Here is a 57,671-nt window from a genome sequence, read left to right on the forward strand (position 1 = left end):
GTGATCCGCTCGCTCAACGGGCAGACGACGCCGCGGGACGGGCTCACCGAGCGTGAACTCGAGGTCTTGCAACTCCTGGCCAAGGGTCTGTCGAACGCGAAAATCGGTGAGCGGCTGTTCATTTCGGCTACGACGGTGAAATTTCACGTCAGCAACATCATGCGCAAACTCGACGTCGGCCGCCGCGCGGAGGCCGTGTACGAGGCGGGCAAACTCGGTCTGATCTGATCCGGCCCCGTCGCGGCCGGGGCCGCGGAACCCGTCGTGGCCACCCGCGAACCAGCGTAGCGTCCCCATCATGGCTGCGATCTCGGTGGAGAATCTCGTCAAGACGTTCGGGCCGACCCGCGCACTCGACGGCCTCGACCTCGAGGTGGGGACGGGGGAGGTGCACGGATTCCTCGGCCCCAACGGGTCCGGCAAGTCGACAACCATCAGGGTACTGCTCGGCCTGCTGCGCGCGGATTCGGGTAAAGCCCGCCTCCTGGGTGGTGACCCGTGGCGCGACTCGGTGTCGCTGCACCGGCGGCTCGCCTACGTTCCCGGTGAGGTGAACCTGTGGCCCAATCTCACCGGCGGTGAGGCGATCGACCTCCTCGCGGGGTTGCGCGGCGGGCTGGACGAGCCGCGGCGCGCGGAACTCCTCGAGCGGTTCGAACTCGATCCGACGAAGAAGGCGCGCACGTACTCGAAGGGCAACCGGCAGAAGGTCGCACTGGTTGCCGCGTTCGCGTCGGACGTCGAACTGTACGTGCTCGACGAACCCACATCCGGGCTGGATCCGTTGATGGAGTCGGTGTTCCAGGACTGCGTCGAGGAGATGTCCGACGCGGGGAAGACGGTCCTGCTGTCGAGTCACATCCTCGCGGAGGTCGAGGCGCTGTGCGATCGGGTGAGCATCATTCGTGAGGGCCGGACGGTGGAGACTGGCACCCTCGCGGAACTGCGTCACCTCACGCGCACGTCGATCACCGCCGACACACAGCGGCCGGTGACCGGACTCGACGCCGTCGAGGGGGTCTACGACGTGCGAGTCGACGGCCTGCACACCCGGTGCGAGGTGGACACCAGCGCGATCGACGGGGTGCTGCGCCATCTGCTGACGTTCGGGATCACGTCGTTGACGTCGACGCCCCCGACACTGGAAGAGCTGTTCCTCCGGCACTACGGGGACGAACTGGCCCGGGAGGGCGAGAACCACCGGCGGGCCGAGTCCGGGACGCGGACGCCATGAGCACGGTGACGGCGCCGGCGACGGCGGGCCGCGGCCAGTATGCGGGGACCGCCCGGCTCGTGCGGCTCGCCCTGCGCCGCGACCGAATCCAATTGCCGGTGTGGCTGCTCGCTCTCGCCGCGCTGCAGGCATTCTCGGCGTCGAGCGTGCTCGGCCTGTATCCCACGGAGCCCGACCTGCGCAGTTTCGCGATGGCCACCGCGGCGTCGCCGGTCGCGCTGGCCACCAACGGTCTCGTGTCGGGGTACAGCGCCGGCGCCGTGCTCGCCTGTCAGATCGTCATGCCCCTGTCGCTGGCCGCCGGCCTGATGACCACCTTGCTGGTCGTGCGGCACACCCGCCAGAACGAGGAGACCGGCCGCGCCGAACTCGTCGAGGCCGCCGTGGTGGGCAGGAAGGCACTGCTCACCGCGGCCCTGGTGGTCGCGGTCGGAGCGAACCTCGCTCTCGGACTGCTCAACGTCGTGGTGCTGGTGGCGGCGGGTCTGCCACTGGATGGGTCGGTGGCGCTCGGCGCGGCCGTCGCCGGTGCCGGTATCGCGTTCGCGGCGATCGCCGCGGTGACTGCGCAGGTGACGGACAGTGCCCGCACCGCGAACGGACTCGCCGGGGCCGCCCTGGGCGTGGCATTCCTGTTGCGTGCGGTGGGGGACATGACGGGGACCGTGACGGACAACGGCACGCGGGTGGTGAGTGGCTGGCCGACGTGGGTGTCGCCGATCGGCTGGGCCGAGCAGGTCCGTCCGTACGACGACAACGCCTGGTGGGTGCTGGCGTTGCCCGCCGTGTTCGCACTCGCGGTCGGCTCGGTCGGCTTCGCCCTCACGGAGCACCGGGACATCGGCTCCGGGCTCGTGCCGACCCGCCCGGGCCCCGCCCGCGCATCCCGTTCGCTGCCGACGGCGGTCGGATCGGCGTGGCGGATGCAACGGACGATCCTGTTCTGGTGGGCATTCGGAATCGTCGTCCTCGCCGTGGTGTACGGCGCGATCGCAGACCAGATCGACGACTTCCTCGGCGAGGGCGAGCAGGTGGCCGACATGATGGAACAGCTCGGTGGCGGCACGACGAACATGGTCGACGCCTACTTCGCCGCCATCTTCGGCATGATGGCGATCGCGGTTGCGGGCTACGCCGTACAGGCTTTACTGCGGATGCGCGGTGAGGAATCGGCGGGGCGACTCGAACCCGTTCTCGCGACAGCGGTCTCGCGTCCTCGGTGGATGCTGGCGCACATCGGCCTGGTCACCGCCGGCATCGTCGTCCTGCAGGCGCTGACCGGGGCGGCGACCGGTCTCGCGTACGGTCTGGTGACCGACGGCGTGCCGGGAAAGGTCGTGAACCTCACGGGGGCCGCCCTCGTCTTCGTACCGGCGATCGGGGTGGTCGCGGCATTGGCGGTGTTGGCGTTCGGCGGCGTTCCCGCCTGGGCGGCCGGGCTCTCCTGGGGTGCGCTCGCGGGTTGCCTGATCTTCGGATTCCTCGGATCACTGCTCGGGCTGCCTCGCGCGGTCCGCGATCTGTCGCCGTTCACACACGTCCCTCCTGTTCCCGCCACGGAGGTGACGGCCACTCCGCTGGTCTGGCTGGCGGTGATCGCCGTCGTCGTGGGTGCGCTCGGAGTCGTGCTGTTCCGTCGGCGCGACCTCACGAATTCGTAGCGGCACAGGGAGGCTGGGTCGACGGTCGGCGCCGCAGGTCGGTGTCCAGCATGCGGATCAACTCGCCGACCCGTCCACCGCCACCCGGTGCCGCCGGAAAGCGTTCGAGCACGTCGACAACGACCGGTGTCGCACGATGCACAGCTTGTTCGACGTGTCCGGCACCGACGGTCCGGTCGTCACCGGCGACGAGCTCGGCCGCTCTGGCCGCGTGAGCGCCCGCCCCGAGAATGTGTTTGACCTGGGTGGACTTGGGCAACGGATGCAAATAGGCGGCGCCTGCCGCAGACATCGCAGCCCACGCTGCGTCGCGCGCAGCCGCAGTGTCCGTGCCCTTGGCTGCCTCGAGCGCCGCCCACGCTGTGTCGCGCAGAGATTTCCCACGCTCACCACCCCGCGCGAACTCCCACGCAGCAGTGATCGCGGCGCGGGGCCGCGAGTCGTGCGGCTGATCGGCCTCGAATACCGCGAGCACCACCTCCGCACATGCCGCGGCGAACGCGACGACCTCACGAAGTTCATGCTTGCTCAGAACGATCTCGCTTGCTTCCCCTGCCATGGTTCCATTTTCGACCAACGGGGTAATATTTCCGCGCCTTGCTCGTCGCTCGGGCCGCTGCCGCGGAAGGTTTCAGCAGATCCGACACGCCGGCCGCTCGGAGGTGATTATCATGCCCAGCATGGGGTGGACTGTCGATCTCCGCGGCCGGTTGGACGAATTACTCGACGGTTACCGGGCCGCTCTGCGCGGCAGTCTGGACGACCTGGACGACGAGCAGGCGCGTCGGCGTCTGGTGCGTTCGAAGACGACGCTGCTCGGATTGGTCAAACACGTCACCTACGTCGAGGGCGTGTGGTTCGACCAGGCTGTGACCGGTCGCTCGTACCGGGAGATCGGCATCGTGAGCACCCCGGACCAGTCGTTCACCCTCGCCCGGGCCGACACCATCGCATCCGTGCTCGACGCCCACGCCGAACGCTGTGACGCCTCCCGGCGGACCATGGCCGCCCTGGCGCTCGACGACACAGTCGACGGCCGGGGCGAGCGCACCGTGTGGGCGCTGTACCTGCAGGTCCTGCGTGAACTCGCCCAGCACGCCGGTCACGCCGACATCCTGCGCGAGCAGATCCTCGCCGGCCACACTCCTTGATCGCTGATGGTCGTGCGCCCTACTGGGGGCGGATCGGAGTGCAGGCGACACTGACGTAGGTGACGATCCCCTCCTGCAGCCCGCAGGTAGTGAAGGCGCCCGTCGAGACGCCGACCTCCCACCACGGGGCACCGATCCCCCCGACACACGATCCGGTCGACGGTGTCCCGGTCGGTACCCACAGGCCATCGCGGCGATAGCCCTGAATCCACGGAATGTGCGTGACCCCGCCGGGTCCGGGTATCGCCCGTGGCGGCAGGCCGAAGCACTCGACGGTCCCGATGTGGACTGCGGTCCTGCCGGCGGGCACGTCGTACGCCGTGCAGTGCGAGGTGCCCGATGTGGGTGTGGTGCCGGTGTGACAGTCGGCCGAGGGTTCGGCCTGGGCGGGTACGGCGGCCAAGGCGACGACCGCGGCGGCAAGGGCGGACGATGCGGCCGCTCCGGCGAGGAACCTGCGGATCCTGTGGGTCATCGGATACTCCTTCGGGTCCGGCGGCCCCGCCTGACGATCGGGTCCGTATGTTGCTTCTGTCGCTGCGGCATCGGTTTTCGTTAGCTGAACCTTCGTGGTGCCGACTGTGAGCGCCGACCGAGGCGAAGGGATCGAGGTTGTGGCGGACCCACCGGAGGAGGCGTCGGGGGATTGTCGAACGCGCCTGTGCGGCGGACCTGTGGGAGCCGTCCGTCTATTGCTCGGGTCGGGTTCCGTTGCTAGAATCGAACAAAGTTTCGAACGACCTTGGGGGAGGTTGGTCGTGGGGGCTCTGGTTGCAGCGGATGTGGACGAGTTGCGGGCGTTCACGGCGCGGCTGCGGGTGGTTTCCGCGGGTGGGGACGCGGGGTTGGGGATCGAGTGGCTCGATGCGATCGAGGCGTTGAAGTCGGTCGGGTGTGCGGTGCAGGCGGTGATCGCCGACGGCGTCGCGACGAGTGTCCGTGTGGACCGCAGGGCTCGGGGTTGCCGCGGGCGGAGTGGGACCGGGGTATCGCGTCGCAGATTGCGTTGGCGCGCCGGGAGTCTCCGAACCGTGGCGGTCGGCATCTGGGTTTCGCGCGGGCTCTGGTGCACGAGATGCCGCACACCCTGGCCCTGCTGCGGACCGGGCGGTTGAACGAATGGCGGGCGACGTTGTTGGTGCGGGAAACGGCGTGCCTGTCGGCGGCCGATCGGGGAATCGTGGACCGCCGGTTGTGCTCGGATCCGGCCATTCTCGACGGGGTCGGCGATCGTGGTCTGATCGCGCGGGCGAAGGCGTTGGCGGTGGAACTCGACGCCGCAGCGGTCGTGGCCCGGCACCGCAAGGCTGTGTCCGAGCGTCGGGTCACGACACGCCCCGCGCCGGATTCGATGGCGTATCTGAGTGTGTTGAGGCCGGTGGAGCAGGCGGTGTGTTTGCAGGCCACGCTGGGTCGGGATGCGGATAGTCTGATCGCCACCGGCGACAGTGGTGGCCGGACTCGCAATCAGCTGATGGCGGATCTGTTGTTCGACCGCGGCACCGGGCAGACCGCTGCTGGTGGTGTTCCGGCGGCGGTGAATCTGGTGCTCTCGGACGAGACGTTGCTGGCCGGCGGGCACGGGGCCGCGCGGTTCCACGGGTTCGGGCCGGTGCCGGCCGGAATCGCCCGGCTGCTGGTGGCCGACGCCGTCGATCGTGACACCGAGACATCGCTACAGCGGGTGTATTCGTGCCCGCAGTCGGGGGCGTTGACGGCGATGGAATCACAGTCCCGCACGTTCCCGAAAAGCCTGCGAAAGCTGATCGACCTGCGGGATCGCACATGTCGTACGCCGTGGTGTGATGCACCGATCCGGCATCACGACCACATCCGCTCCCGCCGACAGCACGGGGCGACCAGCGTGCACAACGGGTCCGGACTGTGCGAGGCCTGCAATTACGCGAAGGAAGCAGCAGGGTGGACGGCCCGACCGGTGCACAACCCCGGCCGGACCCACCTCATCGACCTCGGCACCCCGACCGGGCACCACTACCGATCAACCGCGCCGCCGCTCCCGACCTCGGCGCATCTGTGGGCGTCGTGAGGTGGTCAGCAGTCGATGACGAGCCATCCGCCGTGGTGTTCGAACACCTCGAAGGGGCGTCCCGTCGATTCGCCGAGCTTCGTGAGCGACGGGGTGTCGAAGGTGCGGATGTGTCCGTGGCAGGCCGTTGCCTCGTCCTCGTAGGGGACGGCGACGACAACTCGGTCGCGGGCAACGCGGAGGGCCTCGGATATCACTGCGGCCCCGATGTTTTCGTCGACATGTTCGAGGAGGTGGATTGCGGTGACGGTGTCGGCGCTGTCGTCGGGAACCGGCACGCGCGCGGCGTCGCACACGAGGGTGCGCAGATCGAGGCCGAGTTCCGGTGCCACGGCGTCGAGGAGGGTCATGGTGCCGGGCAGGATGTCGGTCGCCGTGACGGACCGGCCGGCGCGGGCGAGTCGGAGGGGAAGGAATCCGAAGCACGACCCGAGGTCGAGGACGGAGCCATGGACCAGTTGTTCTGCCTTCTCGTGGATCGGTGCGAAGTCGGCGGTGCCGTCGAGCAGTTCGTTCAGGGAGTTGCGGTAGTAGACGGTCCACGCTTCGATCGCGCCGTCGACGGTGGAGCGGACCAGTCCGACCATGGTCGATTCGAATTCGTCCTGACCGAAGTCGGCGTCCTTGATGGACGTGGTAACCGAGGCGACGAGTCGTTCGCTCAGATCTTCGGGTGTCAGGGCGTGCGTCACCCGCAGCTGCTCGCCGTCACGGGTGAGTGTGATCTGCCCGGCTGCGACCCGCTCCACCGTGACGTGACCATGTGACCACAGTCCGGATTCGCACGGTGCGAGAGAGTCGAACGCGGGTGTGTCGAGAGTGGAAGTCATTCGAGGCAACCTTGCCGAGAGGTGATGGCGGGAGTGGGTCAGGTTCGGGAGTCGGGCTCGCCGAGGGAACTCAGCCCATCGTAGAGCGATTGCATTCCGCTGGCGAGTAGTTCGTTCAGTTCGAGCGAATCGTCGTCGAGCCACTGCTCGTACGCCGACATCGCAACGCCGAGTAGAAGATAACCGACTGTCCGCGGAACATGGTCGGTAGGTGAGGTTCCGAGCCGGCTCGCGACGTACTCGGCGATGACGTTGCGCCACCCTTCGTACATGACCACCGAATACGCCTGCAGGGCCGGGACTCGCAGGATCAGCCCCATGCGCTTGCGGTGGTTGATTTCCTCGCTCGCGGGGAACGCGTTGAACTGCAGGAGTGCTGCGGTGAGTCCGTCGACGATAGGAATGTCGTCGGGTTGCGCTGCGAGTTGGGCGCGCATTTCGGCGAGGTGAGCGTCGAAGTCACCCCACGGGATCGCGTTCTTGGACGGGAAGTAGCGGAAGAGGGTGCGCCGGGCGATGCCGGACGCTTCGGCGACTTCGTCGACGCTGGTGGCGTCGAACCCCTGTTCCGTGAACAGTTCGATCCCGACGGTACTGATCCGATCCTGCGTCGTGGACGGGCGTCGCCCTATCCGACTGGATGGTTTTCGACGACTTCTCAATTTTTCGTCCCCTCCCGATCTGTCATTCTGCACTCGATGCCATTACAGTGGTGAGGCGAGTCACAGGGACGGTCTCCTATGACGGGGAACATCCCTCCGGCTCGCGCCGTATCACCGAACAGTAGGAGGAAATCATGTCTGATCGCGACAACAACGTGCTGGAAAACGACTTGGTCGAGGAATCCCTGGTGGAAGAGGTCTCGATCGACGGCATGTGCGGCGTGTACTGATCATGTCCGCTCCAGCTTCTGCTTCAGTGGCCGGCAACGCCGGTATCGATCTCGATGTGGGCTGGAAGCTTCATCCGCAGGTGGCGCTGCGTCCCGAACCTTTCGGGGCGCTGCTCTACCACTTCGGGACGCGCAAGTTGTCGTTCCTGAAGAACCGCACGATCGTCGCGGTGGTCGAAGCGCTTCCCTCACACGCCGACGCCCGGTCCGCACTGCGGGCGCAGGGTATCGGGGACGACACTGCCGCGCAGTATGCGCGCGCGCTCGGCACGTTGGCCGAGTCGCACATGATCGTCCCCGCCTGACCAGCTCTTTCCACCCGTACCAGAGGACACAGCCCATGACCTCCATGCTCGAAAGGCCTTCCGCCCCGGTCGGCCGCCTCGTCGACCAGTTCGAACTCGGTCTCGACGCCCCGATCTGCCTCACCTGGGAGTTGACCTACGCGTGCAACCTGTCGTGTGTGCACTGTCTGTCCTCCTCCGGCCGGCGTGACCCGCGGGAGTTGAGCACCGAGCAGTGCAAGTCGATCATCGACGAACTGCAGCGTATGCAGGTCTTCTACGTGAACATCGGCGGCGGTGAGCCGACGGTTCGCTCGGACTTCTGGGAGCTGGTTGATTACGCGACCGCCCACCAGGTGGGGGTGAAGTTCTCCACGAACGGGGTGAAGATCGACAAGAAGGTCGCCGCCCGGCTCGCGGCCAGCGACTACGTCGACGTGCAGATCTCCCTCGACGGTGCGACGGCCGAGGTCAACGACGCCGTCCGTGGTCCGGGTTCGTTCGCGATGGCGGTGCGGGCACTCGAGAATCTGTCCGAGGCTGGTTTCAAGGACGCCAAGATCTCCGTGGTGGTCACCCGGCACAACGTGTCCCAGCTCGACGACTTCAAGGCCCTGGCCGACAAGTACGGCGCCACCCTGCGTATCACCCGGCTGCGACCGTCGGGGCGTGGCGCGGACGTGTGGGACGAACTGCATCCCACGCAGGCACAGCAGCGTGAGCTGTACAACTGGCTGGTCGCCAACGGCGAGGGCGTGCTCACCGGAGACTCCTTCTTCCATCTGTCCGCCTACGGCGATGCGTTGCCCGGTCTGAACCTGTGCGGCGCCGGACGGGTGGTGTGCCTGATCGACCCGATCGGCGACGTCTACGCCTGCCCGTTCGCGATCCACGAGCAGTTCCTCGCCGGAAACATCGTGGCGGACGGCGGTTTCCAGCAGGTGTGGCAGACGTCGGAGCTGTTCCAGGAGCTGCGGTCCCCGCAGACCGGCGGCGCGTGCAGCAAGTGCAACCACTACGACTCCTGCCGCGGCGGATGCATGGCCGCGAAGTTCTTTACCGGGCTGCCGATGGACGGCCCGGACCCCGAATGTGTGATCGGCAACGGCGAACTGGCGTTGGCTGCCGCGGGGGAGATCCCGAAATCCAGTGTCGATCACTCCCGCACCGGCCAGCGCCGGACTCCGCGGGCGCCGGTTCCGCTGACGCTGATGGTGCGTCCGCCGGCCAAGATTTGTGACGAGAACCCGCTTGCGGGCATGGACCAGACGTAAGTCGTCTGCCAGGTACGAGAGGTATTGCCATGGGTAAGAATCCGTTCTTCGAGACGGTGGCGGAGGCTCAGCGTCGCGCGAAGAAGCGCCTGCCGAAGTCGGTGTATGCGGCGCTGATCGCCGGTTCCGAGCGGGGCGTGACGGTCGACGACAACATCGCGGCGTTCGCCGAGCTGGGGTTCGCCCCCCACGTGATCGGTCTGTCCGACAAGCGTGAGCTGTCCACGACCGTGATGGGACAGCCGATTTCGCTGCCCGTCGTGATCTCCCCGACCGGTGTGCAGGCGGTGCATCCCGACGGTGAGGTCGCGGTCGCCCGCGCGGCGGCGGCACGCGGAACGGCGATCGGTCTGAGTTCGTTCGCGAGCAAGTCGATCGAGGAGGTCACGGCGGCCAATCCTCAGACGTTCTTCCAGATGTACTGGGTCGGTACCCGGGACGTGTTGATCCAGCGGATGGAACGCGCCCGTGCCGCCGGGGCGACCGGACTGATCATCACCACCGACTGGTCGTTCTCGTACGGACGCGACTGGGGCAGCCCGGCCATCCCCGAGAAGATGGACCTCAAGGCGATGCTCCAGTTCGCCCCCGAGGGCATCAGTCGTCCGAAGTGGTTGTACGAGTTCGCGAAGACCCGCAAGATCCCGGATCTGACCACCCCGAACCTGGCGCAGCCCGGTCAGGAACCGCCCACGTTCTTCGGTGCCTACGGCGAGTGGATGCAGACGCCGTTGCCGACGTGGGACGACATCGCGTGGCTGCGCGAGCAGTGGGGCGGGCCGTTCATGCTCAAGGGTGTCATGCGGGTCGACGACGCGAAGCGCGCCGTCGACGCCGGGGTCACCGCCATCTCCGTGTCGAATCACGGCGGCAACAACCTCGACGGCACTCCGGCGCCGATTCGAGCGCTGCCCGCCATCGCAGAGGCCGTCGGCGACCAGGTCGAGGTGCTTCTCGACGGTGGTATCCGCCGTGGCAGCGACGTCGTGAAGGCCGTCGCGCTCGGTGCGCGGGCGGTGATGATCGGCCGCGCGTACCTGTGGGGCCTCTCGGCGAACGGTCAGGCCGGCGTCGAGAACGTCCTCGACGTCCTCCGTGGAGGTATCGACTCGGCACTGCTCGGGCTGGGTCACTCGAACATTCACGACCTCACGCCGTCCGACGTCGTGATCCCGCCCGGATTTGCCCGTGTGCTCGGCGCCGAATCCTGACCGACGAACGGCGTAGATGTCTGCGCAACTGACAGACCCGATCACCCTGGCCGGACGCCACGCCCGGTCCAGGGTGCTTCTGGGTCCGCACACCACCAATCTCGGTGCGGGAAGAACGCTTTCACCGCGGCACGTCGCGTACTACGAACGTCGGGCGCGTGGTGGCGCGGGGATCGTCGTCACCGAGGTGGCGTCGGTTCATGCCTCCGACTGGCCGTACGAGCGCGCGCCGCTGGCGTCCGACTGCGTCGGCGGCTGGCGGGAGGTCGTCGCGGCGTGCCGTCCGCACGGCACGCTGGTGCTGGCCGGGTTGGGTCACACCGGACTTCAGGGGTCGAGTGCGTATTCGCAGGCGGTGCTGTGGGGACCGTCGGGGATTGCCGACGTGATCTCCCGTGAGATGCCGATGGAGATGGGGCAGGCGGAGATCGACGGGCTCGTCGAGGGCTTCCGTGCCGCGGCATCCGCGGCCGTGTCCGCGGACGTGGACGGTGTCGAGCTCGACGCCGGACCGAGAGGGCTGCTGCGACAGTTTCATTCGAACCTCACCAACATGCGCGAAGACGGATACGGCGCCGACCCGCTGCGCCTCACCCGCGAGGTCCTCGCAGCCGTCCGCGACGAGTTGGGTCCCGGCCGGGTCCTGTCCCTGCGCCTGAGCTGCGACGAGGCGACGTCCTGGGCGGGGATCACGCCGTCGATCGCCGTCGGGCACGCACGGGAACTCGCCGGGGCTCTCGACCTGCTCGTGGTGGTCCGGGGCGGGCCGATGACGCCGAACGCCTACCGCCCCGACTTCCATCGGCAACCCGCGTTCAACACCGAACTCTGCCGGGACATCCGCGTTGCGGTCGCAGGCATGGTCCCGGTCGTTCTGCAGGGCAGCGTCGTCGATCCGGCCGATGCCCGGCGGGCGCTCGACGAGGGTGTCGCCGACGTCGTCGAGATGACGCGCGCCCAGATCGCCGACCCCGACCTCGTCGTCAAGATCCGTCGCGGTGCGGTGCCGCGGCCGTGCGTCCTGTGCAATCAGACGTGCCAGGTGCTCGACCCCCGCAATCCGGTCGTCACCTGTGTCGGTAATCCGACGGCCGGACACGAGACCGTCGATCCTGCCGAGGACAGCACTGGTGGGGCCACGGGCGCGGTGCTGGTGGTCGGCGGCGGTCCGGCCGGTCTCGAAGCGGCGCGAGTGCTGGCCCTCAACGGTCACAGCGTGACCGTGGCGGACGCGTCGGCCCGGCTCGGCGGGATGGTGCGGGCCGCCGCGGGTGCGCCGCACCTCACGGCGTTGGTCGACTGGCTCGAGGGCGAATGCCGGAGGCTCGGAGTCGAATTCCGTCTCGGTACCGCTGTCTCGGACGCCGAACTCGACGCCGCGGAAGGTGAGGGCACGAGGGTGATCCTCGCGACCGGCAGCAGGCCTCGCCCGTTGCCGTTCCCGGTCGAGGGGAGCGTCCGGTGTATCGGTGCCGCGGGCCTGCTGGATGCCGACGCGTCGACGGAAGGGCCGCACGTCGTCTTCGACCCGGTCGGCGGACCGGTCGGCGTGGCAGTCGCCGAATGGCTCGCGGCGCGGGGCCGGGACGTGAGCATCGTGACCCAGGATTCCGTTGCCGGTTCGCGACTCGGCATGACCGGGGACCTGGCCGACGCCAACACCCGTCTGCAACGAGCCGGGGTGACGCGCCACCTCGACAGCCGCATCGCGTCGATCGGCGACGAAGGTGTGCGCCTACGAAACCGGTACACCGCCGAAGAGTCGGTGGTGCCGTGCGCCGTGCTCATCGACTGCTCGCATCGCCTTCCCGAGGACACACTCGGCTCGTCGCGTCCGGATGCGGTGCGGGGCGGCGACTGCGTGGCACCCCGCACACTGCTCGAGGCGGTCCGTGAGGGTCGCGCCGAGGCGCTGACCTGGACCACACACGGACAGAACGAGTTCGACCACCATCCGTTCACCCTCGTCAACGAGAGATAGGACATTTCATGGGACAGTTCGACGACAAGATCGCGTTCATCACCGGGGCTGCCCGTGGGCAGGGGCGGACGCACGCGGTGCGGTTGGCGCGGGAAGGTGCGGCGATCATCGCCGTGGACATCTGCGGGCCGGTGTCGGAGTACAACAGCTACGAGCCTGCGACGCCGGACGACCTGGCCGAGACGGTGCGGCTCGTGGAATCCGAGGGCGGCAAGATTCTCGCCGAGCAGGCGGACGTGCGGGACAGTGCGCAACTGAAGGCTGTCGTCGACCGGGGAGTCGAACAGTTCGGCCGGCTGGACATCGTGATCGCGAACGCCGGGATCTGCAATTGGAGCCGCTTCTGGGAGATGCCCGACGAGCAGTGGGAGACGCTGATCGACGTGAACCTCACCGGCGCGTGGAAGACGCTGAAGGCTGCGGTCCCGGCGCTGATCGAGGGAGGTCGCGGGGGTTCGATCATCGTGATCAGCTCCGTCGCGGGTATCAAGCCGCTTCCGGGGCAGGCGAATTACGCCGCCTCCAAGTTCGGGCTCGTCGGACTCACCCAGACCGCGGCGAAGGAACTGGGCGAATACGGCATCCGGGTCAACTCCATTCATCCGTACGGGGTGAAGACTCCGATGGGCACCGATCCGGGCAGCCTCGTGATACTCGAGAAGCACCCGCACTATCTGTCGAGCTTCGGCACCATCCTCACCGACCACCCGCTGGCCGACACCGACGACATCACCGACGCGGTGCTGTGGCTTGCCGGCGACGGTTCGCGGAGGGTCACGGGCAGTCAGGTCGCCGTCGACATGGGCAACACCAAGGTGTGAGCACCTCCGCGTACCGCCACCTGTTCACCCGATTGCGCCTGGGGCCGCTGACCCTGCGCAATCGGGTGGTCTTCTCCGCGCACCTCACGGGGTACGCCGTCGACGGCCTGCCCACCGCGCAGCACGCCGCCTACTATGCGGCGCGCGCGAAGGGCGGTGCGGGCCTGATCATCTCCGAGGAGCACGCCACCCATCCGGGGGACTGGCCGTACGAGAAGGTGATCGCCGGCTACCGGCCGGAGGTCGTCCCGGGGTACCGGCGGATCACCGACGCGGTCCACGAGCACGGTGTCCCGATCCTGGCTCAGGTCAACCACAACGGCGGCCAGGGATCGAGTATGTACTCGCGGCGGCCGCTGTGGGCGCCGAGCGCCGTCCCCGACCCACTGTTCCGTGAAGTTCCCAAGGCGGTCGATCGGCGGGAGATCCGGACCCTCGTCGACGGGTACGCGCGCGTGGCCGAGCACTGTCTCCGAGGCGGATTCGACGGGATCGAACTGCAGTGCTCCCACTCGTCGCTGGTGCGCAGTTTCCTGGCCCCCGCCACGAACCAGCGCACGGACCGGTACGGAGGGTCGCTGGAGAACCGTGCCCGGTTCCTCCTCGAGGTCGTCGAGGCCGTGCGTGCCGCGATCGGTCCGGACCGCGCACTCGGGGTGAGGCTCGCGGGGGAGGATCTGTTCGACGGTGGAGTCCGCCTCGACGAGGCGGTGGAGGTGGCCGCTCTGGTGGAGGCGGACGGCCGGGTCGACTACATCAACACGTCCATCGGCATGGCCACCGAGACGCTCCACATGATCGAGGCGTCCATGGCGGTCCCTCGCGGGTACGCGCTGTTCGTCCCGAACGCCATCCGGCGACGGGTCGGTCTTCCCGTGGTCGGTGTCGGCCGGTTCTCGGATCCGCACCAGGCCGACCAGGCTCTGCACGAGGGACACTGCGACCTGATCGGGGTGGTGCGCGGCCAGATCGCGGACCCGGACTTCGCGGTGAAGGCCCTGGCCGGCGAAGAGGGAAACATCCGAACGTGCCTGGCGTGCAATCAGGAATGCATCGGACGCATGGGGCTGGGCCGGTGGCTCGGATGCGTTGTCAACCCGCGCGCGGGCAGGGAAGCGGTCCCGCTGCCCGAACCTACCGTTCGCGGCAGGCGGGTCTTCGTGGTCGGCGGTGGACCGGCCGGGTTGAGGGCCGCGGCGACCGCGGCGCAGCGGGGTCACGACGTGACGCTGTTCGAACGCGCGACTGTTCTCGGCGGCCAGGTCCGGACGGCCGCCGTCGTCCCGGGTCGCCGCGAGTTCCTCGACCTCGTCGTCGATCTGGAATCGGAATGCGTTCGGCGCGGTGTGGACGTGCGGACCGGCACCGACGCGACCGCCGAGACCCTGGTGCGGGGACGTCCCGACGTGGTGGTGCTCGCGACCGGGGCACGTCCGCGCCGTCCGCACTGGGCGGGTGCGTCGGGGCGGGTGGTGGACGTGCGGGACGTGCTGGAGGGTCGCGCGTGTCCGTCCGGGACGGTGCTGGTGGTCGACGAACTGGGATTTCATCAGGGCACGTCCGTCGCGGAGTTCGTCGCCGACGACGGGTGTGCCGTCACGATCTGCACTCCGGGGATGATCGTCGGCCAGGACCTGGGCATCACGCTGGACCTCGAGGGATGGAACCGGCGGGCGCACGGCAAGAGCATCACGCAGGTGACGGACGTGGTGCCGACCGGGTGCGACGTCGTCGACGGCGGGCGGCTCGAGGTCACGCTCCTGCACCACCCGACCGGTGAGCCGCGGCAACTCACCGTCGACTGGGTGGTCTCCTCGGCGCATCAGCAGCCGGAGGACGGGCTCTGGAAAGAGCTGGCCGACAGCGGTATCGAGGTTCATCGCATCGGCGACGCCCTGGCTCCGCGCCGCGCGCATTCCGCCGTCATCGAGGGGGAGCGGGTGGCGCTCGCGCTCTAGTGCGAGCAGCAGCCGGTTCCGCGTCGCCTAGCATCGGGGGATGCCCCATTCCGGACACCTCGACGACGCGGTGTGGCCCGAACTCGCATCCCGTGTGTCGACGGTCGTCGTCCCGGTCGGCTCGCTCGAGCAGCACGGACCGCATCTGCCGCTCGACACCGACACCGCCATCGCCGACGCCGTGTCCCGCGCGCTGCCGCACGTGCTGGTGGCACCCCCGATCGCCTACGGCGCCAGTGGCGAGCACGAGGGATTTCCCGGGACCGTGTCGCTCGGGGCCGAGGCGCTGGAGGCCGTGTTGGTCGAGTACGGCAGGTCCGCGTGCCGGTGGGCCGACCGTGTGCTGTTCGTCAACGGGCACGGCGGAAACGGGCCCGCATTGGTCAAGGCTGTCGCCTTGCTTCGGTACGAGGCTCGCGATGTGGCCTGGGTGCCGTGTGCGGTTCCCGGGGCGGACGCCCATGCCGGGCGTACGGAAACGTCCTTGTTGCTACACCTTTCACCTGGTCGGGTGAGGTTGTCCAGGGCTGAAGTCGGTAATACGGAACCTGTTGCGAGGTTGATGCCAAGACTGCGCGAAGGCGGTATGGTCGCCGTGTCGGCCAACGGCGTGCTCGGTGACCCGACGGGCGCAACGGCCGCGGAGGGGGCGCAGATCTTCGGCGTACTCGTCCACACAGTCACCAAGGCACTGGCCCGGTGGGAACCGGGCCCCGATGGAAGGCTCCGGTGGGAACCGGGCGCCGATGGGAGGCTCCGATGACCCGCACGGGCGTCCTCGAGTTGCCGAGGGCGGATTTCCGGCATGCCTACGCGACTAATTTCCGGCATGCCCTGCCAGCGCTCTCCGATCCGCATACGATCGACTGATGCGCCAAGCTCGACTTCCCGATGGATTCGGGATCCGAATCGACCCCAAGGTACGCGCATATTCCGGAGGTCGAGTGTTGATCGGTGGTTCGCCGACTCGGATGCTGAAACTGGCGCCCACCGCGGCGGCCATGATCGGAGACGGCTACCTCGAGGTCGTCGATCCGCAGTCCGCGGTCGTCGCACGCCGCCTCCTCGATTCGGGGGTCGCCAACCCGCGCCCCATGAGTACTCCGTCCCCCCGGGATGTCACCGTTGTCATTCCGGTGAAGAACAACGCGTCCGGGCTGCATCGGGTGCTGGCCTCGCTCCGCGGACTCGAGGTTGTCGTCGTCGACGACGGCTCCGACGTCCCGATCGTCGTCCCCGCGCTGCAGAACGGGTGCGGTGGCCACGTCACCGTCCTGCGCCATGAGACGGCCAAGGGGCCGGCCGCGGCCCGGAACACCGGTCTGCGTTACGCCGCAACTCCGTTCGTGGCGTTCCTCGACTCCGACGTCCTGCCGCGCACCGGCTGGATCGAGGTCATGCTCGGCCACTTCAGCGATCCCGCCGTCGCACTCGTCGCCCCGAGGATCGTGGCGCTCGAACCCGAGGCGAGCACACTCGCGCGGTACGAGCACGCCCGCTCCTCCCTCGACCTCGGACGCAAGGAGTCCGCGGTCCAGTCCGGCGGCCCGGTGTCATACGTCCCGAGCGCTGCGATGATCGCCCGTCGCGAGGTGCTCGACGAGTTCGGCGGATTCGACGAGTCCATGCACGTGGCGGAGGATGTCGACCTGTGCTGGCGACTCCAGGAGTCCGGCTGGCGACTGCGATACGAGCCCGTGGCCCACGTTGCGCACGATCACCGTGTGACGTTCGGAAAGTGGTTCGACCGCAAGCTGTTCTACGGCACCGGTGCGGCGCCGCTGGCGGCGAGGCACTCGGGCATGGTTCCCCCGCTGTCGATGTCGCCGTGGACGTTCTTCGCGTGCCTCGCCGCCGCCACGTGCACCCGGCTGGGCCTGCTCGGCGCCGTCGCCACACTCGCGATGATGGTGCTGCGGCTGCGCCGTATGTTCACGGGCCTCGACCAGCCGACCCGCATCGCCGCGATCCTCGCGGCGCAGGGCTTCGCCGGCGGTGCCTGGCAGCTGGCGTCCGCAATGTGTCGTCACTACTGGCCCATCACCCTGCTGGCGGTGCTGCTCTCGAAACGGATTCGCCGCATCGCGCTCGCGATCGCCGTCGCCGAGGGCGTCGCCGACTGGGTGACTCACCGGGAGCCCGGAGGGCTGGGACCCGTGCGGCACACGGTGTTCAAGCGGATCGACGACGTCGCGTACGGCGCCGGGCTCTGGAAGGGCGCCATCACCGCCCGCGACCTCGACGCGTTGAAGCCCCGGTTGAAGTCGTAGTGGCCGATCCGATTCGCGCCGCCGACGTCGTGGTCGTCGGCGGCGGTTCGAGCGGATGCGTGGTGGCCGCTCGGCTCAGCGAGCATCCCGGACGATCGGTCCTGCTCCTCGAGTCCGGACCCGGCTACCGGTCGGTGGCCGACTGTGCCGTGCTCGACTACCGGACACTGCCGGTCGGTCCGGGCAGCGCGTTCGCGGAGACGTACGGCGTGGAGTTGGCACCGAGCGTTCCCTCGTCCATGGTGCGTGGGCACGTCCTCGGCGGTTCGGGCGCCGTCAACGGCGCCTACTTCGTCCGTGGGACGGAAGCGGATTTCCGGCACTGGCCCGCGTCGTGGTCGTACGAGAACGTGCTGCCCGTCTTCCGGGGGCTCGAGCGTGACGCCGACTTCGACGACACTCGGCACGGCACGACCGGGCCGATGCCCGTTCGCAGGCAGCCCGCCGAACGGCTGAGCGAGATCAGCTCGGCATTCCGCGCCGCGGCGCTCGGCGCAGGACATCCCGAGGAACCGGACAAGAACGGTGCAGGCGTCGGCGGGATCGGTCCGGTGCCCCTGAATGTCGACGGCGGCCGCCGTGTCAGCACGGCGGTGGCGTACCTGCTGCCGGCGTGGGAGCGGCCCAATGTGACGGTCGAATCGAATTCCGACGTCGTCCGAATCCTGTTCTCCGGTAACGAGACCGTCGGAGTGGAGGTGGAGTCGGACGGCGTGCGTCGCACGGTCCGCACTGGTCGGGTCGTGCTGGCGGCAGGTCCCGTCGAAACCCCGGTGCTGCTGATGCTTTCGGGAATTGGTCCGGCAGAACATTTGAAAGACAACGACATTCCTGTCATACTCGACGCGCCCGGGGTCGGCAGCGACTTCAGCGACCACCCCGAAGTGGCTCTGCCGTACCGCATTCGGGACACGCTCCGTCGCAGCGACACCAGTCCGGTCGTCGAAACGGTGCTGAATGTCGGCGACCTCGAGATCCGTCCGTACACGGCGCCGTTCGACGTGCTCGTCCCCGGATCCGGGCAGTCCGACCCGGTCCTCGGGATCGGGCTCATGGTGACGGACAGCCGGGGCGACATCCGGCTCACGTCGCGGCACCGCCGGGACCGTCCCCGAATCGAATACCGCTACGCACAATCGGCCGCCGACCGCCGGGCGCTGCGCGACGGGCAGGCCATCGCACTGGAACTGCTGCGTTCGCCGGAGCTCGGTCCGTTGGTCGTGCCGCTGTCGGAGGAGGTGTCCGACCGCTCGGTGCTCGCCCACCTGGGGACGTCGCTGCACCTGTGCGGCAGTTGCCGGATGGGCGGACGCGACGACGCGCGCGCGGTGGTGGACGAGTGGTGCAACGTCCGTGGAATGGAAGGGCTGACCATCGCCGACACCTCGGTGTTTCCGGTGGTCCCGAGCCGTGGGCCGCACGCCACGGCGGTCATGGTCGCCGAGCGCGTCAGTACCTTCCTGGGGGAGTGAGCGAGGGGGCGACACAGGCCCGTGTGATGCGGGTTACAGTAGGCAGAGACGCCGTGGAGGAGTTCGATGCAAAGTCAACCGCCCACAGGGGGCAATCCGTGGGTCGCCGTGCGCCCGGGAGACGACGTCGCGATGCTGGCACGCAGGGTGTCGTCGGCGCATCAGTTGTTCGTCGAGCGTCACGCACCCTCCGGTCGTGCCCCGGACGGTGAGGGAAATTCCGTCCGTTCCGTCATCCTCGACTCGTGGATGCGCAGCACCAGCAAGGGAGTGAACCCGGACGGGTCGGCCCGCGCGGTCGATCTGGCGGCCGCGGATCTCGCCACGTACCGGGCGTCGCACCCGATGTCGATCATCCGCCCGGTGGTCCGCAAGCTTCTCGTCGAGGACGCCGCCGACACCGGACTGCTCGTAGCCATCACGGACGAGAAGGGTCAGCTGCTGTGGGTCGAGGGCGATTCGTCCGCCAAGGACCGCGCACTGGAGATGAACTTCGTCGAGGGCGCCGACTGGAGTGAGGACACCGTCGGCACCAACGCCCCGGGTACCGCGCTGGCGCTCGACCATTGTGTGCAGATCTTCGGTGCCGAGCATTTCAGCCGCTCGGTGCACGACTGGAGTTGTTCGGCGGCGCCCGTCCACGACCCCGCGACCGGGCTGATCGTCGGGGCGATCGACATCACCGGTGGTCCGCGGGTGGCAGTGCCCGAGGTGCTCTCGCTGATCAGGGCGACCGTCGCGGCCGCCGAGGCGGAGTTGCGACTGCACCAGCTGCGTTCACCCCATCCGCTCGTCGAGACGGTACTGCGGTTGGAGGTCCTGGGATCGGGACGGCCGACTCTGGTTCGTGGACCCGAACGCATCCCGCTGTCGCAGCGGCACGCGGAGATTCTCCTGCTCCTGGCGGAGCACCCCGAAGGCCTGAGTTCCGACCGCCTCGCGGTGCTGCTCGACGAGAACGAACTCGACGCCGTCACGATTCGTGCCGAGATGTCGCGCCTGCGTAAGGTTTTCGGTCCCGCAAACCTCGGTTCGCGGCCCTATCGGCTGCTCGCCGAATTGACGTCGGACGTCCGGCAGGTCCGCGGAGCCCTGGATCGCGGCGAGCTCGCCGCCGCCCTCGACGTCTACTCGGGCCCGGTCCTTCCCGGATCGGAGGCGCCCGGGGTCGAGGATCTTCGCGACGAGTTACGGGCACGCGTCCAGGCGGCGTTGCTGCGCGAGGGTGATCAACGGTTGCTCGCCAAATGGACCACGTCCGTCCACGGCCGCGAGGACGTCGCCGCATGGGAGGCGTATCTGGCAGGCCTCGACCCGCGTTCGCCCCTGTATTCCCAGGTCAAGTCCAGGATCGATCTGTTCGATCAGCAGTACGCAACGTAGTTGCAACGGTACGGTCCCTAGTGTTGTGAGTCACACCCAGTTCCACCCGAGTTTCACGACACCAGGGAGTTATCGATGACCGTGTATGCCCGCCCGGGTTCGCCGGACGCCGTCATGTCTTTCCAATCGCGTTACGACAACTGGATCGGCGGCCAGTGGGTTGCGCCCGTCAAGGGCCAGTACTTCGAGAATCCGACACCCGTCACCGGGCAGCCGTTCTGTGAGGTCGCGCGTTCGACGTCCGAGGACATCGAACTTGCGCTCGACGCCGCACACGCTGCGGCTCCGGCCTGGGGTAAGACGTCGGTGGCCGAGCGCGCCATCATCCTGAACAAGATCGCGGACCGCATCGAGGAGAACCTCGAGTCCATCGCGCTCGCCGAGTCCTGGGACAACGGCAAGCCGATCCGCGAGACCCTGAACGCCGACATTCCGTTGGCCATCGACCACTTCCGCTACTTCGCCGGCGCGATCCGGGCGCAGGAAGGCGCACTGTCGGAGATCGACTCCGACACCGTCGCCTACCACTTCCACGAGCCGCTCGGCGTCGTCGGCCAGATCATCCCCTGGAACTTCCCGATCCTCATGGCCGTGTGGAAGCTCGCTCCCGCACTCGCCGCGGGCAACGCGGTCGTTCTCAAGCCGGCCGAGCAGACCCCGGCGTCGATCCTGCACCTGATCTCCGTCATCGGCGACCTGCTGCCCGCCGGTGTGGTGAACATCGTCAACGGCTTCGGTGTGGAGGCGGGCAAGCCGCTCGCCTCGAGCCCGCGGATCCGGAAGATCGCGTTCACCGGTGAGACCACCACGGGTCGGCTCATCATGCAGTACGCGTCACAGAACCTGATCCCGGTCACCCTCGAACTCGGTGGCAAGAGCCCCAACATCTTCTTCTCCGACGTTCTGTCCTCCAACGACGACTACCAGGACAAGGCGCTCGAGGGCTTCACGATGTTCGCCCTCAACCAGGGCGAGGTGTGCACCTGCCCGTCGCGTTCGCTGATCCAGGAGGACATCTTCGACGAGTTCCTCGCGATGGCGGCCATCCGCACCAAGGCCGTCCGCCAGGGCGACCCGCTCGACACCGACACGATGATCGGCGCGCAGGCCTCGAACGATCAGCTCGAGAAGATCCTGTCGTACATCGAGATCGGCAAGGGCGAAGGCGCCAAGGTCGTCACCGGCGGTGAGCGTGCCGAACTCGGCGGCGATCTGTCCGGCGGCTACTACGTGCAGCCGACGATCTTCACCGGTCAGAACAAGATGCGGATCTTCCAGGAGGAGATCTTCGGTCCCGTCGTCTCCGTCACGTCGTTCAAGGACTACGACCAGGCGATCGAGATCGCCAACGACACGCTGTACGGCCTCGGTGCCGGCGTGTGGTCGCGGGACGGTGGCGTCGCCTACCGGGCCGGACGTGACATCCAGGCCGGCCGCGTGTGGACCAACACGTACCACCAGTACCCCGCGCACGCCGCGTTCGGTGGCTACAAGCAGTCCGGCATCGGCCGCGAGAACCACCTGATGATGCTCGAGCACTACCAGCAGACGAAGAACCTGCTGGTCAGCTACGCCCAGAAGGCTCAGGGCTTCTTCTGATGGACGCAGCCCGGGCGCCTCAGCGCCTGAAGGCAACCGCCGGGGCGGTGGAGCTTCTCCGCCGCCTCGGCGGTACCCACGGGGCGCTGATGATGCATCAGTCCGGCGGGTGCTGCGACGGCTCCGCGCCGATGTGTTACCCCGACGGTGAATTCATCGTCGGCGACCGCGACGTGTTGCTCGGCGTCCTCGACCTGCGTCTCGGTGTCGGGGAAACCCCGTCCACCCGGGCCGAGGGTGCCGATGCCGTGCCCGTGTGGATTTCCGGTTCGCAGTTCGAGGCATGGAAGCACACTCAGCTGGTGCTCGACGTGGTGCCCGGTCGCGGATCGGGATTCAGCCTGGAAAGTCCCGAAGGCATGCGCTTTCTCAGTCGTGCACGTGCCTTCACCCCGGAGGAGAACGCCAGCCTCGCCGCGGAGGAGGTCATCGTGGGCCAGCAGTGGGAGCAGGGCTGGAGGCCCGCGCCGTCCCCCGAACCGCAAGTGGTCGCCGAAGCCGTCGACGCATGTCCCGTGCCCGCCCGCCGCCCGGTCCCATAGCACCCGAAGCGCGCTACGACCCAGGTTTTTACGTCGCGGTCACGTTCTGCTGACACGACGTGTACACAACTCGTTCACCATTGGCCTCGGCCGTTCGATTCCGCTCCCCGAGCGGTGCGGGCGAGGCACCATTCGGATCGACGTAGGGGACGGAATGTCACTCGTAGAACCATCCAAGAATTCCGGAACCGGTCAACATCACGATGCTGCCGATTTCCACTCGGAAGATAGCAGCTATCTGGAAAAACGCACGCTCCGTAAGGGTTCGGCGGGCTGGGTGCTGCTCGCCGGCCTCGGCGTCAGCTACGTGATCTCCGGCGACTACGCCGGTTGGAACAACGGACTGGCCGAGGGCGGATTCGGCGGCCTGCTGATCGCCGGTGTCGTCATCGCGGGCATGTACCTGGCCATGGTGCTGGGCATGGCCGAGATGTCGTCCGCACTACCCGCCGCAGGCGGTGGTTACACGTTCGCGCGGCGCGCACTCGGGCCGTGGGGCGGATTCGCCACCGGCACGGCCATTCTCATCGAATACGCGATCGCTCCCGCCGCCATCGCGACCTTCATCGGCAGCTACGTCGAGTCACTGAATCTGTTCGGTATCACCGACGGGTGGTGGGTGTACCTGGCGGTCTACGCCATCTTCATCGGAATCCATCTGACCGGCGCCGGCGAGGCACTCAAGGCCATGTTCGTCATCACGGCGATCGCACTGGTCGGTCTCGTGATCTTCGCGGTCTCCGCGATCGGTCTGTTCGACGCGGGCAACCTCACCGACATCGCCACGACCGACGCGGTGGGCGCATCGAGTTTCCTGCCCTTCGGCGCATTCGGAATCTGGGCCGCCGTCCCGTTCGCCATCTGGTTCTTCCTCGCCGTCGAAGGCGTGCCGCTGGCCGCGGAGGAAGCCCGCGAGCCGGAGAAGAACGTGCCGCGCGGAATCATCATCAGCATGCTCATCCTCATTGTCACGGGGGCGAGTGTCCTGTTCCTCGCCACCGGAGCGCTGGGTGCCGAGAGCCTGTCGACGTCCGGCAATCCGCTGGTCGAGGCGCTCGGTGACGGAACCGGGGCGAAGGTCGTCAACTACATCGGACTGGCCGGCCTCGTCGCCAGTTTCTTCTCGATCATGTACGCCTACTCGCGGCAGACGTTCGCGCTGTCCCGCGCCGGCTACCTCCCGACGAGTCTGTCGATCACCAATTCGCGGAAGGCGCCCACGCTCGCTCTCATCGTGCCGGGTGTCATCGGGTTCGTGCTGTCGCTCACCGGTGAAGGCGCAATGCTGCTGAACATGGCGGTGTTCGGCGCGGCCGTCAGCTACGTGCTGATGATGGTCAGCCACATCGTCCTCCGCAGGCGTGAGCCGGAGATGAAGCGGCCGTACCGCACCCCGGGCGGCATCGTCACCACATCCTTCGCGCTCGTCATTGCGGCCGCCGCGGTGATCGCCACCTTCCTCGTCGATCCGGTCGCCGCACTCTGGACGCTGATCGCGTTCGCGGCCTTCATGGCGTACTTCGGCCTGTACAGCCGCCATCACCTCGTTGCCAATTCGCCTGACGAGGAGTTTGCTGTTCTTGCGAAGGCAGAGGAAGAATTGGAATGACCACCTACAGTCACGGAGTCGCGGGAACCGGGTACACGTTCGACGGTCTCGTCGACCTCATGGCCAAGGCGACACCGCTGCGCAGCGGCGACGAACTGGCCGGGTGCGCGGCGTCCTCCGACGCCGAACGCGCCGCCGCGCAGTGGGCGCTGGCCGACGTCCCGCTCGGCACGTTTCTGAACGAACTCGTCGTTCCCTACGAGGACGACGAGGTCACGAGGCTCATCATCGATTCGCACGACCGGGTCGCGTTCGGCGAGATCTCCCATCTCACCGTCGGCGGCCTGCGCGACTGGCTGCTGGACGTCGCGGCGCGGGACGGCGCGGCCGAGACGTTCCGCCGCGTCGCCCCGGGGCTCACCCCGGAGATGGTCGCGGCCGTCAGCAAGATCATGCGCAACCAGGACCTCATCGCGGTCGCGCGGGCCGTCACCGTCACCGCGGGGTTCCGGACGACGCTCGGCGTACCGGGACACCTGGGAACCCGGCTGCAGCCCAACCATCCCACCGACGACCCGCGCGGAATCGCGGCCGCCACGCTCGACGGCCTGCTGCTCGGCTGCGGTGACGCCGTCATCGGAATCAACCCGGCCACCGATTCTCCGCACGCCACCTCGGAACTGCTCCACCTGCTCGACGACATCCGTCAGCGCTTCGACATTCCGGCGCAGTCGTGCGTGCTGTCGCACGTGACCACCACGATGGGCCTGATCGAGGAAGGCGTCCCCGTCGACCTCGTGTTCCAGTCCATCGCTGGAACTCAGGGCGCCAATTCCAGTTTCGGCGTGAACATCTCGCTGCTCCGTGAGGCCAACGCGGCCGGCCGGTCCCTGAAACGCGGCACCGTCGGCGACAACGTCATGTATCTCGAAACGGGTCAGGGGTCGGCGCTCAGCGCGGGCGCCCACCTCGGAACGGGTGGCAGGCCCGTCGACCAGCAGACCCTCGAGACCAGGGCGTACGCGGTGGCCCGTGATCTCGAACCGCTGCTGATCAACACGGTGGTCGGGTTCATCGGTCCGGAGTACCTGTACGACGGCAAGCAGATAATCCGGGCCGGGCTCGAGGATCACTTCTGCGGAAAGCTCCTGGGCCTGCCGATGGGTGTCGACGTCTGCTACACCAATCACGCCGAGGCCGACCAGGACGACATGGACACGCTGCTCACCCTGCTCGGGGTGGCAGGCGCGGCCTTCGTCATCGCGGTACCCGGCGCGGACGACGTCATGCTCGGGTACCAGAGTCTGTCGTTCCACGACGCGTTGTACGCACGTCAGGTGCTCGGACTCAGACCGGCACCGGAATTCGAGGATTGGATGCGCCGTCTCGGCATGGTGGACGACGCGGGACGGGTCCTGCCGGTCGACGCCGCGGCGTCGCCGCTGCGGGCGTTGACGGTGGCACGATGAGCGATCCTGTGGTGCACGACTTCTGGGCGGAACTGCGGGCCACGACGCAGGCGCGTATCGGACTCGGCCGCACCGGTGACGCCCTGCCCACGCAGCGCGTCCTCGAGTTCCGGTCGGCGCACGCCGCCGCACGGGACGCCGTCCACCAGCCGCTCGACGCGGAGGCGCTGGCCGAACAGGTCGAGGCCGTGGGCCTGGGCAGGCCCGTGGTCGTCACGAGTCAGGCGTCGGACCGCAGCGAGTACCTGCGGCGGCCCGACCTGGGCCGCACACCGGCAGACCTGTCCGCGGTACCCGCGGGAACGGCCGAGGTCGGATTCGTCCTCGCCGACGGGTTGTCGCCCCGGGCGCTCACCGATCACGGGGTGTCCCTGCTGTCCGCACTGGTCGACGAGTTCGGCGGGACGTACTCGCTGGCGCCGCCGGTGATCGCGACTCAGGCCCGGGTGGCGCTCGGAGACCACATCGCGCAGGCACTAGGCGTGCAGACCCTCGTCCTGCTGATCGGGGAGCGGCCCGGACTGTCGGTGGCCGACAGTGTCGGCGTCTACCTCACGCACCTCCCACGTCCCGGACGCACCGATGCGGACCGGAACTGCGTGTCCAACATCCACCCACCCGAGGGGCTCGGCTACGAACTCGCGGCCCGCGTCGTGGCGGGTCTCGTGTCCGGCGCCAGGAAACTGGGCCGGTCCGGAGTGGAGTTGAAGGACACCTCCCGCGCGGATGCGCTCGCAGCCCCCTCGGAGATCCTCGAACTGTAGTCGTGGTATCTAAAGGGCGGCAGGTCCGACCGGGCCTGCGGAGAACCGCCCTGGACGGGGTGTGACGAGGAGAGATCTATGGCCTTCGCTGGCAATGTGGACGAGTTGGCCCTGCTGCAGGCGGTCCGGTTGAAAGAGCAGGTCAGCGCGGCCGTTCTGGCCGAGCATCTCGGTGTGAGCGCCGCGTCCGCGCAGGCCGCCTACGACGCGCTGCTGACCCAGGGCAAGGCGCAGGAAGTGTCGGACGGCCGGATCGTGCTCACCGAGGCCGGACACTCGGAGCTCGAGGATCAGCTCGACGCCGAGCGGGTGTCCATCGACGAGGACTCCATCGCGGAGGTGTACGAGAGCTTCGTGCCGTTCCACGAGGAGTTCGTCGGACTGATCGATTCGGCCGACGCCGATCAGCTGGCCGACCTGGACCGCCGGGCGTCGGTCGTGTTCGACGACCTGTCGGCGTTCGTACCCCGGTTGTCCCGCTACCAGGACCTGTTCGCCGACGCTCTCGCGAAAGTCGCGGCGGGGGAGTCGAAGTGGATCTCGGAACCCGTGATCGACTCGTACGCCACCGTGTGGACCGAACTCCGCAAGGAGCTGCTCGGCGCGTCCGGCACCGCCGAGTGACGTGACACGCGTCACCACCCCCCCTATTCGGGGGTGGTGACACAGTGAGCCGGATCACTACTTTTCCTCTCATCCGGGATACGCCCACCAGGGTGTTCCCCACGGACCACGGAGGAATCGAGTGACCACAGTCTCCAACTCGGGTGCGGGCGCCCCCCACGCCCCCACACCGGTGCGCCAGGGCGGTACCAGCGTCCGCAAGGTGGCCATCGCCAGCGGCATCGGCACGACCATCGAGTTCTACGACTTCTTCATCTACGGCACCGCCGCAGCCCTGGTGTTCCCCACGGTGTTCTTTCCCGCGCTCGGCTCCACCGCCGGCACCGTCGCCTCCTTCGCGACCTTCGCCGTCGCGTTCGTCGCCAGGCCCGTGGGTGCCATGCTGTTCGGCCACTACGGTGACCGGATCGGACGCAAGAAGACTCTGATCTCCACGCTCATCCTGATGGGGGTCTCGACGTTCCTCATCGGCCTGCTGCCCGGCGCCGAGACGATCGGGGTCGCGGCCCCGATCCTGCTGGTGCTGCTGCGTTTCGGTCAGGGATTCGCGGTCGGCGGCGAGTGGGCGGGCGCCACGCTGCTGACGGCGGAATACGCACCCCCGGGCAAGCGCGGCCTCTACGCGATGTTCCCGCAACTCGGCCCCGCGGTGGCCTTCATCCTCTCCAGCGCCACGTTCCTCGTCACCGGCACCCTGCTCGGCGACACCAACGAGGTCTTCCTCGACTACGGGTGGCGGATTCCCTTCCTGTTCAGTGCCGTCCTGGTCGGCATCGGCCTCTACATGCGGCTGGCGATCGAGGAGACACCGGTGTTCCGCGCGGCCCAGCAGGCCGACCGTGCCGACGCGACCCCGCGGACCCTCCCGCTGATGGACGCCTGGCGGTACCAGACCAAGGAGATCCTCCTCTCGGCCGGCGCTCTCGCCACACTGTTCGCGTTCTTCTACATGGGGACAGCGTTTCTCACCAGCTACGGCACCAAGACCCTCGGGTTCGGCCGCCCGTTCGTGCTGACGGTCGGGATCGCCTCGGCCGTGGTCTTCGGACTCACCATCGTCGTCTCCGCTCTGTACTCGGACCGGATCGGGCGTCGGCGGGTCATCATGATCTCCTGCGGACTGGCCGTCGTGTGGGCGCTCGCGCTGTTCCCGCTGCTCGACACCGGTTCACCTGTGGCGTTCACGATCGGCGTGATGGTCACGCTCGCCATCTTCGGAATCGCCTACGGCCCCTGCGGGGCTCTGCTTCCGGAAATGTTCCAGACGCGCTACCGCTACACCGGCGCCGGCCTCGGCTACAACCTCGCCGGCGTGCTCGGCGGCGCCGTGCCGCCGCTGATCGCCGCACCCCTGGCGTCCGCGTACGGCAGCGCCGCGATCGGCGTCATGCTCGCCGTCCTCGGCGTGGTCAGCCTGCTGTGCACGAAGGCCCTGGTGGAAACGAAAGACGACGCGCTCTGACAGAGCCGGCGAGGGGTGTCCGGACTTCGCACAGATACCGGCGCCCCTCGCCGTGCAGTATGCCCTTGATCACATCAACCAAGAGTAAGTTCGACCGCGGAAGGGCCTTCGGGTCCGCCCGTCCCGTAGGTGCCCGAACGGGCTCCTGGAGAGGAAGAGTGATGACAACCCCGCTTCCCAGCTACACCAACGGCGTGTGGGACGCCCCGATGCTCGGTGACACCATCGGAGACAACTTCGACCGGACCGTGGCTGCCCACGCCGATCGTGACGCCCTGGTCGACCGGCCCTCGGGGCGGCGGTGGACGTATGCCGAGCTGAGGCGGGACGTCGACGCCGTGGCGGCGGGGTTGCTGAAGCGGGGTATCGGGAAGGGCGACCGGGTGGGGATCTGGGCGCCGAACTGCCCGGAGTGGACGCTGATCCAGTTCGCGACGGCCAAGATCGGCGCCGTGCTCGTCAACATCAACCCCGCCTATCGGGCGCACGAGTTGAAGTACGTGCTCGATCAGGCCGGTATCCGTCTGCTGGTGTCGGCGCCCGAGTTCAAGTCGTCCGACTATGCGGCCATGATCGAGGAGGTCCGGCCGCAGTGCCCGACCTCGAGATGGTGGTGCTCCTCGGCAGTGCCGAGTGGAGTCGGCTGGCGTCGGACGGCATGGCCGCGCACGCCGCCGACCCGTCCCTGCTGCCCGCCGCGCAGGCGGCCCTGTCCTCGGACGACCCGATCAATATCCAATACACTTCGGGGACAACCGGATTCCCCAAGGGTGCGACGCTCAGCCACCACAACATCCTGAACAACGGGTACTTCGTCGGCGAGTTGTGCCACTACACGGAGAACGACCGCGTCTGCATCCCGGTGCCGTTCTACCACTGCTTCGGGATGGTGATGGGCAACCTGGCGTGCACGAGTCACGGCGCGACGATGGTCATTCCGGGGCCGTCCTTCGATCCGAAAGCGACGCTGCAGGCCGTCGAGGCGGAGAAGTGCACGTCGCTGTACGGGGTGCCGACGATGTTCATCGCCGAACTCGCCGAACCGGACTTCGCCTCGTTCGACCTGTCGAGCCTGCGGACCGGGATCATGGCCGGATCACCCTGCCCGGTGGAGGTGATGAAGCAGGTCATCGAACAGATGGGGATGGCCGAGGTCTCCATCTGTTACGGCATGACCGAGACGTCGCCGGTGTCGTTGCAGACCCGGTCGGACGACACGATCGATCAGCGCGTGTCGACGGTCGGCCGCGTCGGTCCGCATCTCGAGGTCAAGATCGTCGATCCGGCAACGGGATTGACCGTTCCGCGGGGCACACCGGGTGAACTCTGTACCCGGGGCTACTCGGTGATGCTCGGGTACTGGAACAACCCGGAGAAGACCGCGGAATCGATCGATGCCGGCCGGTGGATGCACACCGGCGATATCGGGGTGATGGATTCCGACGGCTACGTCGCGATCACCGGTCGGATCAAGGACATGGTCATCCGCGGGGGCGAGAACGTCTATCCCCGCGAGATCGAGGAGTTCCTGTACACGCATCCGGACATCCTCGACGCCCAGGTCATCGGGGTGCCGGACGCGAAGTACGGGGAGGAACTGATGGTGTGGGTGCGGATGAAGGACGGTGCCGAACCCCTGGACGCGGCGAAGGTGCGCGAATTCTGCACCGGCAAGCTCGCCCATTACAAGATCCCGAAGTACGTGCACGTCGTCGACGAGTTCCCGATGACCGTGACGGGCAAGGTGCGCAAGATCGAGATGCGCGAGCAGTCCCTCGACCTGATCGGGCGCACCTGACCCGCCTCGTCACCCCAGCGCCCCGGCGATCGCGTCGAGCCCGGCGGCCGCGCACGCCTGATCCCGCATTCCGTCGGGAGCGCCGCCGACGCCGATACCCGCGATCGACCCGCCGGCCGACTTCACGCTCACCCCGCCGGCGAGGAACAACGTGCCGGGAAGGTCGGCGACCGTCGCGCCGTCGCCTTTGGCCCGTTCGCTCAGATCACTGGTGTTCGCGCCGAACGCGGCAGCGGTGTACGCCTTCTGGCGGGCCGCCTCCACGGTGTGCTGGGCCGCGTTGTCCCCGCGCAACATGGTCTGCACGTTGCCGGCGCGATCGACCACCGACACGGTGACGAAGCCGAGCCCGTCGGCCTGGCACTTCGCGAGCGCCGCCTGCGCGGCGGCCTGCGCAGTGCCGATACCGAGACGGTTCTGGCTCACCACGCCGTCCGCACCGTCGATCGGGGCCGGCGCAGCGGCGGTCGCGACCGGAGTGGACGCCGGACTCGCCTCGTCGGATGCGGACGTGCCGCACGCCGAGGTGGCGACGATCGCGGCGAGCGGGACGGTGATCGCCAGAATGCGGGGCAGGCGGTGGAAGGTGCGCATCGGAAGGCCTTTCGGGAAGTGACGAGCTGACCTGACCAGCCTGGCCCAACGGTGCCGGGGACCGCATCGGACCGACGGCGCTCCCGAACTCATCCGTCCGGCCCCGGCAGATCATCCGAACGGTTGATCCGCGACCCACGGCAGATCCGTAGGATCAATCGACGTGACAACACCCGTGGACGGAGTGGACAGGGCGGACGGCGCGGGTCTGCGCGGCCCGCTCGCTACCGCCATCCATGTGTCGTTCTACGTCCTCCTCGCGACGTCGACGGCGCGGTATCTGACCTACCACGGAGTGAGCGAGCAGTTCGTCGTGGTGGTCGCGTTGATTGCCGCGCTCGCCGCGTTGTACACGGTCACCGCGGTGGTCGCACGGCGGGAAGGCGTATGGGAACCGTGGGTGTGGCCGGTCCTGACGACGTGGGCGGTGCTCGTCTGGCTCGCGCCGAGTTTCGCCTGGTGTGCGTTTCCCATGTTCTTCCTGTGCACGAGGGCCTACCCGAGCCGGATCGCGTACCCGGTCGTCGGGGTTCTCGCCGTGCTCACGTCGCTGGCGTTCTTCACCTTCTCCGGCCGCAGCGAGTGGGCGGTGCTGGTCGGACCGCTGTGTACCGGAGCGCTGATCGTCGTGGCGTACAGCCAGATCGAGCGGGACGGCCGGGAACGGGTGCGACTGCTCCGCCAGGTGGCGGAGACCCGGTCCCGGCTCGCGGAGACCGAGCGGGAGGCAGGAATGCTCGCCGAACGCGAACGACTGGCCCGCGAGATCCACGACACCGTGACACAGGGACTGACCAGCAGCCTGCTGCGGCTCGAGGCGGCCGAGCAGATCTGGGCGCAGGCAGATCCGCGGACGGAGGCTCGGGCACGTGAGGACGTCCGCGTGGCGACCGGAACATTGCGCGAGAACCTGGCGGAAACACGCAGTCTCGTGCACCATCTCGCGGCGCCCAACCTGGAATCCCAGCCGCTCGACGCGGCACTGCTCGCTGCCGCGCGTACCCACCATCCGCGGGCGGAGCTCCGGGTCGTGGGTACTCCGATCGCGATTCCGGCGGAGGTGACGCACGCGCTGCTGCGGATCACCCAGAGCGCCGTGTCCAACATTGCCCGGCACGCGCACGCCGAGACCGTGGGTGTCACGTTGACGTATCTTCCGGACGCCGTCGCGCTCGACATCTTCGACGACGGCGCCGGTTTCGAACCCGCGCCCGCCGGAACTCCTTCGGCGCGCGGCGGATACGGCCTGCGCGCGATGCGCGGTCGCGTCGAGCAACTGGGCGGCACGTTCACCGTCGAGAGCGCACCGGGCGAGGGCACCGTGGTGGCCGCTCAGATACCGTGCGCGCGAGGAACCGCGGCATGACGACCGTGACCGTGCTGTTGGTCGACGACCACGTGGTCGTGCGCGCCGGGCTGCGAGCGCTACTCGACTCGCAGCCGGACATCGAGGTGATCGCCGAGGCGGGCACGGGGGAGGAGGCGGTCGACGCCGTGAGCACATTCCGGCCGCAGCTCGTGACGATGGATCTCGCCCTCGGCACCGGTATCGACGGGGTGGAGGCCATTCGCCGCATCCGGCAGGTCGATCGGAACCTGCCGGTGCTGGTGTTCACGACGTACGACACGGATGCCGACGTGGTGCGCGCCATCGATGCCGGTGCCATCGGATACCTCCTGAAGGATTCGACGCCCCAGGAGATCTTCGCGGCCGTGCGCGGCGCGGCCGCCGGCCAGAGTGTGCTGTCGCCGCCCGTCGCGTCGCGACTACTGCAGCAGATGCAGCGCCCCGAGGCGGCTCTCACGCCGCGGGAGGCCGAACTGCTGACTCTGCTGGCCAAGGGCATGACCAACAAGGAGCTCGGCAAAGCCCTCTTCATCAGCGAGGCGACGGTCAAGACCCATCTCGCCCACATCTACGCGAAGCTCGGTGTCGACACCCGGGCCGCAGCGGTGTCCGTAGCCCTGCGACGGCAGGGCATTCGCTGAACCGGCGGGGTTCACAGCAGTACGCCGCATGAACCTTTTGGCAACGATTTGCCGAAGCCCTGTCGAACGGGTGTCCAGGTGGTTATGTTCGAAATGAGCGGTGACCTTCCGCTCGCACCATGAATTGCGTGTTGAGAGGACAAGGGCCATGGTCGGCAACATCATCGGCACCATCATCTTCGGTGCGGTCATCGGCGTTCTGGCGCGTCTCGTGATTCCGGGAAAGCAGGCGATGGGGTGGGTCATCACCGTCGTGCTCGGCATCATCGGCGCGCTGATCGGGTACTGGGTGTGGGAGGGGCTCCTCGACAAGGGGGACACCGGCGGCATCGACTGGATCCGGTGGATCATCAGCATCGCCGTGGCGGCCGTGCTGACCCTCGGATACACCTCGATGACGAGCAAGAACAGGGTGTAGACGCCACATAGCACCGTCACGAGAAGGGCCCCGTCCGGTCAGGGCGGGGCCCTTCTGCGGCTTCGCCGCCCGTGAGTACTTGTTAACCGCCCGCGGTTAACAAGTACTCACGGGCGCAGGCAGAGAAGCGTCATGTCGCGCAGCACTTTCCGGGTGCGCGAGGGGGTGGTGGGATCGGCGCTGTGCGGGGTCGAGTTGATGAGCCCGAACGTGGCGTGCGCCTTGGTGCGGGCGTCCGTCTCGTCCAGTGACGTGTCCACTTGCAGAAGCACCTTCACCCAGATCTCCACGTAGCGCCGCTGCGTCTGCCGGACCTCCCGGCGGGCCTCGGCGGGCAGGCTCTCCAGGTCTCGGTCCTGGATGCGAATGAGGTCGGGTTCCCCGAGCGCGAAGTCCAGGTGGAAGTCGATCAGACCCACCAGGGCCGCTTCCGGGGAGGCGGCCTCCGCGACGACGAGCGACCCGCCCTCGAGCAGTCGCGTGCTGATCCCGACGAGCAGTTCGACGAGCACGGCGTCCTTGTTGGGGAAGTGCCGGTACACGGCGGGGCCGCTGATTCCCGCTGCGGAACCGAGGTCCTCGAGGCGGACGCCGAGGAAGCCCCGTTCGGCGATGAGGCGGGCGGCGGCCTCGAGCAGTTGGCGGCGACGATCCGCCTTCATCTGCTCCCGGCGCGTGATCGGCGCTTCGGCGCCGTCGACGTCTGTGGTCATCGCCTTGCTCTTTCTCGGATGTGGTCTGGACAACTCAGTTAATCACAGTTATCTTAGATTCAGTTATCGAGTATTAACTCACTCGGCACGCGCGTCAAGACGAGAAGGCGGCAGGATGGCACTGAGCGGAACCACTGCACGGGAGGGCTACCGGGCAGAGCACACGAAATTGGTGGACGAGCTGAAGTCGAGGCTGGCCGTGGCCGCGCTCGGCGGCAGCGAGAAGTCGCGCGAGCGGCACGTCAGCCGAGGCAAGCTCCTGCCCCGCGACCGGGTCGACACACTGCTCGATCCCGGCAGCCCGTTCCTCGAGATCTCGCCGCTCGCGGCGAACGGCCTCTACGACGACGAATGCCCCGGAGCGGGCGTCATCGCCGGCATCGGCCGGGTGTCCGGGCGCGAATGCGTGATCGTCGCGAACGACGCGACCGTCAAGGGCGGCACCTACTATCCGATGACGGTGAAGAAGCACCTGCGGGCGCAGGAGATCGCGCTGCAGAATCAGTTGCCGTGCATCTACCTCGTCGACTCCGGCGGCGCGTTCCTGCCGCGGCAGGACGAGGTGTTCCCCGACCGCGAGCACTTCGGGCGCATCTTCTACAACCAGGCCACGATGAGCGCGCAGGGCATCCCGCAGATCGCGGCGGTGCTCGGCTCCTGCACCGCGGGCGGCGCGTACGTGCCCGCCATGAGCGACGAGGCCGTCATCGTCCGCAACCAGGGCACCATCTTCCTGGGCGGTCCGCCGCTGGTGAAGGCCGCCACCGGTGAGGTCGTGACCGCGGAGGAACTCGGCGGCGGCGACCTGCACTCCAAGGTCTCCGGCGTCACCGATCACCTCGCGGAGGACGACCAGGACGCGCTGCGGATCGTGCGGAACATCGTCGCGACCCTCGGCCCGCGCGCCGAGCGTCCGTGGGACGTGATCTCCACCGTCCCCGCGACGGCGCAGCAGACCGACCTGTACGACGTGGTCCCCACCGACCCGCGCACCCCCTACGACGTCCACGAGGTCATCGACCGCATCGTGGACGGCAGTGAATTCCAGGAGTTCAAGGCGGAGTACGGCAAGACCCTGGTCACCGGTTTCGCGCACATCGAGGGCCACCCGGTCGGCATCGTCGCCAACAACGGCGTGCTGTTCGCCGAGTCCGCGATGAAGGGTGCGCATTTCATCGAACTGTGCGACAAGCGCAAGATTCCGCTTCTGTTCCTGCAGAACATCGCCGGTTTCATGGTCGGTCGCGACTACGAGGCGGGCGGCATCGCCAAGCACGGCGCCAAGATGGTGACCGCGGTGGCGTGCGCCCGGGTTCCCAAGCTGACCGTCGTGATCGGCGGCTCCTACGGGGCGGGCAACTACTCGATGTGCGGGCGGGCCTACTCGCCACGGTTCCTGTGGATGTGGCCGAACGCCCGGATCTCCGTGATGGGCGGAGAGCAGGCGGCGTCGGTGCTGTCGACGGTGCGCAGCGAGCAACTCGACAGTGCGGGCAACCCGTGGTCGGCCGAGGACGAAGAGGCGTTCAAGGCGCCGATCCGCGAGCAGTACGAGGCGCAGGGCAATCCGTACTACTCGACGGCCAGGCTGTGGGACGACGGCATCATCGACCCCGCCGATACCAGAACTGTTCTCGGACTGGCGCTCTCGGTGTGTGCGAACGCACCGGTCGAGCCGGTCTCCTACGGCGTTTTCCGGATGTGAGTGGAATGACTGAAATGACTCGGATCGATACCGTCCTGGTAGCCAACCGCGGCGAGATCGCGGTGCGCGTGATCCGCACACTGCGGGCCATGGGAATCCGCTCCGTCGCCGTGTTCAGCGAGGCGGACCGCGACGCGCGGCACGTTCGCGAAGCCGACACCGCGGTGCTGCTCGGTCCCGCCGCGGCGCGGGAGAGTTACCTCGTCATCGAGAAAGTGATCGCGGCTGCGCAGGCCACCGGCGCGCAGGCGATCCATCCCGGTTACGGGTTCCTCTCGGAGAACTCCAAGTTCGCCGGGGCCTGCGCGGACGCGGGGATCGCGTTCCTCGGTCCGTCCGCTCACGCCATCGAGGTGATGGGCGACAAGATCACCGCCAAGAACGCGGTGGCGAAGTTCGACGTGCCCGTCGTCCCCGGCATCGCCCGCCCCGGCCTGTCCGACGACGAACTGATCGCGGCCGCCGAGGACATCGGATACCCCGTCCTCGTCAAGCCGTCGGCAGGCGGCGGCGGCAAGGGCATGCGGCTGGTGGAGGAGCCGGGCGCACTCGCCGAGGCACTGCGCAGCGCGCGGCGTGAAGCGGCGTCGGCGTTCGGCGACGACACACTCTTCCTCGAGCGATTCGTGCTGCGGCCCCGGCACATCGAGGTGCAGATCCTCGCGGACGGACACGGGAACGTCGTCCACCTCGGCGAGCGCGAATGCAGCCTGCAGCGTCGCCACCAGAAGGTCATCGAGGAAGCGCCGTCGCCGCTGCTGGACGAGGCGACACGCGCCCGGATCGGCGAGGCCGCCTGCAACACGGCGCGCAGCGTCGACTACTCCGGAGCGGGAACAGTCGAGTTCATCGTCTCCGCCGACAAGCCCGACGAGTTCTTCTTCATGGAGATGAACACCCGGCTGCAGGTCGAGCACCCGGTCACCGAACTCGTGACGGGCCTGGACCTCGTCGAGTGGCAGGTGCGAGTGGCCGCCGGTGAGCCGCTCGGCTTCACCCAGGACGACATCACCCTCACCGGTCACGCCATCGAAGCCCGCGTCTACGCGGAGGACCCGAGTCGCGGATTCCTCCCCACCGGTGGACTCGTGGCCGACGTCGTCGAACCCGCCGGTCCCGGTGTCCGCGTCGACTCCGGACTGCAGCCCGGCACGGTGGTCGGCAGCGATTACGACCCGATGCTGGCGAAGGTCATCGCCCACGCCGACGACCGCGCCGGCGCGCTGCGGAAGCTGGACCGGGCGCTGGCCGGCACCGGTGTGCTGGGAGTGGTCACCAACATCGAGTTCGCGCGCTTCCTGCTCGCCGATCCCGACGTGGTGGCCGGCGACCTCGACACCGGTCTGCTCGACCGACGGCTCGAGGACTTCGCCGCGGCGGAGGCCACCGATGCCGCCCTGATCGCCGCTGCTGCTTTCCGCTGGTTGCAGCGCTGGCCCGAGCGGGCACAGGCCGATCCGTGGGACGTTCCCAGCGGCTGGCGGGTCGGGGTTCCCGCACCCACCAGCATCCGGTTGTCCTCTGCCACCCGCACCGACCACGTGCGGATCACCGGCAATCCGGTCGAGGCCACCGCGCAGGTCGAGGACGGCGACACCCTGTCCCTGACGGCGGCGCTCGACGGAACCACCCTCTCCGTGGTGATCGACGGCAGACGCGAAACCTACCGGATCGCCCAGACCGACGGGCACATCTGGCTCGCCGGTTCCGACGGCACGACGATGCTGCGTGAGGTCCGTGAACTCAGTGTCCGCACCGGCGACGTCCATGCCGGCGAGGCCGAGATCACCAGCCCCATGCCCGGATCCGTCATCGCCGTCGGCGCCGAGGCGGGCGCCCACGTCACCGCTGGCCAGACGCTCGTCGTGGTCGAGGCGATGAAGATGGAGCACTCGCTCACCGCCCCCGTCGACGGCATCGTCGACATCCTCGTCGTACCCGGTGACCAGGTGATGGTCGACCAGCTGCTCGCACGAGTCACCCCGCACACCGACACCACCGACACGAAAGAAGATGCGTCATGACCGAATTCCTTGCCACCGGCCAGCTTCCCGACGAGTACCAGCAGTTGGCGAAGACCGTCGCCGATTTCGCCAAGAACGTGGTGGCACCGGTCGCGGCGGAACACGACGCCAACCACACGTTCCCGTACGAGGTGGTGTCGGGGATGGCCGACATGGGGCTGTTCGGCCTGCCGTTCCCCGAGGAGTACGGCGGGATGGGCGGCGACTACTTCGCCCTCTGCCTGGCACTCGAAGAACTGGGCAAGGTCGACCAGAGTGTCGCGATCACCCTGGAAGCCGGTGTGTCGCTGGGTGCGATGCCGATCTACCGGTTCGGCAACGAGGAGCAGAAGCAGGAGTGGCTGCCGCAGCTGACGAGCGGCAGGAGCCTGGCCGCGTTCGGGCTCACCGAGCCGGGCGCCGGAAGCGATGCCGGCGGGACGAAGACCACCGCGAAGTTCGACAGCGGTGAATGGATCATCAACGGCAACAAGCAGTTCATCACCAACTCCGGCACCGACATCACCAAGCTCGTCACCGTCACCGCGGTGACCGGTACGAAGGACGGCAAGAAGGAGATCTCCACCATCCTCGTGCCGACGTCGACGCCGGGCTTCACTGCCGAGCCGGCGTACAACAAGGTCGGCTGGAACGCCTCCGACACCCACCCGCTCACGTTCTCGGACGTGCGCGTTCCCGAGGAGAATTTGCTCGGCGAGCGTGGTCGCGGGTACGCGAACTTCCTGCGGATCCTCGACGAGGGCCGCATCGCCATCGCCGCGCTGAGCGTCGGCGCCGCCCAGGGATGCGTCGACGAGTCGGTCAAGTACGCCAAGGAACGGGAGGCGTTCGGACGGCCGATCGGCCACAACCAGGCCATCGCCTTCAAGATCGCCCGCATGGAGGCGCGCGCCCACACCGCGCGCACGGCGTACTACGACGCCGCTGCCCGGATGTTGTCCGGCAAGCCGTTCAAGAAGCAGGCCGCCATCGCCAAGCTCGTCGCCTCCGAGGCCGCGATGGACAACGCCCGGGACGCCACCCAGATCCACGGCGGCTACGGATTCATGAACGAGTACACGGTGGCCCGGCACTACCGTGACAGCAAGATCCTCGAGATCGGCGAGGGCACCACCGAGGTGCAGCTGATGCTGATCGCGCGGGAGGCAGGCCTGTGACCGCCACGACCGAGCCGAAGCGAATCGTTCAGCGGGGCCTGTGGTTCGAGGAGTTCGAGCTGGGAGCGGTGTACGAGCACCGGCCCGGCCGGACCGTCACCGAGGCCGACAACGTCCTCTTCACGACGCAGACGATGAACACCCAGGCACTGCACCTGGACGCCGCGTACAGCGAGAACACCCAATTCGGTGAGCGCCTCGTCAACTCGATGTTCACCCTCTCGACGCTGGTCGGGTTGTCGGTGGCGCAACTGACGCAGGGGACCATCGTCGCGAACCTGGGGTTCTCGGAGATCAGTTTCCCGAAGCCGCTGTTCCACGGCGACACGCTGTACGCGGAGACGAAGATCGCGGACAAGCGCGAGTCGAAGAGCAGGCCCGGCGAGGGCATCGTCACCCTCGAGCACACCGGCCGCAACCAGAACGGCGACGTGGTGGCGATCGCGGTCCGCAAGACCCTCGTCCAGAAGAAGCCGTCGTGAGCTGGGAACTGCCCGGGCCCGCCTGGCTGTTCTGCCCGGCCGACCGGCCCGAACGGTATGCGAAGGCGGCTGCGGCAGCCGACGTCGTGATCCTCGACCTCGAGGACGGGGTGGCGCCCGCGGACAAGGAAGCGGCGCGGGTCGCCCTGATCGACACCCCGCTGGATCCGGATCGCACGGTGGTGCGGGTCAATCCGGTTGGAACCGAGGATCACGAGCGCGACCTTTTGGCACTCGACGGCACCCGCTACACGAGGCTGATGCTGGCCAAGTGCGAGTCCGCCGACCAGGTGCTGTCGCTGGCGCCGCGTGAGGTGATCGCCCTCGTCGAGTCGCCGCTCGGTGCGCTCGCGGTGAGCGAGATCGCGCTGGCGGCGAGCACGATCGGCGTGATGTGGGGCGCCGAGGATCTCGTGGCGGCGATGGGCGGCAACTCCAGTCGCCGCGAGGACGGCAGCTACCGTGACGTCGCCACCCACGTGCGGTCGTCGACACTGCTGGCCGCCAAGGCGTATCACCGGCTCGCCCTGGATTCCGTCTATCTCGACATCAAGGACCTCGACGGGTTGCGCACCGAAGCAGTCGACGCCGTCGCCGTCGGATTCGACATCAAGGTGGGCATCCACCCCAGCCAGGTCGCGGTGATCCGGGAGGCGTACGCGCCGTCCGACGAGGACGTCGACTGGGCGACGCGGGTTCTCGCCGCCGTCGCCGACGAGCGGGGAGTCTTCGCGTTCGAGGGAAAGATGGTGGACGCACCGGTCCTGCGTCATGCCGAGGCGATCCTGCGCCGCTCCCAGGTCGAGTCGAAGGGGAACAGCACGTCCGAGTCCTCTCGGTAGGCGGCGAAAGAGCGCGGAACGGCCGCGCTCTCGGGGAAGATGGTGCCCATGACTGCCGATCCGCAATGGGTGCCCACCGAGTCCGACGTGCGCGACGCGGTCGTCACCGACTTCGCCCGGTTCGTCGCCCGGCGTCACGGCGCCCGGGTCGACGACTACCGGGCGTTGTGGCGCTGGTCGGTCGCCGATCCGGCGGCGTTCTGGCAGGACGTGTGGGACTACTTCGACATCCGGTCCGCCACCGACCCCGGACCGGCCCTCGTGGACGGTGCGATGCCGGGCGCCGTCTGGTTCCCCGGGGCGACGCTCAACTACGTCGACCACGTCTTCCGGAACGCCCGCCCCGGAATACCGGCGATCCTGTACGCGGGTGAGGGCGCCACCGACATCTCCGTCGGCTGGGACGAGTTGCGGTCCGCGGTGGCGGGCCTTGCCGCGACTCTCCGCGAGCACGGAGTCGGGGTCGGTGACCGGGTGGTCGGCTATCTCCCCAACATTCCCGAGGCCGTCGTCGCGTTCCTCGCGACGGCGTCGCTCGGTGCCGTGTGGGCCGCGTGCGGACAGGACTACTCTGCGCCGGCCGCGCTCGATCGACTGGGTCAACTGGAACCGAAAGCGCTGATCACCGCGGACGGCTACCGGTTCGGGGGCAAGGAACACGATCGACTCGCCGCGTCGGCCGACCTGCGCGGTGGATTGCCGTCGTCGGCCCTCACAGTGGTCGTGCCGCATCTCGATCCGGACGCCGCCGTCGACGGCACCCTCACCTGGGCGGAGGCCACCGGCCGGGACGCCGCACTCGAGTCCGTCGCCGTCCCGTTCGACCACCCGTTGTGGGTGGTGTTCTCCTCGGGAACCACGGGCCTGCCGAAGGGCATCGTGCACGGTCACGGCGGCGTTCTCCTCGAACACGTGAAGTCGCTTGCGCTCCAACTCGACATCGGCCGCGACGACACCCTGTTCTGGTACACCAGTCCCAGTTGGATGATGTGGAACTTCCAGACGGCGGGCCTGCTGGTGGGGGCCACCATCGTCTGTTACGACGGGAGTCCGTCCTATCCGACGCCGGATGCGTTGTGGGCCTTGGCGTCACGTCTGGGTGTGACCGTGGTCGGCACCAGTCCCGGCTATGTTCTCGCGTGCGACAAGGCGGGGGTGGTCCCTGTACGCGAGCACGACCTGAGCATGCTCCGCGCGGTGGGGGTGACCGGGTCCACGCTGCCGGCGGCGTCGTCACTGTGGTTGTCCGAGAACGTCGGTCGCCGCGTTCCTGTTATGTCGATCACCGGTGGGACCGACGTGGTGTCGGCGTTCGTCGGGGGAGCGCGGAGTGTGCCGGTTTGGCCGGGGGAGCTGTCCGCCCCGTGTCTGGGCGTCGCCGTCGACGCGTTCGACGAGTCGGGGCAGCCGGTGCGAGGCGAGGTGGGTGAACTGGTCGTGACGGCGCCGATGCCGTCCATGCCGGTGTCGTTCTGGAACGATCCGGACGGAAAGCGTTACCGTGAAGCATATTTCGATGTGTTTCCCGGAGTGTGGCGGCACGGCGACTGGATCACGATCACCGATCGCGGGACCGTCCTGATGCATGGAAGGTCCGATTCCACATTGAACCGCAATGGAATTCGGATGGGTAGCGCCGACATCTACCAGGTGGTGGAAAAGCTCCCGGAGGTCGCGGAGGCGCTTGTCGTCGGTGTGGATCTGGCGGACGGGGGATACTGGATGCCACTGTTCGTGGTCCTGTCGGAGGGGGCGGAACTCGACGACGGGCTGAAGCAGCGTATCCGCGGAGCGATTCGTGAGCAGGCCTCTCCCCGCCACGTGCCCGACGACATCATCGAGGCCCCCGGCATCCCGCACACCCGGACCGGCAAGAAACTCGAGGTGCCTCTCAAACGCATATTCCAGGGTGCGGACGCGGACCGCACGGTGGACCGCAGCGCCGTGGACGACCCCGACCTGCTCGACTGGTTCGCGCGGCACGGACGCTGAGCGGCGAGTCCGTCGATGTCAGTGTCGTTGAGCGCCAACGGTTAGGTTAGTCTTACTTTGGTTACTGGTTGGTAGAGGTCTGCGGTCCGACGTCCGCGCAATCGGCGAATGTGAGAAATCTCCCGTCTGCCTGCGGCCGGTCGCGCCGCGGCGATCGCGACTAATCGGACATCGGCAGTGTCGCGCAGCGGGAGGACGTTCCAGATGCTGGGATGTCGCCGTGTCGCCGTCGATGTGCATCTCTTCGGCGGAGACGCCTTCGTTGTCCTCGTGGCAGGTCAGCGGGCGATCTGACGGCGCCTGGGTGCTCATCTGAACGTCCAAGTTTTCGTTCGATGCGGCTCGGCGACGGACCTGGTCGATTATTCCCTGTGCGCAACTCCGGGTGTTCTTCGTTTTGAGACCTGCGCGGGGCTTTGGTAGACACGGTGGTTGGCAAAAACTGCGGTCACGGGGGGCAGTAAGTGTTCAACGCCGCGGTCGGTCACCAGATCGATTGCACCGTGCACGGATAACAGTCGGGAGGCGGAACATGAAACTGGATACGACAGTTGTACACCTAGTGAAATTCCGACTCTCGGTACGGTATCCACGTTCTGGTTGTACACAGCGTCTGGAATGTGGTTCGGCCTGTTGAATATGTGCGCGTCGAAGATCGAATTCAGGCCTGATTCTGGAAGTATCGAGGGTTGGGTACGTCACACCGGCGCCGGTAACGGCAGTGGATCCGACACCGATGTAATTCCCGGCGCAACCGCAGAACCGTACGAACCGAAATCGTCACCACCGAGGGAGAGGAGGCCGAAGCGATGAGCGCGACGAAGTTTCGCTGCTCCACCAGCACCGTAGACTCGGCTCTCGACTCGGAGGATGACGAGCACCGATTGGGTGGCCGCTTGTTGGATCGATGAGAGAACGGAGCCACGTATGAACCCGCTCACCGTAAGTAGTTCGGGATGTAAGGGCCTTGGAGTGTTCAGCGTCGCAGGCAATCGGGTTTCGGACGATCGTCTGACATCGACTCCGAGTGTGGTGGAACTCTTCGATCAGCGCAGGGCGTCCCATGCCCGGCACGTCCCCGCTACGCGAGATGCTTCGAACCGGCAAGGCCTGTTCATGTGATGGCGTTCATCGGAGAACCGGCCCACGGCGAAGTCCGTGGGACCGAGAGCTACGAATCACCAAAGACACAGGCGGCAGTCGCCACGCGTTCGAGAACGGAGTAACCCTTGGGGTCGGGACAAGCAGCGGGTAGTAGCGGTGCTCCGGAAGGGGCGTTTCCGCTGTCAGCTGCGCAGCGAGGCATCTGGTTCGCGCAACACGCGATGGGCGACGTTCCTCTCACCATCGCCCAGTACATCGAGCTTCGCGGTGACATCGACCTCGATCTGCTGACCGAGGCCACGGTCCGTACCGGCCGGGAGTTCGGTTCCGGCTTCCTCCGCCTCGTCGAGATCGAGGGGATGCCCTACCAGTACGTCGACAAGTCCCTCGACGACGCCATCACCTATGTCGACCTCCGCGCCGAGAACGATTCCGTCGACGCCGCCGAGAAGTGGATGCGGGCCAACTACAGCGCCCCCGTCGACCTCCTCGAGGACCGCCTCGTCGTGGTCTACCTGCTCCACGTCGGGGAGAATCACTACTTCTGGTTCTGCCGCATCCACCACATCGCGCTCGACGGCTTCGGCGCGATGGCGCTGATCGCACGCATCGCCGAGATCTACACCGCCCTGGTCGAGGGCACCGAGCCGCCGGCCTGCCGCGCGGAGGACCTGGTCCGGATCGTCGAGGACGAGCAGCGGTACCGCAACTCCGAGCGGTTCGCGAAGGATCGCGAATACTGGGCCGAACGCACCGCGCACCTGCCCGAGGCCCCGAGCCTCGCCGGTCGTGCGGCCATGGTGGGCAAGTTCGCGCGGCTCTCCTCCGAGGCACTGCCCGAGTCCACCGCCACCCTTCTCGACGAGGCTCTCGGCGGCAGCAACGCCAGCTCCGCGCCCATCGTGGTGGCCGCATTCGCCGCGTACCTGGCCCACATGACCGACCGCACGGACGTCGTCCTCAGCCTCCCGGTCTCGGCGCGCACCACCGCCACGTTGCGCCGCTCCGGCGGAATGGTGTCGAACATCGTTCCGCTCCGACTCCAGATCACCCCGGAGATGACCGTCCCCGAGCTGGTCAAGAGCGTCCAGATCGAGCTCACCGGCGCCCTGCGCCGCCAGCGGTACCGGCACGAGGACATCCGCCGGGACGCCGGAGCGCCCCAGGGGCAGCGTGGCTTCTTCGGTCCCTCGATCAACATCATGATGTTCCACAGCGAGATCAAGCTGGGGACGGTCACCGGACACCAGAACGTCCTCACCACCGGGCCGGTCGAAGATCTCTCGCTGAACATCTACCAGGGTGTGGCGGGCAGCAAGATCCACATCGACTTCGAGGCCAACCCCAACCTGTACTCGGCGGACGAGCTGGACCGTCACCACAGCCGCTTCTTCGACTTCTTCGAGCGCTTCCTCGGCGCCGGTGACGATGCTCCGGTGTCGGACCTGGCCGCGATGAGCGACGAGGAACGCGGACAGGTCGTGACCGGGTGGAACGGCGATGTCGTGTCGCCGCCGGCGGGGACCGTCGTCGACCTGTTCGACGCCCAGGTCGCGCGCACGCCCGACGCGACGGCACTCGTCTTCGACGGCGAGGAACTCACGTACGCCGAGTTCGACGCGCGGGTGAACCGTCTCGCCCGGACGCTGATCGGCAGGGGAGTGGGTCCGGAGACGAAGGTCGCGCTCGCGATCCGCCGCTCGCTCGACTCCATGGTCGCGATGTACGCCGTCGTCACGGCGGGCGGCGCGTACGTGCCCCTCGACCCCGACCACCCCGCCGAGCGCACGGCGTATGTGCTCGAGAGCGCCCGCCCGCTGTGCATCCTCACGGTCACGCGGGACCACCTCGCCTTCCCTGCCGATCAGGACGTCGTGGAGATCGACGCCCTGGATCTGCGCGGCGTCCCGGCGGGCCCGATCCGCGACGACGAACGGCTCGCCGACCTGCGTCCGGCCAACCCGGCCTACGTCATCTACACGTCCGGGTCCACCGGACGTCCGAAGGGTGTGGCGGTGAGCCACGCTTCGGTTCTGAACCAGGTCACGTGGATCGCGTCGCGCTACGCGCTCGATGCGGACGATGTCGTGCTGCAGAAGACCCCGACGACGTTCGACGTGTCGGTGTGGGAACTGTTCGCCGCACTCGCTTCCGGGTCGCGCCTGGTGATCGCCGCGCCCGAGGGGCATCGCGATCCCGCCTATCTCGCCGACGTGATCGCGCGCGAGAAGGTCACCGCGACGTCGTTCGTCCCGTCGATGCTGTCGGTGTTCGTCGCCGAGGCCGACCGCGAACAACTCGTCAGCCTGCGTGTCGTTCTCGTTGCGGGAGAGGCGTTTCCGCCCGCCGTCGCCACAGCGTTCCGCGCGAAGTCCGACGCCGGGTTGCACAATCTCTACGGCCCCACCGAGTTCACCGTGCACGCCACCGCGGGAGAGGTGGAGCGGGAGACCCTCCACACGATTCCGATCGGCACCCCGGTGTGGAACACCGAGGCGTACGTGCTCGACGGCCACCTCCGGCCCGCTCCCATCGGATCCGCGGGAGAGCTCTATCTCGCGGGAGCCCAGGTTGCGCGCGGTTATGAGGGCCGGCCGGAGCTCACGGCAGAACGCTTCGTGGCCAATCCCTTCGGCGCCGCGGGAACCCGTCTGTACCGAACCGGCGACCTCGTCAAGTGGCGCGTCGACGGCAGCATCGAGTACCTCGGTCGCACCGACTTCCAGGTGAAGGTGCGCGGCCTGCGCATCGAACTGGGCGAGATCGAGGCCGCGATGTCCTCGTATCCCCATGTGGCGCAGTCGGTCGCGGTGGTCCACGACAGCTCCCTGGGGCAGCGGCTCGTCGGTTACGTCGTCCCCGAACCCGATTCGGCGCTGGACGTCGAGGATCTGACGGTCCACGTCGGCCGTGCGGTGCCCTCGTACATGGTTCCCGACGCCGTCGTGGTGATCGCCGAGATGCCGGTCGGCGCGAGCGGCAAGCTCGACCGGAAGGCCCTGCCCGAACCCACGTTCGCGGCGGAGTCCAGTGAGTACGTGGCCCCTCGCAGCACCATGGAGGAGTCGATCGCGGGACTGTTCGCCGAGGTTCTCGGTCTGCCACGGGTCAGTGTCGGCGACTCGTTCTTCGCGCTCGGCGGCGACAGCATCGTCTCGATCCAGCTGGTGTCCCGCGCGAAGGAAGCCGGTGTCCTGTTCACGGCCCGCGACGTCTTCGAGCGCAAGACCGTGGCCTCGCTCGCCGAGGTCGCGAAGTCGGCATCCGAATCGGCGACGGTGCACGTCCTCGAGGAACTGCCGGGCGCCGGTATCGGCACGATGCCGCTGACACCGGTCGTACACTGGATGACAGAGCTGGGCGGCGACTTCCACCGCTTCTCGCAGTCCATCCTCCTGGCCCTGCCGCCGAAGGTGGACCGCGACCGCCTGGTGCGCACGCTGGCGGCCGTCGTCGATCGCCACGACGCTCTGCGTTCGTCGCTTCGCCGCACCGACTCTCCCGCCGGATGGTCGCTGGAGGTCGCGCCGATCGGCTCCGTCGACGTCGACCGGCTCGTCGATCGCGTCGAGTTCAGCGAGGGACCCGGCACCGACTCGTTCGAGGCGCTTGCCGCCCACGCCCTCGAGCGCACGGTGGACACGTTGGACCCGGCGACCGGCAGCGTGGTGCGTTTCGTCTGGTTCGCGCCCGCCGAGGACTCCGGAGATCTCGCACCGCGGGACGGCGAGGACGGCGACAGCGGGGAGGGCGAGAGCACCCCGCAGTCGGGACGACTGCTCGTCGTGACCCACCATCTCGCCGTGGACGGGGTGTCCTGGCGAGTGCTGGTGCCCGACTTCGCATCCGCGTGGGCGCAGATCGCAGCCGGGGCCGACCCGCTGCTCCCGGCGGTCGGCACCTCGGTCCGCCGCTGGGCGCACGGCCTCGCCGACAACGCCCGGAGCGCCCGCCGCGTGGCCGAACTCGACTACTGGCGCACCACCCTCGACGGTGCGGACCCGCTGATCGGTTCGCGGGCCCTCGACGGCCGCGACACGGTCTCGACCACCGGCCGGGTCCGCCTCGAGGTCCCGGCCGACGTCACCGACGGTCTGCTGACCGACGTGCCGCGCGCGTTCCACGGCGGTGTCAACGACGGTCTCCTCACCGCCCTCGCCCTGGCCGTCGCGGCATGGCGCGCGGAACGCGGCGTGACCGAGACCTCGACCCTCGTGCACCTCGAAGGTCACGGCCGCGAGGAGACGGTGCTGCCCGGCGCCGATCTTTCCCGCACGGTCGGCTGGTTCACCAGCATGTTCCCGGTCCGCTTGTCGGCACCCGGTGTCGACGTGCGCGACGCCCTCGCCGGCGGTGCGGCCGCAGGTCAGGCCGTCAAATCGGTGAAGGAACAACTCGCACGGGTACCCGAGCACGGCATCGGCTACGGAATGCTGCGATTCCTCAACGCCGAGACCAGCGCGGTTCTCGCGGCGTTGCCGAGCCCGCAGATCAGTTTCAACTACCTCGGTCGGGTGTCGGTGGGCGAGATCCCCGACGCGTTCCGGGCGGCGGGCTGGGTGCCCGACACCGACACGATGGAGCTGACCGGTACCCGCAACAGCGAGATGCCGGTGCACTTCGCCCTCGACATCAACGCGATGATCGTGGATGTCGAAGGAGAACAGCGACTTTCGGCCACCGTCGACTTCCCCCAGGGTGTTCTCACCGACTCCGAGGTCGGCGAGCTCACGGGTCTGTGGACCCGCGCGCTCGAAGGCCTCGTCGAGCACACGAGGCGGCCCGGAGCCGGTGGCCGGACGCCGTCGGACCTCGACCTCGTTTCCCTGAGTCAGAGCCGGATCGACACCCTCGAGAGTGACTACCCCGCGCTCGCCGACGTCTGGTCGCTGGCCCCGCTGCAGGTGGGCTTGCTGTTCCACGCGTCGCTGGCCGGTACCGCCACCGACGTGTACACCACCCAGCTCGTCATGGACCTGGGCGGATCCGTCGACACCGACCGTCTCCGCCGCGCCGCGGAGTCGCTCGTCGCAAGGCACCCCAACCTGCGCACCGCGTTCGTGACGGGCGACGACGGCACCGGCATGCAGGTGGTCGTCGACCGGGTGGACGTGCCGTGGACCCACGTCGACCTTTCGGCCGCGTCCGAGTCCGAGCGGGCAGCGGAACTCGATGCGCTGATGCTCGCGAACCGGACCGACCGGTTCGACATGACCGCACCGCCTCTGGTGCGTTTCCTGCTGGTCGAGACGGGCGAGGACCGCTACCGGTTCGCGGTCACCAACCACCACATCCTCCTCGACGGCTGGTCGCTGCCGATCCTCATCCAGGATCTGCTGACCCTGTACGCGGTGGACGGCGACGCGCTGGCGCTGCCGCAGCCGCGTCCGTACCGCAGCTACCTGGAGTGGCTGTCCGCGCAGAACCCGCAGGTGCCCGTGGCCGCATGGGCGAAGGCCCTGGACGGTATCGAGGAGCCCACCCTCCTCGCACCCGCGCACGCGGAGACCGCCCCGACGCTCACCCCCGGTGAGCTCGTCATCGATCTGCCGGACGAACTGCTCGCCGACATGACCGCACGCTCGCGCGAACTCGGCGTCACCATGAACACTCTCGTGCAGGCCGCGTGGGGAATCGTGCTGGGCAGGCTGACCGGGCGGGACGACGTGGTGTTCGGCACCACCGTCTCTGGACGTCCGCCGCAGGTGCCCGGCATCGAGTCCATGCTCGGGCTCTTCATCAACACCCTGCCGGTGCGGGTCCGCGTCCGGGCCGGCGACGCCGTCCGCACCCTGCTCGACCGTATCCAGCACGAGCAGACCGAGTTGCTCGATCACCACCACGTCGGGCTCACCGACATCCAGCAGGGACTCGGCCTCGGCGCGCTGTTCGACACGCTGATGGTCTACGAGTCCTACCCGCTCGACCGTGAGGCGCTCACGAAGAGCAGTGACATCGAGGGTCTCCGCGTTCTCGATGTGACGTCCAACGACGCCACGCACTACCCGCTGGCGATCGTCGCGATGACCGACCCGCGGCTGCACCTGACCGCCAAGTTCCTTCCCGAGATCTTCGAGGCCGCCGAGGTCGAGGAGATCATGGCGCGCGTCGTCCGGGTGCTCGGTGCGCTGTCCGGGGACGTCGACGCGCTCGTCGCGGACATCGACATCCTCGCTCCCGGCGAGCGTGCGTCCCTGCTGGCGGCGCACGGCACCGATGCCGTCGCACCGCTGTCGCTGCCGGAGATCCTCGCGGCGACCGCGGCGGAGAACGGTGAGCGCACCGCTCTCGTCGCGGACGGCGAATCGCTCACCTACGCGGAACTCGACGCACGCTCGAACCGGCTCGCCCGGGTTCTCGTCGATCGTGGTGTGGGACCGGAAACATCTGTGGCGCTCGGGATGACGCGCTCGCTGCACTCGGTGATCGGAATGTGGGCAGTGGCCAAGGCCGGCGGCGCCTTCGTGCCCGTCGACCCCCGCTACCCGTCCGAGCGCATCGCACACATGGTCGCCGACTCCGGCGCGATCCTCGGCCTGACCGTGACCGCTCAGCGGGACACCCTTCCCTCGGGCGTCGAATGGCTCGCCCTGGACTCGTCCGAGTGCGACGCGCTGTGCGCACCGAAGTCGGCGGAGCCGCTGACGGATTCCGAGCGGACCGCTTCGGTGCAGCACGACCACCCGGCGTACATCATCTACACGTCCGGTACCACCGGTCTGCCCAAGGGCGTCGTCGTCACCCACACCGGTCTGGCCAACTTCTCCGCCGAGCAGCGCACCCACTACGGGGTGAGCCCGTCGGCGCGGACCCTGCACTTCGCGTCCCCCAGCTTCGACGCGTCCGTCCTCGAACTGCTGCTCGCCTTCGGCTGCGGTGCCACGATGATCGTTGCTCCCGCCGATCTGTACGGCGGTGAGGAACTGCGAAAATTCCTCGCGGACAACGAAATCACCCACGCCTTCGTCACGCCGGCCGCGCTCGCGTCGGTGGAGCCGGCCGGACTCGACCGGCTCGAGGTCGTCGTGGTCGGCGGCGAGGCGTGCCCGCCGGAACTGGTGGAACGCTGGGCGACGGGTCGTCGGATGTACAACGGCTACGGGCCCACCGAGGCCACCGTCATGAGCAACGTCAGCAACCTGCTGGTGCCCGGGAGCCGGATCGAGATCGGCGGTCCCGTCTGCGGTGTCACCGTCTACGTTCTCGACCAACTGCTGCGCCCGGTACCCGTCGGCGTGGCAGGGGAGCTGTACATTGCGGGCCCCGGTCTCGCTCGCGGTTACCACGACCGACTCGGCCTCACTGCCGAACGATTCGTCGCGAACCCGTTCGGCGACAACGGCAGCCGGATGTACCGCACGGGCGACATCGTCCGGTTCGTCGTCGACCACGGGCACCGCGCCGGTTACGGCGTGGAGTACGTGGGCCGCAGCGACTTCCAGGTGAAGGTCCGTGGTTTCCGGATCGAACTCGGCGAGATCGACGCGGCGCTGGTCAAGCACCCGGACCTCGAGTTCGCGGCCACCCTCGGCACATCGATGCCGTCGGGTTCGACCGCCCTCGTGTCGTATGTGCTGCCGACCGCGGGCGCCGCGGTGGACGTGGCCGAGGTGACGCATTTCGTCGGCGACACACTTCCGGCGCACATGGTGCCGAGCGCGGTCGTCGTCCTCGACGAGATCCCGCTCACCACCGCAGGCAAACTCGACCGGAGGGCTCTGCCCGAGCCCGACTTCGACGCCCTGCAGGGCGAGATGATCGAGCCGCGCACGCCCACCGAGGAACTGGTCGCCGGTGTGCTGGCCGACGTGCTCGGGCTCGCGAAGATCAGTGTCGCCGAGTCGTTCTTCGACCTCGGCGGCAACTCGCTCGTGGCGACGAAGGCGGTCGCCCGGCTCAACGCTGCCGCGGGCACCCGTCTGGGTGTGCGCGAGCTGTTCGAGGCGCCGACCGTGGAACGGCTCGCGGTCAAGGTGGCCGAGCAGGCCGGAACGGGCTCCGACCGGCCGGTCCTCGTCGCGCGGCCGCGCCCCGAGCGGGTTCCGCTGTCGATGGCTCAGCAGAGCATGTGGCTGATGAACCGGTTCGACACGGCGTCCTCGGCGTACAACATCCCGCTCGCCGTGCGTCTGTCCGGTTCGCTCGACATCGACGCGATGTCGGCGGCCGTGTCGGATGTGCTCGCGCGGCACGAGTCTCTGCGGACCGTGTTCCCCGACTCCGGCGACGGCCCGTACCAGCAGGTCGTCGACACCGAGCAGGTTCCCTTCGACCTGACGCCCGTCCCGGTGAGCGAGGCCGAACTCCACACGGCCCTCACCGAATTCGCCACCGAGGGATTCGACGTCACGGTCGCGCCCCCACTGCGTATCCGGTTGTTCGCCACGAGCGAGAGCGAGTTCCTGCTCGTCCTCGTCGTGCACCACATCTGCGCCGACGGGGCATCGATGTCGCCGCTCGCGCGCGACGTCATGGTCGCGTACAGCGCGCGCACCGCCGGTGCCGCTCCGCTGTGGCAGCCGCTGCCGGTGCAGTATCCCGACTTCGCGCTGTGGCAGCGCGAGGTCCTCGGCGACCCCGCCGACACCCAGTCGCTCGCGGGCAAGCAGATCGCGCACTGGGCCGACACCCTCGCCGGGGCACCCGAGCTGATCGATCTTCCGCTGGACCACGCACGCCCGGCCAGGCAGTCGATGCGGGGCGATTCGATCGACTTCGCGATCACCCCCGAGTTGCGGCGCGGCCTCGAGGCGGTCGGCAAGGAACGCGGTGCCTCGCTCTTCATGGTGACGCACGCGGCGTTGACGACGCTGCTGTCGCGGCTGAGCAACAGCGACGACATCACCGTCGGCACCCCGCTCGCCGCACGCAGCGATCAGGCGCTCGACGACCTGGTGGGCATGTTCGTCAACACCCTGGTCCTGCGCACCCATGTGCGGCCGGGGGATTCGTTCGCCGATCTCGTCGAACGGGTCCGCGAAGGCGACCTGGCCGCGTTCGGCAATTCCGACGTGCCGTTCGAGAAGATCGTGGAGGCACTGCGGATCCGGCGCTCGGCGGCGTACTCGCCGCTGTTCCAGGTGATGCTGTCGTTCCAGAACAATCGGATGGATGCGCTCGAACTGCCCGGGCTGACCGTGCGCGTGATCGAGGACATGGCGCAGGGCGCCAAGTACGACCTCACGTTGACGATCACCGAGAAGGCCGACGAGTCGGGTGAACCGGCGGGCCTCGGCGCCCGGTTCACGTTCGCCACCGACCTGTTCGAGCGCAGCACCGCGGAACGGATCTCCGAACGGTTCGTGCGGATCCTCGAAGCCGTCGTCACCGATCCCGATGTCGCTGTGGGCGACATCGACATACTCACCGAACACGAGAGAGCAAAGTTGAGCCAAGCGCGACCTGCCCGCACGATGACAGTTCGCGAGCTGCCGCAGCTTCTGGCCGCTGCGGTCGAGGTCGCCCCCGACGCCGTCGCGGTCGCCCACGACGGTATGCAGGTGACGTACCGCGAGTTCGACGAGCGGCTCCGCTTGATGTCCGCGCCGCTGTCGGAGCGGGGGATGGGTCCGGACGCGATCGTCTCCGTGGTGCTGTCCGGTCTGGTTCCCACGATCATGATGGCCCCGCCGTCCGAGGACGGGAAGGACGGCTTCGGCACCATTCTCGACCAGGTCATCGCGGACGCGCACGCCCTGGTCGGCGACATCGAGATCGCCGCGCCTGCACCGGAAATCGTTGCGACACCGGAGGCGGAGGTCGCCGAAACGTCGGGATGGCCGCTCGAACTCTTCGTCACGCGCTGGCAGGAGTGGGTCGAGCGCGACCCGCAGGCCCGCGCCGTCGTAGCGGGCGGCGTCGAGACCACCCGCGGCGAATTGAACCGCCGGGCCAACCAGCTCGCACGCGAACTGCTGTCCCGTGGTGTCCGCCCCGACGACGTCGTCGCACTGCTCACCCCCCGTTCGGTCGAATGGGTGATCGGGATGCTCGCCACCTGGAAGGTCGGCGCGGCGTACTCCCCGTTCGACCAGAAGTGGGGAATGGAGCGGATCACCGGCCTCGTCGAGGACAGCGGCACGCGGACCGTGGTGGCCACCCGGTCCTGGAGCGGGCTCACCGATGCACCCACCGGGAACTCGGCGCTCGACGACCCGATCGTGCTCGACGACCCCGAGACGGTGCGCCACCTCGAAACGCTGGACGGCACCGACTTCCCGCACGACCCGTGGTCGGACGACCATGCCGGCCAGCGCCTCGGACACGTCATCTCGACGTCGGGGTCGACCGGACGGCCCAAGCCCACGATGGTGCCGATGCTGGGCCTGTCCAACAACTATCAGTCGTACCAGTGCGACCTCCGGGTGAAGGACGGCACCGGACTACTGATTGCGAATTCCCCGCTGTTCGACCAGACCCAGAAGAACATCTGGGTGGGTCTCGCGTACGGCGGTGTGCTCCACCTCGCCGACGACGGCTTCGATCCGGGACCGATTCTCCGCATGATCGGCACGGGCGAGGTCCAGATCACGAACCTGGCACCCAGTGCGTTCGAGGTTCTGACGGAACTGGATACCGACGGTGTCCTGCCCAATCTGAAGGTCGTCCTCCTCGGCGGTGAGATGCTGCGGCCGGCAGCCTGCACGGCGCTGATCGGCACGGACTCGCGGCTCCTCAACAACTACGGTCCGACCGAGGCATCGGTCACCTGTTCCTCGTACGAACTGGACCTCTCCACCGAAGACGCCGAGTCGTGGCCCGTTCCGTTCGGCGCCGCGTTCCGCGGTGTCCGGTACCACGTGCTCGACGGCCGGATGCGCCCCGTGCCGCCGGGAGTGACCGGTGACCTCTACATCGGCGGCCAGGTCCTGGCCCGCGGGTACGGCAACATGTTCGGCACCACCGCGTCACGATTCGTGGCGAACCCGTTCGAGGGGCCCGGTGCCCGCATGTACCGGACCGGTGACCTCGTCCGCGAGCGTGCCGACGGCGGGCTCGTGTTCGTGGGACGCAGCGACTTCCAGGTGAAGATTCGCGGTCTCCGGATCGAACTCGGCGAGATCGAATCCGCACTCAACGCGACCGACGTGGTGCAGAAGTCGGTGGTGGTCGTCCACGACAGCCAGCAGGGTCCCAGGCTCGTCGCATACGTCACCGCGACCGCAGGCGCCGAACTCGACGTCGATGCGACGCTCGACGGATTGCGGCACGTCCTGCCGTCGCACATGATCCCGGACACGGTGATGGTGCTCGACGAGATGCCGCTCAACGCGAATCTCAAAGTCGACCGCAAGGCCCTCCCGGAGCCGGTTTTCGCCACGAGCACGGTTGAATTCGTCGCACCGCGCACCCCGCTCGAAGAGGTCGTCGCCGGCATCTTCGGTGACGTGATCTCCGCGACGCGGGTGAGTGTCGACGAGTCGTTCTTCGATCTGGGCGGCAACTCACTCAGCGCCACCCGTGTCGCTGCCCGTGTCACGTCCGCGACCGGCACCGAGGTCGGGATCCGTGATCTGTTCGACGCTCCGACCGTTGCCACCCTCGCGAAGCTCGTCGAGGACCGGGCCCACCACGGTTCCACCCGGCCTGCACTGGTCGCGGGCGAGCGCCCGCGGGAGTTGCCGCTTTCGCTCGCGCAGCAGCGGATGTGGTTCCTCAACCGTTTCGATCCGTCGTCGCCGGCGTACAACGTTCCGCTCACCGTGCGACTGCGCGGCGAATTGGACGTCGCCGCGCTGGCTGCGGCGCTCTCCGACGTCGTCGCGCGGCACGAGGTGCTGCGGACCGTGTTCCCGGACTCCGATTCCGGTGCGCACCAGGTGATCCTGCCCGTCGCCGGCATCGACCTCGCTCTCGATCCGGTCGACGTCCGCGAGGACGACCTGCGGGACCGGATGTTCGAATTCGGTTCCACCGGCTTCGACGTCACCGACACGATCCCGGTCCGGGCCCGCCTGTTCCGGCTCGGCGCGACCGACCACGTGCTGGTGCTGGTCATGCACCACATCGCGTCCGACGGCGCGTCCACGCTGCCGCTCGCCCGCGACGTCATGACGGCCTACGCGGCCCATCTGGAGGGGACACAGCCTGCGTGGCCGGCGCTGCCGGTTCAGTACGCGGACTACGCGCTGTGGCAGCGGGACGTTCTCGGTTCCGAGGACGACCCCAATTCTTTGGCCGCGGCGCAGATCGACTTCTGGTCGAAGACCCTCGCGGGTGTGCCCGACGTCCTGGCCCTCCCCACCGACCGGCCCCGCCCGACGGTGCGGTCGATGGCAGGCGCCTCCGTCGGCTTCTCCGTCGACGAGGACACCCACCGTCGTCTCGGTGAGGTCGCGCGCGCACACAACGTGTCGCTGTTCATGGTGCTGCACGCGTCGCTGTCCGTGCTGCTGGCACGGCTCAGTTCGAGTACCGATATCGCCATCGGCACCGCTGTGGCCGGCCGCGGTGACCAGGCGCTCGAAAACCTCGTCGGCATGTTCGTCAACACACTGGTGCTGCGGACCGAGGTCGAGCCCGGAACGTCCTTCGCCGAACTGCTCGAGCAGGTCCGCACCCAGGACCTCGCCGCGTTCAGCCATCAGGACGTCCCGTTCGAGCAGTTGGTGGACGCCCTGAAGCCGACCCGGTCGACGGCGTACTCGCCGCTGTTCCAGGTCGTGCTGACCCATCAGGTCAACGGCATCCCGTCCCTCGAGTTCGCCGGACTCGAGGCGACACCCGGTGCCGTGGACGTCGAGTTCAGCAAGTTCGACCTCACCGTCGACCTGCGCGAACTGTGGTCGGACGAGGGCGCGCCCACCGGGATCACCGGTGTCCTCGGGTTCGCCACCGAGATCTTCGACGCGGAGACCGTGCAGGGCTTCGCGGACCGTTTCGTGCGGATCCTCGCCGCCGTCGCAGGCGGCGGAACCGACGTCGCAGTAGGGGACATCCCCATCCTCGACGCCGAGGAGACCCAGGAACTGACACCGGTCCGCGGTATCGATGGCACCCCGCCCACGACTCTCGTCGAACTGCTGTCCGCGGCCGTCGCCGCGAATCCCGACGGTGACGCGGTCGTCTCGGGCGGCGAGAGCATCACCTACCGCGAGCTGGACGAGCGCTCGAACCGTCTGGCGCGCATCCTGATCGAGCGCGGAGTCGGCGCGGAGACGTTCGTCGGGCTCGGCATCACCCGCTCGATCGCGTCGATCGTCGGCATCTGGGCCGTCGCCAAGAGCGGCGGCGCCTATGTGCCGATCGACCCCCGGTACCCGGACGAGCGCATCGCTCACATGGTCACCGATTCGGGTGTGTCGCTCGGGCTTTCCGTGAGCTCCGAGGTCGGCCGGCTTCCGGCGGACGTCGACTGGCTGGTCCTCGACAGCGAAGACTTCGAGAACGCCGCCGAGCGGTACTCCACGGCCCCCGTCGCGGAGGCGGAGCGTCGCACGGCGGTGACACCGGCCAACAGCGCCTACGTGATCTACACGTCCGGCACCACCGGGCAGCCCAAGGGTGTCGTCGTGACGCACCGGGGTCTTGCCAACTTCGCGGCCGAACAGCGTGAGCGTTACCAGGTGACGACGGACTCGCGGACGCTGCACTTCGCGTCGCCGAGCTTCGACGCGTCCGTGCTCGAACTGCTGCTCGCGGTCGGTGCCGGTGCCACGATGGTGATCGCTCCCACCGACGTGTATGGCGGACCCGAGTTCGCGAAGTTCCTGCGCGAGCAACGCGTCACGCACGGCTTCGTCACGCCTTCGGCGCTGGCGTCCGTGGATCCGTCCGGGCTCGACGACTTCCAGTTCGTCGTCGCCGGCGGCGAGGCCGTCCCGGCGGAACTCGCGGCCCGCTGGGCACCCGGACGCTCGCTGTTCAACGGATACGGTCCCACCGAGACCACGATCATGACCAACATCAGCGACCCGATGGCCGCCGACGGCCCGGTCACGATCGGTGGTCCGATCCGCGGCACCAGCGCACTGGTCCTCGACGACCGGCTCCGCCCCGTTCCGGTCGGTATCGCAGGTGACCTCTATCTGTCCGGTCTCGGACTCGCCCGTGGCTACCACCGGCGCACGCCACTGACCGCGGGACGCTTCGTCGCGAACCCGTACGGTGAGCCGGGCGACCGGATGTACCGCACCGGCGACGTCGTGCGCTGGACGAAGGACGCGGACGGCGCGCTGACCGTCGACTACGTCGGCCGCTCGGACCAGCAGGTGAAGGTCCGCGGATTCCGCATCGAACTCGGCGAGATCGACGCGGTGCTCGCCAAGCACCCCGCCGTCGACTTCGCCACGACGTCTGTCCTGCCCGGACCGTCCGGGGATTCGGTCCTCGTGTCGTACGTGCTCCCGGTGCCGGGCGCCGAGGTGGACGTCACC

38 protein-coding genes and 2 pseudogenes (2 of these 40 cut by a window edge) are annotated in these 57,671 nt (G+C 68.1%); 34 read left to right on the top strand and 6 right to left on the bottom strand.

Annotated elements, in window-relative coordinates; all coding sequences use genetic code 11:
• The 3 genes from FND50_RS12810 to FND50_RS12820 form a co-directional block, all read left to right on the top strand.
• Nucleotides 1–228, top strand: the 3' portion of a protein-coding gene (locus tag FND50_RS12810; protein ID WP_005253789.1) for a MadR family response regulator transcription factor. It extends 459 nt beyond the left edge of the window; 228 of the gene's 687 nt are visible here — the last part of the coding sequence; its start codon lies beyond the left edge, outside the window; it ends in the stop codon at nt 226–228.
• Nucleotides 229–298: 70 nt separating this feature from the next.
• Entirely contained in the window at nt 299–1,234 is a 936-nt protein-coding gene (locus FND50_RS12815) for an ABC transporter ATP-binding protein (protein ID WP_054245409.1), read from the top strand.
• Nucleotides 1,231–2,895, top strand: coding sequence for an ABC transporter permease (locus tag FND50_RS12820; RefSeq protein WP_144286018.1), 1,665 nt, complete (start codon nt 1,231–1,233; stop codon nt 2,893–2,895). Before FND50_RS12815 ends, FND50_RS12820 begins: the two co-directional genes overlap by 4 nt.
• Here FND50_RS12820 and FND50_RS12825 read toward each other — a convergent pair.
• The gene (locus FND50_RS12825) at nt 2,882–3,454 is read right to left on the bottom strand and encodes a putative immunity protein (RefSeq protein WP_144286019.1); all 573 of its coding nucleotides are present in this window, start codon (nt 3,452–3,454) and stop codon (nt 2,882–2,884) included. The two genes, FND50_RS12820 and FND50_RS12825, sit on opposite strands and share 14 nt — an antisense overlap.
• 121 nt (nt 3,455–3,575) lie before the next feature.
• Between FND50_RS12825 and FND50_RS12830 the strand changes: the two genes are divergently transcribed.
• Nucleotides 3,576–4,046 carry a DinB family protein gene (locus FND50_RS12830; RefSeq protein ID WP_260850976.1) on the top strand — a complete coding sequence of 157 codons (471 nt, stop codon included), beginning with the start codon at nt 3,576–3,578 and terminating at the stop codon, nt 4,044–4,046.
• 19 nt (nt 4,047–4,065) lie between these two features.
• On the opposite strand, the gene FND50_RS12835 is transcribed toward FND50_RS12830, so the two are convergent.
• Nucleotides 4,066–4,521, bottom strand: coding sequence for a hypothetical protein (locus FND50_RS12835; protein ID WP_144286021.1), 456 nt, complete (start codon nt 4,519–4,521; stop codon nt 4,066–4,068).
• A 283-nt stretch (nt 4,522–4,804) separates the two neighbouring features.
• Between FND50_RS12835 and FND50_RS12840 the strand changes: the two are divergent.
• Nucleotides 4,805–6,093 (top strand): annotated as a pseudogene (locus FND50_RS12840) (HNH endonuclease).
• 5 nt (nt 6,094–6,098) lie between these two features.
• Here the strand turns inward: FND50_RS12840 and mftM are convergent.
• Nucleotides 6,099–6,923, bottom strand: a complete 825-nt coding sequence (gene mftM / locus FND50_RS12845; RefSeq protein ID WP_144286022.1) for a mycofactocin oligosaccharide methyltransferase MftM — start codon at nt 6,921–6,923, stop codon at nt 6,099–6,101.
• Nucleotides 6,924–6,961: 38 nt separating this feature from the next.
• The gene (gene mftR, locus FND50_RS12850; protein WP_005253797.1) at nt 6,962–7,585 is read right to left on the bottom strand and encodes a mycofactocin system transcriptional regulator; all 624 of its coding nucleotides are present in this window, start codon (nt 7,583–7,585) and stop codon (nt 6,962–6,964) included.
• Nucleotides 7,586–7,719: 134 nt separating this feature from the next.
• Here mftR and mftA point away from each other — a divergent pair, with 134 nt between their 5' ends.
• From mftA to FND50_RS12945, 19 genes and pseudogenes are all read left to right on the top strand, one after another.
• Nucleotides 7,720–7,815, top strand: coding sequence for a mycofactocin precursor MftA (mftA, locus tag FND50_RS12855; RefSeq protein ID WP_005573048.1), 96 nt, complete (start codon nt 7,720–7,722; stop codon nt 7,813–7,815).
• A gap of 2 nt (nt 7,816–7,817) precedes the next feature.
• Entirely contained in the window at nt 7,818–8,120 is a 303-nt protein-coding gene (mftB, locus tag FND50_RS12860) for a mycofactocin biosynthesis chaperone MftB (RefSeq protein ID WP_080578158.1), read from the top strand.
• 35 nt (nt 8,121–8,155) lie between these two features.
• A complete protein-coding gene (gene mftC / locus FND50_RS12865; RefSeq protein ID WP_007295767.1) occupies nt 8,156–9,373 on the top strand; it encodes a mycofactocin radical SAM maturase in 1,218 nt (405 codons plus the stop codon).
• Between the two features lie 29 nt (nt 9,374–9,402).
• The gene (mftD, locus tag FND50_RS12870) at nt 9,403–10,584 is read left to right on the top strand and encodes a pre-mycofactocin synthase MftD (RefSeq protein ID WP_144286023.1); all 1,182 of its coding nucleotides are present in this window, start codon (nt 9,403–9,405) and stop codon (nt 10,582–10,584) included.
• A gap of 16 nt (nt 10,585–10,600) precedes the next feature.
• Nucleotides 10,601–12,565, top strand: coding sequence for a mycofactocin system FadH/OYE family oxidoreductase 1 (locus tag FND50_RS12875; RefSeq protein ID WP_144286024.1), 1,965 nt, complete (start codon nt 10,601–10,603; stop codon nt 12,563–12,565).
• A gap of 8 nt (nt 12,566–12,573) precedes the next feature.
• On the top strand, nt 12,574–13,386 hold the full coding sequence (locus tag FND50_RS12880) for a mycofactocin-coupled SDR family oxidoreductase (protein ID WP_144286025.1): 813 nt from the start codon (nt 12,574–12,576) through the stop codon (nt 13,384–13,386).
• Nucleotides 13,383–15,344 (top strand): mycofactocin system FadH/OYE family oxidoreductase 2, encoded by a 1,962-nt coding sequence (locus tag FND50_RS12885; protein ID WP_144286026.1) that lies wholly within the window; start codon nt 13,383–13,385, stop codon nt 15,342–15,344. Before FND50_RS12880 ends, FND50_RS12885 begins: the two co-directional genes overlap by 4 nt.
• A gap of 40 nt (nt 15,345–15,384) precedes the next feature.
• A complete protein-coding gene (gene mftE, locus FND50_RS12890) occupies nt 15,385–16,107 on the top strand; it encodes a mycofactocin biosynthesis peptidyl-dipeptidase MftE (protein WP_005571400.1) in 723 nt (240 codons plus the stop codon).
• A gap of 106 nt (nt 16,108–16,213) precedes the next feature.
• The gene (gene mftF, locus FND50_RS12895) at nt 16,214–17,614 is read left to right on the top strand and encodes a mycofactocin biosynthesis glycosyltransferase MftF (protein ID WP_144286027.1); all 1,401 of its coding nucleotides are present in this window, start codon (nt 16,214–16,216) and stop codon (nt 17,612–17,614) included.
• The gene (gene mftG, locus FND50_RS12900) at nt 17,614–19,086 is read left to right on the top strand and encodes a mycofactocin system GMC family oxidoreductase MftG (RefSeq protein WP_144286028.1); all 1,473 of its coding nucleotides are present in this window, start codon (nt 17,614–17,616) and stop codon (nt 19,084–19,086) included. The genes mftF and mftG overlap by 1 nt, the downstream gene beginning before the upstream one ends.
• Before the next feature lie 66 nt (nt 19,087–19,152).
• Entirely contained in the window at nt 19,153–20,469 is a 1,317-nt protein-coding gene (locus tag FND50_RS12905; protein ID WP_005239497.1) for a helix-turn-helix domain-containing protein, read from the top strand.
• Between the two features lie 75 nt (nt 20,470–20,544).
• Nucleotides 20,545–22,068, top strand: coding sequence for an aldehyde dehydrogenase (gene adh / locus FND50_RS12910; RefSeq protein ID WP_005239499.1), 1,524 nt, complete (start codon nt 20,545–20,547; stop codon nt 22,066–22,068).
• Nucleotides 22,068–22,610 carry a DUF779 domain-containing protein gene (locus FND50_RS12915; protein ID WP_005572049.1) on the top strand — a complete coding sequence of 181 codons (543 nt, stop codon included), beginning with the start codon at nt 22,068–22,070 and terminating at the stop codon, nt 22,608–22,610. Before adh ends, FND50_RS12915 begins: the two co-directional genes overlap by 1 nt.
• Before the next feature lie 154 nt (nt 22,611–22,764).
• On the top strand, nt 22,765–24,219 hold the full coding sequence (gene eat, locus FND50_RS12920; RefSeq protein WP_144286029.1) for an ethanolamine permease: 1,455 nt from the start codon (nt 22,765–22,767) through the stop codon (nt 24,217–24,219).
• A complete protein-coding gene (locus tag FND50_RS12925) occupies nt 24,216–25,628 on the top strand; it encodes an ethanolamine ammonia-lyase subunit EutB (protein WP_144286030.1) in 1,413 nt (470 codons plus the stop codon). The genes eat and FND50_RS12925 overlap by 4 nt, the downstream gene beginning before the upstream one ends.
• Nucleotides 25,625–26,392, top strand: a complete 768-nt coding sequence (gene eutC / locus FND50_RS12930) for an ethanolamine ammonia-lyase subunit EutC (RefSeq protein ID WP_061041812.1) — start codon at nt 25,625–25,627, stop codon at nt 26,390–26,392. Before FND50_RS12925 ends, eutC begins: the two co-directional genes overlap by 4 nt.
• Before the next feature lie 78 nt (nt 26,393–26,470).
• Nucleotides 26,471–27,016 (top strand): hypothetical protein, encoded by a 546-nt coding sequence (locus FND50_RS12935; protein WP_144286031.1) that lies wholly within the window; start codon nt 26,471–26,473, stop codon nt 27,014–27,016.
• Nucleotides 27,017–27,137: 121 nt separating this feature from the next.
• On the top strand, nt 27,138–28,478 hold the full coding sequence (locus FND50_RS12940) for an MFS transporter (protein WP_397493851.1): 1,341 nt from the start codon (nt 27,138–27,140) through the stop codon (nt 28,476–28,478).
• A 161-nt stretch (nt 28,479–28,639) separates the two neighbouring features.
• Nucleotides 28,640–30,276, top strand: a pseudogene (locus tag FND50_RS12945) (AMP-binding protein).
• 9 nt (nt 30,277–30,285) lie between these two features.
• Here the strand turns inward: FND50_RS12945 and FND50_RS12950 are convergent.
• A complete protein-coding gene (locus FND50_RS12950; protein WP_144286032.1) occupies nt 30,286–30,870 on the bottom strand; it encodes a heme-binding protein in 585 nt (194 codons plus the stop codon).
• 163 nt (nt 30,871–31,033) lie between these two features.
• On the opposite strand from FND50_RS12950, the gene FND50_RS12955 reads away from it, so the two are divergent.
• The 3 genes from FND50_RS12955 (at nt 31,034) to FND50_RS12965 (ending at nt 33,277) form a co-directional block, all read left to right on the top strand.
• Entirely contained in the window at nt 31,034–32,236 is a 1,203-nt protein-coding gene (locus tag FND50_RS12955; protein ID WP_144286033.1) for a sensor histidine kinase, read from the top strand.
• Complete coding sequence (locus FND50_RS12960) at nt 32,233–32,859, top strand: response regulator transcription factor (protein WP_144286034.1); 627 nt, start codon at nt 32,233–32,235, stop codon at nt 32,857–32,859. Before FND50_RS12955 ends, FND50_RS12960 begins: the two co-directional genes overlap by 4 nt.
• 148 nt (nt 32,860–33,007) lie before the next feature.
• Nucleotides 33,008–33,277 (top strand): GlsB/YeaQ/YmgE family stress response membrane protein, encoded by a 270-nt coding sequence (locus FND50_RS12965; protein WP_005239513.1) that lies wholly within the window; start codon nt 33,008–33,010, stop codon nt 33,275–33,277.
• A gap of 107 nt (nt 33,278–33,384) precedes the next feature.
• On the opposite strand, the gene FND50_RS12970 is transcribed toward FND50_RS12965, so the two are convergent.
• On the bottom strand, nt 33,385–33,990 hold the full coding sequence (locus tag FND50_RS12970) for a TetR/AcrR family transcriptional regulator (protein WP_144286035.1): 606 nt from the start codon (nt 33,988–33,990) through the stop codon (nt 33,385–33,387).
• A 115-nt stretch (nt 33,991–34,105) separates the two neighbouring features.
• Between FND50_RS12970 and FND50_RS12975 the strand changes: the two genes are divergently transcribed.
• The 7 genes from FND50_RS12975 to FND50_RS13010 all read left to right on the top strand — a co-directional run.
• Nucleotides 34,106–35,695 carry a carboxyl transferase domain-containing protein gene (locus FND50_RS12975; protein ID WP_144286036.1) on the top strand — a complete coding sequence of 530 codons (1,590 nt, stop codon included), beginning with the start codon at nt 34,106–34,108 and terminating at the stop codon, nt 35,693–35,695.
• A gap of 14 nt (nt 35,696–35,709) precedes the next feature.
• Nucleotides 35,710–37,719: an acetyl/propionyl/methylcrotonyl-CoA carboxylase subunit alpha gene (locus FND50_RS12980; protein ID WP_144289045.1), complete on the top strand. Its 2,010-nt coding sequence runs from the start codon at nt 35,710–35,712 to the stop codon at nt 37,717–37,719.
• The gene (locus FND50_RS12985) at nt 37,716–38,876 is read left to right on the top strand and encodes an acyl-CoA dehydrogenase family protein (protein WP_144286037.1); all 1,161 of its coding nucleotides are present in this window, start codon (nt 37,716–37,718) and stop codon (nt 38,874–38,876) included. Before FND50_RS12980 ends, FND50_RS12985 begins: the two co-directional genes overlap by 4 nt.
• The gene (locus FND50_RS12990; RefSeq protein ID WP_005239560.1) at nt 38,873–39,358 is read left to right on the top strand and encodes a MaoC family dehydratase; all 486 of its coding nucleotides are present in this window, start codon (nt 38,873–38,875) and stop codon (nt 39,356–39,358) included. The genes FND50_RS12985 and FND50_RS12990 overlap by 4 nt, the downstream gene beginning before the upstream one ends.
• Nucleotides 39,355–40,200 carry a CoA ester lyase gene (locus FND50_RS12995; RefSeq protein WP_144286038.1) on the top strand — a complete coding sequence of 282 codons (846 nt, stop codon included), beginning with the start codon at nt 39,355–39,357 and terminating at the stop codon, nt 40,198–40,200. Before FND50_RS12990 ends, FND50_RS12995 begins: the two co-directional genes overlap by 4 nt.
• Before the next feature lie 48 nt (nt 40,201–40,248).
• The gene (locus FND50_RS13000) at nt 40,249–42,192 is read left to right on the top strand and encodes an acetoacetate--CoA ligase (RefSeq protein ID WP_144286039.1); all 1,944 of its coding nucleotides are present in this window, start codon (nt 40,249–40,251) and stop codon (nt 42,190–42,192) included.
• A 1,325-nt stretch (nt 42,193–43,517) separates the two neighbouring features.
• A protein-coding gene (locus FND50_RS13010) for a non-ribosomal peptide synthase/polyketide synthase (protein WP_260850977.1) crosses the window boundary here: on the top strand, nt 43,518–57,671 show its beginning. The gene runs 19,572 nt beyond the window's last position; the window shows 14,154 of its 33,726 coding nt (coding positions 1–14,154); it begins with the start codon at nt 43,518–43,520; its stop codon lies beyond the right edge, outside the window.

The sequence above is a fragment of the Rhodococcus sp. WB9 genome (assembly GCF_007558985.1).
Lineage (GTDB): Bacteria > Actinomycetota > Actinomycetes > Mycobacteriales > Mycobacteriaceae > Rhodococcus_F > Rhodococcus_F opacus.

Coding starts and splice junctions, on each gene's coding strand:
- FND50_RS12815 (WP_054245409.1), top strand. CDS start 299: ATGGCTGCGATCTCGGTGGAGAATCTCGTCAAGACGTTCGGGCCGACC.
- FND50_RS12820 (WP_144286018.1), top strand. CDS start 1,231: ATGAGCACGGTGACGGCGCCGGCGACGGCGGGCCGCGGCCAGTATGCG.
- FND50_RS12825 (WP_144286019.1), bottom strand. CDS start 3,454: ATGGCAGGGGAAGCAAGCGAGATCGTTCTGAGCAAGCATGAACTTCGT.
- FND50_RS12830 (WP_260850976.1), top strand. CDS start 3,576: ATGGGGTGGACTGTCGATCTCCGCGGCCGGTTGGACGAATTACTCGAC.
- FND50_RS12835 (WP_144286021.1), bottom strand. CDS start 4,521: ATGACCCACAGGATCCGCAGGTTCCTCGCCGGAGCGGCCGCATCGTCC.
- mftM (WP_144286022.1), bottom strand. CDS start 6,923: ATGACTTCCACTCTCGACACACCCGCGTTCGACTCTCTCGCACCGTGC.
- mftA (WP_005573048.1), top strand. CDS start 7,720: ATGTCTGATCGCGACAACAACGTGCTGGAAAACGACTTGGTCGAGGAA.
- mftB (WP_080578158.1), top strand. CDS start 7,818: ATGTCCGCTCCAGCTTCTGCTTCAGTGGCCGGCAACGCCGGTATCGAT.
- mftC (WP_007295767.1), top strand. CDS start 8,156: ATGACCTCCATGCTCGAAAGGCCTTCCGCCCCGGTCGGCCGCCTCGTC.
- mftD (WP_144286023.1), top strand. CDS start 9,403: ATGGGTAAGAATCCGTTCTTCGAGACGGTGGCGGAGGCTCAGCGTCGC.
- FND50_RS12875 (WP_144286024.1), top strand. CDS start 10,601: ATGTCTGCGCAACTGACAGACCCGATCACCCTGGCCGGACGCCACGCC.
- FND50_RS12880 (WP_144286025.1), top strand. CDS start 12,574: ATGGGACAGTTCGACGACAAGATCGCGTTCATCACCGGGGCTGCCCGT.
- mftE (WP_005571400.1), top strand. CDS start 15,385: ATGCCCCATTCCGGACACCTCGACGACGCGGTGTGGCCCGAACTCGCA.
- mftF (WP_144286027.1), top strand. CDS start 16,214: ATGCGCCAAGCTCGACTTCCCGATGGATTCGGGATCCGAATCGACCCC.
- FND50_RS12905 (WP_005239497.1), top strand. CDS start 19,153: ATGCAAAGTCAACCGCCCACAGGGGGCAATCCGTGGGTCGCCGTGCGC.
- adh (WP_005239499.1), top strand. CDS start 20,545: ATGACCGTGTATGCCCGCCCGGGTTCGCCGGACGCCGTCATGTCTTTC.
- FND50_RS12915 (WP_005572049.1), top strand. CDS start 22,068: ATGGACGCAGCCCGGGCGCCTCAGCGCCTGAAGGCAACCGCCGGGGCG.
- eat (WP_144286029.1), top strand. CDS start 22,765: ATGTCACTCGTAGAACCATCCAAGAATTCCGGAACCGGTCAACATCAC.
- FND50_RS12925 (WP_144286030.1), top strand. CDS start 24,216: ATGACCACCTACAGTCACGGAGTCGCGGGAACCGGGTACACGTTCGAC.
- eutC (WP_061041812.1), top strand. CDS start 25,625: ATGAGCGATCCTGTGGTGCACGACTTCTGGGCGGAACTGCGGGCCACG.
- FND50_RS12935 (WP_144286031.1), top strand. CDS start 26,471: ATGGCCTTCGCTGGCAATGTGGACGAGTTGGCCCTGCTGCAGGCGGTC.
- FND50_RS12950 (WP_144286032.1), bottom strand. CDS start 30,870: ATGCGCACCTTCCACCGCCTGCCCCGCATTCTGGCGATCACCGTCCCG.
- FND50_RS12960 (WP_144286034.1), top strand. CDS start 32,233: ATGACGACCGTGACCGTGCTGTTGGTCGACGACCACGTGGTCGTGCGC.
- FND50_RS12965 (WP_005239513.1), top strand. CDS start 33,008: ATGGTCGGCAACATCATCGGCACCATCATCTTCGGTGCGGTCATCGGC.
- FND50_RS12970 (WP_144286035.1), bottom strand. CDS start 33,990: ATGACCACAGACGTCGACGGCGCCGAAGCGCCGATCACGCGCCGGGAG.
- FND50_RS12975 (WP_144286036.1), top strand. CDS start 34,106: ATGGCACTGAGCGGAACCACTGCACGGGAGGGCTACCGGGCAGAGCAC.
- FND50_RS12980 (WP_144289045.1), top strand. CDS start 35,710: ATGACTCGGATCGATACCGTCCTGGTAGCCAACCGCGGCGAGATCGCG.
- FND50_RS12985 (WP_144286037.1), top strand. CDS start 37,716: ATGACCGAATTCCTTGCCACCGGCCAGCTTCCCGACGAGTACCAGCAG.
- FND50_RS13000 (WP_144286039.1), top strand. CDS start 40,249: ATGACTGCCGATCCGCAATGGGTGCCCACCGAGTCCGACGTGCGCGAC.